This is a genomic window from Pseudomonas sp. NPDC012596 (assembly GCF_042902325.1).
Lineage (GTDB): Bacteria > Pseudomonadota > Gammaproteobacteria > Pseudomonadales > Pseudomonadaceae > Aquipseudomonas.
On the sequence record NZ_JBIBEB010000005.1, the window covers coordinates 171,776 to 227,831 of the forward strand.

Here is a 56,056-nt window from a genome sequence, read left to right on the forward strand (position 1 = left end):
CAGAATGCCCACGGCCTGGCCCATCGCCTTGACGTGATCTTCGAGCGCCTGAAAAACCGCTACCAGCGCCTGCTGCGCACCACCCTGGACAGCCGCCCAGTGGTGCTGGTGTTCGCAGTGATCATCCTGTGCCTGATCCCGGTGCTGCTCAAGTTCACCCAGAACGAGCTGGCGCCCAACGAGGACCAAGGGGTGATTTTCATGATCAGCAGCTCGCCGCAGCCAGCCAACCTCGATTACCTGAACGCCTACACCGACCAGTTCACGCCGCTGTTCAAGGCCTTCCCCGAGTACTACTCATCGTTCCAGATCAATGGCTTCAATGGCGTGCAGAGCGGCATAGGCGGCTTCCTGCTCAAACCGTGGAACGAGCGCGAGCGTACGCAAATGGAACTGCTGCCCCAGGTACAGGCCAAGCTCGAAGAAGTCAGCGGCTTGCAGATTTTCGGCTTCAACTTGCCGTCATTGCCGGGCACCGGCGAAGGCTTGCCGTTCCAGTTCGTGATCAATACCGCAGGCGATTACCCGGCGCTGCTGGAGGTGGCCCAGCGGGTCAAGGAGCGCGCCCAGGCATCAGGCAAATTCGCCTTCCTCGACATCGACCTGGCGTTCGACAAGCCCGAGGTGGTGGTCGACATCGACCGGGCCAAAGCGGCGCAGATGGGCGTGTCCATGGACACTCTGGGCGGCACCTTGGCCACTTTGCTGGGCGAAGCGGAGATCAACCGGTTTACCCTGGAAGGCCGCAGCTACAAGGTGATCGCCCAGGTCGAGCGGCCCTACCGGGACAACGCAGGCTGGCTGAACAATTACTATGTGAAGAATGACCAGGGCCAATTACTGCCGTTGTCGACCCTGATAACCCTCAGCGACCGCGCCCGCCCGCGCCAGCTCAACCAGTTTCAGCAGCTTAACTCGGCAATTATCCAGGGGGTCCCCCTGGTCAGCATCGGCGAGGCCTTGCAGACGGTTCGGGACATCGCCGCCGAAGAGGCGCCGGACGGGTTTTCGTTCGACTATGCCGGTGCCGCACGGCAGTACATTCAGGAGGGCAGCGCGCTGTGGGTGACCTTTGGCCTGGCCCTGGCGATCATCTTCCTGGTGCTGGCTGCGCAGTTCGAAAGTTTCCGCGACCCACTGGTGATTCTGGTGACGGTGCCACTGTCGATCTGCGGGGCGCTGCTGCCGCTGTTCCTCGGCATCTCCAGCATGAATATCTACACCCAGGTCGGGCTAGTGACACTGATCGGCCTGATCAGCAAGCACGGCATCCTGATCGTCGAGTTTGCCAATCAATTGCGTGAGGAAAAGGGCTTGAGCGTGCGGGAGGCCATCGAAGAAGCGGCGGCCATTCGCCTGCGGCCGGTACTCATGACTACTGCGGCGATGGTGTTTGGCATGGTGCCGCTGATCTTGGCGACCGGGGCCGGGGCCGTGAGCCGGTTCGACATCGGCACGGTGATTGCGACCGGGATGTCGATCGGGACATTGTTCACCCTGTTTGTGTTGCCTTGCATTTATACCCTGCTCGCGCACAAGACGGTGGTCAAGGAGACTGTCGTTGCCTGAGCCGGCCTCTTCGCGGGGCAAGCCCGCTCCCGCACCCGTTGAACCTGAATGTAGCAACACCCGAAAAGCAAAGGCCCCGCGACTGCGGGGCCTTGTTTGCTCGAACGGGTCAGCCGAACGGCCGAAGCCCCTGTCGCAAGCCGAACAGGAACAGCAACAGGTCATGGTCAGGCTGAGCCTGAACCTGATGGTGCTTTACTTCCTTCGGCAACGCGCACTGCTCTGCCTGCTCAGCCTTGCTGAACACCACCGGCCGCGGTTCTTCCCAGGCAGCTACCGCCACCGTGGTCACCGCCAGCCCAGCTACCAGAAACAAAGCTCGAGCGATTTCTAGTTTCATTGCCCTAACCCTTTGACAGCGCTGCCAAACGCCATCTGGTAAAAGTAGAGCAGCTGCTGCCATTCTGCGTCGTTGAGCGACGAATGGCGGCGCAACTGGCGCAAGTCATTGCCGGCCGCGCGCTGGCAGCTGATGCGGCGGCGGCACTTCTCGAGATCGAGCAGCGCGACTTCGACCCGGGCCTGCTCACCCTCGCCGATCACCTTGATGAATACGTGCTTGCCATACAGGCAGCCATGCTGCCAGTGGCCCAGGTGCATGCGCGCCAGGTTGTCGGCCAAGTCCTTGAGCATGCGCGCGTGTACCACCTGCGGGTAGCGCTCGCGGGCACCTTCGGCGTGCCAGGTATCAAGCTCGACGAAGCCATCCAGCGCCTCGCTGACCAGCAGCGCACGCCATTTGTGCTCAGCATCGCGCTCTGCACCACAAAAGACGATACGCGGTACACGTACGCCCAATTGTTCGAAGCTGTTCAGCGCGTCGAGCTCACGCAGTACCGTCGGCCTGCCGAACGGGTGCAGCAGGCTGCGGTAGATATGACCGACCTGGCGCTTGGCATAAAGCAGCTTGCCGTTGCCGTCATTCAGCCGTTGCACGCCACTCTCACCACCGCGCCGCTGGTTAGGTTCTTCAACCCATTCGCCCTGTTGACGCCAGTAAAAATCGAAGCGTGACTCCCCGCTCTGGGCTACAGCCATCAAACACTACCCCTTACGCAATACATAGACCCGCCACATGGCATAGAACGGCAGGAAATCGAGGCGCTCCTGGATTCTGAAGCCGGCGGCCTTGAATTCTTCTTCAACTGTCTCTGCCGGTAACACAAAACGGTTCTGGTAGCTGCCCTGCTCGGCCTTGGCACTGCGCCGCTGCTCGAGTTTCTGCCGCCGCCATGCTTTGAAGTTACCATCCACCCACAATGACAGGATTACACTGTCACGGCTAACCCTTTGAAATTCCGAAAGAATTGTTTTCCGATGAGCGGCCTCGCCGATGTGATGGAACAGCCGCATGCAGAAGATGCTGTCCACCGCGTTATCCGGCAGATCGATCGCGAAAGCAGACGTCTGCAAGGGCCGTACCCGCGCCACCACCTCCGGCGGTTGTGCCGCACAGGCTGTCTCGATCATCGCCTCGGAATTGTCGGCACCAATGATCACGCGGTTGGGTTTTTCTGCCAGTAGCGGCCAGAACCGCCCGGCACCGCAAGGCAGATCGAGCACCAAGCCCGGTTCTCCGGCCAGCGCCAGGGCACGACGCGCCAATTGCTCGTCACGCTTGTGGGACAGGCGACGCGCCAGGCCATCCTGATGCTTGAGGAAGTACTCGCGAGCATGTTGCTGGTCGTACTTCTCGGAAAATTCGAGTTTGATCGGGCTACGCATTGGGCATCTCCTGGCTCCATTGCGCTCACCTTAGGTAACACCGCGTTGGAAACAGGTTATGCCAATGTGAAAAAAGTGTTATCACCAAAGCAAGATGTTTCAGCGCATTACTCGCAGAGCTGGGACGGGTCAGTCTTCTCCGCGCCTTGGCTCAAATCCACCTGGAATCGGCAACCATGGGGTGCGGTGGACGTGAGTGTCACCCGCCAGCCTTGATCGTCACAGATCCGCTGCACCAGCGACAAGCCCAGGCCCAGGCCTTCACCCCGCCGCTCGTCGCCGCGCACGAAAGGCTTGAACATCGCTTCGCGTTGCTCTTCCGGGATGCCCACACCACTGTCTTCGACGCTGAAACCATTGGCCTCCAGGCTCAGCCGGATGTAACCACTGTCGGTGTAGTGCGCAGCGTTACGCAGCAGGTTGCCCATCACCGACTGCAGGAAGGTCGCGTTGTACAACAACGGGCCGGCACTGACGCGGCCATCGAAGTACAGCGCCAGCCCCTTCTGCTCGATGGTATCGCGCCACACGCCAATCAGGTCATCGGCAACTTCGCGCAGTGTCGCCTGGGACGCCACCGCGCCTTGGTCACGCTGGGCACGGGCAAGCATCAGGAAGGTCTTGACCAGCTCGCGCATTTCTTCGGTGGCGCGGGCAATCCGTTCCACCTGGCTGCGTGAGCGGGTATCCAGGTTGGGGTTCTCGATCAGCAGCTCGCAGGAGGTGGCCAGCACCATCAGCGGCGTGCGCAACTCGTGGCTGACATCGCTGGTAAACAGGCGCTCACGTGTCAGTGCATCGCGCAGGCGGCCGAGCGTATCGTCGAACGCCACGGCCAGCTGGCCGACTTCATCGGCGGCATAATCCGGCGCCAGGGGCGGTGCCAGGCCAAGCAACTGGTCACGGTGGCGTACTTGCCGCGCCAGGCGGATCACCGGCGCCATCACCCGCCGTGCCAGCAGCCAGCCGAGGAACACCGCCAGCACCAGGCTGAGCACAAAGCCCACAACAACGACGGCGAACAGCACCCGCTCGCGCTCTTCGAAATCGCTTTGGTCCTGCAGCAGCACATAGCGGCGACCATCCACGATCTCCACCATCGCGTGGTAGGACAACTGGTCGCGGAATACCTCGTGGAAGCCTTTATCAAGGTGGCGCAGGTCTTTGGGCAGCTCGAAGTCATCACGCCCGCCACTGAAGTAGAACAACTGGTCAGGGCGCGGGCGGTGGCTCCAGTCACTGACGCTGTCCATGCGCAACAGGCGTTGCAGGTCGCCGCCCAGCACCGAGGAGATCAAACGTTCCTCGACCAGGTGCACGGTGGCGACGATACCGAAGGCGAAGGCCCCGGCAACCAGTGCGCTCATCAACGCAAACGCAATGATGATGCGCTGCGCCAGGCTTTGCTTAAACTCCATCACGGCCCTCGGCGAGGCGATAGCCGACGCCATGGACGGTATGCAGCAAGGGCTTTTCGAACGGCTTGTCGATCACCTGGCGCAACTGGTGCACATGGCTGCGCAGGCTGTCGCTGTCGGGGCAGTCGTCGCCCCACAGCGCCTCTTCAAGCACCTCGCGGCGCAGCACGTGCGGGCTCTTCTGCATCAGCACGGCGAGCAGCTTGAGCCCGACCGGGTTGAGCTTGAGCAGGCGGCCCTGGCGGGTGACTTCGAGGGTATCGAGGTCGTAGCTCAGGTCGGCGACCTGCAACGTACGCCGCCCACCCCCTTGGGCACGGCGCAACACGGCTTCGATACGTGCCGCGAGTTCCGACAGGGCGAACGGTTTGAGCAGGTAGTCATCGGCGCCGGAGCGGAAGCCTTGCAGGCGGTCGTCCAGCTGGTCGCGGGCGGTCAACATGATCACCGGCGTATCGCGGCGGGCATCCTCGCGCAGGCGCTTGCACAGGGTGTAGCCATCGATGCCCGGCAGCATGATGTCGAGCACAATCAGGTCGTAGTGCTCGGTGGCGGCCAGGTGCAGGCCGGACAAACCGTCCTGGGCACAGTCGACGGTGTAGCCCTTCATCCCCAGGTAATCGGCAAGGTTGGCAAGGATATCGCGGTTGTCTTCAACCAAAAGAATGCGCATCGGGTTCTCCTGAGCGGCGCTTCGCTGTGGTGCGCGGCAGGCGCAGCTTAAGGCCATCGCCCGGACTGTGCCAGCCCCACGGCAAATTCAGCGAAGTTGACGGATTTTTCACTGATCCTTCACGCACACAGCATAGCGGCCGCAGGACAATCCCCGGTCTTTTCCGCCCCCTTGGAGCCGTCATGCAACAACGCATTCGCCCTCGTCCGATCAATTACTGGTTGTATCTGGGTATTCCGCTGGCAACTGCAGTGGCCTTGATCCTCCTCGAACTGACCTCGGTCGACATGGACGTGGCCAACCTGTTTTTCGATCAGACCACCGGCGCGTTCATCGGCCGCCACAGCTATCTGCTGGAGAACATTCTGCATGATCGGGTCAAGCAGGGTGTGATCCTGATGGGGCTGGTGGCGCTGGTGGCATTTGCCGCGAGTTTCTTCTGGCAGCGCCTGTTCGGCTGGCGCCGCGAACTGGGCTGCCTGGTGCTGGCGCTGGGGCTTTCCACGGCCTTCGTCACACCGTTGAAAAAGGTCACACAAGTGCAGTGCCCCTGGAGCCTGAGCCAGTTTGGCGGCAAGGAAACCTATAGCAAGCTGCTGGAGCCGCGCCCCGCAACCGACAAGCCAGGGCTGTGCTGGCCAGGCGGGCATGCGGCCACCGGTTTCTGCCTGTTCGGGTTGTTCTTCATGCTGCGTGATCGGCGCCCGCGCCTGGCGCGGGTGGCATTTGCGGTGGCCTTGGTGGCCGGGTCGGTGTTGTCGGTGGGGAGGATGATGCAGGGGGCGCACTTTCTGTCGCATAACATTTGGACAGCGGTGTTTTGCTGGCTGATCGGGTTGGGGTCGTACTACCTGGTCCTGTATCGACGCCGGGTGCCGGAGGTAACCGCTGCCGAGCGCGGTATTGCCTGATCAAGCACTGACAAACGAAAAAGCCCCGCACTAGGCGGGGCTTTTCCTGAAGCTAGGGGTAAGGCTGGCTTACATCATGCCGCCCATGCCACCCATGCCGCCCATGTCTGGCATACCGCCGCCAGCCGGAGCTTCGCTCGGTGCATCGGCAATCATGGCTTCGGTGGTGATCATCAGACCGCCGATCGAAGCAGCAGCTTGCAGTGCCGAACGGGTGACCTTGGCTGGGTCGAGGATACCCATCTCGATCATGTCGCCGTATTCGCCGGTAGCAGCGTTGTAGCCGTAGTTGCCCGAACCCTGCTTGACCTTGTCGGCCACAACGCTTGGCTCGTCGCCGGCGTTGGCAGTGATCTGACGCAGCGGCGCTTCGACAGCGCGACGCAGCAGGGCGATACCGACGTTCTGGTCTTCGTTGTCACCTTTGAGGTCAACGATTGCGTTCAGAGCGCGCACCAGGGCAACACCACCGCCAGGCACAACGCCTTCTTCAACGGCTGCACGGGTAGCGTGCAGGGCGTCTTCAACGCGGGCTTTCTTCTCTTTCATTTCAACTTCGGTGCCTGCACCGACCTTGATCACGGCAACACCGCCAGCCAGTTTGGCCAGACGCTCTTGCAGCTTCTCACGGTCGTAGTCCGAAGTGGTGTCTTCGATCTGGGCGCGGATCTGCTTGACGCGTGCCTGGATGTCATCTTCCACGCCAGCGCCGTCGATGATGGTGGTGTTTTCCTTGGACAGGATGACGCGCTTGGCGTTACCCAGGTGCTCCAGGGTAGCGGTTTCCAGGGACAGGCCGATTTCTTCGGAGATGACCTGGCCGCCGGTCAGGACAGCGATGTCCTGCAGCATGGCTTTGCGGCGGTCGCCGAAGCCTGGTGCCTTGACCGCAGCAACCTTGACGATACCGCGCATGTTGTTGACTACCAGGGTAGCCAGCGCTTCGCCTTCGACGTCTTCAGCAACGATCAGCAGTGGGCGGCCGGCCTTGGCAACGGCTTCCAGCACGGGCAGCAGCTCGCGGATGTTGGAGATTTTCTTGTCGACCAGCAGCAGCAGCGGGCCTTCCAGCTCGGCAACCATGGTGTCTGGCTTGTTGACGAAGTACGGCGACAGGTAGCCGCGGTCGAACTGCATGCCTTCTACGACGGACAGTTCGTTGTCCAGGCCCGAGCCTTCTTCAACGGTGATCACGCCTTCTTTGCCGACTTTTTCCATGGCTTCGGCAATGATGCTGCCGATGGAGTCGTCAGAGTTGGCGGAGATGGTGCCTACCTGGGCGATGGCCTTGGAGTCGGCGCATGGCTTGGACAGGTTTTTCAGTTCGGCGACGACAGCAGCGGTGGCCTTGTCGATGCCGCGCTTCAGGTCCATCGGGTTCATGCCGGCAGCGACGGCTTTCAGGCCTTCGTTGACGATGGCCTGAGCCAGAACGGTCGCGGTGGTGGTGCCGTCACCGGCAGCGTCGTTGGCCTTGGAAGCAACTTCCTTGACCAGCTGGGCGCCCATGTTTTCGAAGGCGTCTTTCAGCTCGATTTCCTTGGCAACCGAAACACCGTCTTTGGTGATGGTTGGCGCGCCGAAGCTCTTGGCCAGGACAACGTTACGGCCTTTCGGGCCCAGGGTAGCTTTTACCGCGTCAGCCAGAACGTTGACACCAACGAGCATTTTCTTGCGGGCGGAATCGCCGAATTTTACGTCTTTAGCAGCCATGATCGTTTAATCCTTGGAATTCTTTGGAGTAACGGGAAGTCGGGTAAATCAGCCTTCGACGACAGCGAGAATCTCGTTCTCGGCCATCACCAGCAGGTCTTCGCCATCAACTTTCACGGTGTTGCTGCCCGAGTACGGGCCGAAAACCACTTTGTCACCCACTTTCACGGCCAGCGCGCGAACTTCGCCGTTGTCCAGGATGCGACCGGTGCCGACGGCGACAACTTCGCCACGGTTTGGTTTTTCAGCGGCCGAACCCGGCAGGACGATACCGCCAGCGGTTTTCGATTCTTCTTCGCTGCGACGGATGACTACGCGGTCATGCAGAGGACGAAGCTTCATTGTCGATCTCTCCCAAATTGTGGTTTTCATCGGCCGGTGTCGACACCGGCGGGTTGATGCGGTCCGGCGTTGCCGGGGGTGGCCCGCGACGGGCGAGCCACCTGTGTTTTGTCTGGCGTTGCCGCCAGAAACCTTGCGGTGACCACATACATGAGGCCGACATAATCAATTACAAGGCTTGCTGCAGAAAATTTTTCAGCGCCAGGAAAAGCTTGGGGCCGCAAAGCGGCCCCTGGAGTGGTTACTTGTCGCGGCGTTCGTATTCGCCTTCGATGACATTCGGCCGGTGGCCGCTGTCGCGCGGCTGTGCCTGGAAGGGGTCGTCCTGAAACGCCCGCTGGCGCATGGCCTGGGCCTCGGCACGCTGACGCATCTTGCGCGCGGCCAGGTGGCGGGTGAACGGCAGCAGGCACAGCAGGCCCAGCACATCGCTGATGAAGCCTGGCAACAACAACAGGCCGCCGCCGACTGCCAGCATCATGCCCTGGAACATGTCCTCGGCGGGCAGTTCGCCACGCTGCAGGCTCTCACGGGCACGCAGGGCGGTGGCCAGGCCGGCCACACGCATCACCAGCACACCCAGTGCGGACCCGGCGATGATCAACAGCAGCGCCGGGAAGAAACCGATGGCTGCGCTGACCTTGACGAAAACGAACAGCTCCAGCACAGGAAACAGCAAAAACAGCAGTAGAAAAGCACGCATCAAGGATTCCTCGACGGAAGACAATCTTCCCTTACGACCATCACATGGATGCGTGTGCTCGGTTTTTCAAGCTTCGACTTCCGTCGCTGCCGGCCATTGGTCGGCGCGCGCCAGCAAAACCAGGGCCTCGCGAACTTGTGTCGGCGTGTTGCAAATAGCCGGGAACGGTAACCAATGAACGCCTTGGCCAATGCGCAGGTGCATGCCTTCGCTGTCGATGCCGACCATCTGCGCAGGTGCGCTGCGCGGCAGGTCGCTCAACTCGACGTAATGGGCGATGGCGTTGGAGTGGTCGCTGTTCATGTGTTCGATCATGCTGGCCTCGGCCTTGCCCGCGAACGGGTTGGCCAGGGTTACCTGGTCGAGCCAGTGAATTGCACCGAAGCCGCCGATGTAACGGTGGCGCACCGGTTGCAGTACCCAGAAGTCGAAGTCGTGCGCCTTGTGGTAATTGGCCGCATCGGCAAAGTAGCGGTAGTAGCGCTCGGCAGCCGCCTCGATGGCGGCTTCGTCGACCAGCTTGTGAGCCTCCGCCATCACCGTCAGGCGGCCAACGGCTTGCACATCCTCGGCTTCACGTTCGCCGACCAGCAGCGAGCACTTCGGGTCTTTCTGCAGGTTGTGGGTGTGCTGGGCGATGCGGCTGATGAGGATCAGCGGGTTGCCATTGGCATCCAGGCAATACGGCACCACCGACCCGAAGGGGAAGCCGGGCATGGACTTGGAATGGGTCGAGAGCACGCCGCGGTACTCCTTGAGCAGCAGTTCCCGGGCGGGGCGGATGGCATTGGTACTCACTGAAGGGGCTCCTGCAGGCGGACTGGATGGCTGACAAGATAATCATTATCACCCGCCAGTGCCACCAGGGCTGCTTGGCGCCCCCCGGGTATTTACCAGGTTACACCGAAGCCTGCGGTGTAACGTGTCTTGTCCAGGTCACTTTCACGTGTGCCGGTGATGATGTCCTTTTCTGCCTTGAGGTTGAGCGAGGCCCATTCGGTGACCTTGTAGCGCAGGCCTATTTCGGCATCCAGCGAATAGTCGGCCACGCCCCCCAGCGGTTTGGCGAACTCGCCATTGGTGAACAGCTGGACGTTCTTGCCGATCAGGTAACGGGTGTAATCCCACTTCACCGCCGCCGAATAGAAGTTGTCCTTGCCGCCATCCTGGTATTCGAAATCGGTGCGGTTGATCAGCGAACCCAGCGAGAATGCGCCCAGTTCGTCGTCCCAGAACTGGTAGCCCGGGCCAGTACCGACGGTACGCTGGCGCGCCAGGTCTTCGACGTGGTCGCGCTTGTATTCAAGCCGCCCCTGCCAGAACCACTTCTCGGTAATGAAGCGGTCGAGTGCGTACTCTGCGCTCCAGTTGTTGGCGGTGGTGACGTCGTCTTTGGTTTCGCGGTTGTACTCGCCTTCGGCATTGTGCCGCCAACGGCCATGACGGGCGGTGGTCTTGAAGCCGATGTCGTAGTCGTCGGTATCGTTCTCGGCACGCTTGTAGTCCAGGGCAGCATCGACATTGCCCTTCCAGATCAAGTCTTCCACCACCGGCTTGGGCTTCATGATCTGCTGGATACTGGCAAGCTCGACGGTCTTCGGCGCTTCGCCGTTGGCCAGGGTCACCTTGCCCGCCTCGGCCGCCTTGAGCGACTTGGTCTTTTCGCCGTTGTAGGCATCCTGCTTGACCAGCAGTTCCTGGTCGCTCTCGAGGGTTTGAACCTGTTTCCAGTCCAAGGAGATCGAGCCGCCATAAGGCGTTTCCAGCAGCAGCTTGCCGCCGTCGAAGACGCGGATCTTGCCGCTCAAGCGGTCACCGTTTTTCATCCACACGGTGTCGGCGAACGCAGGAGCAGCGCACAGGGAAGCGGTCAACAGGCACAACAACGATCTAGAATGCATAAGCGGACTATGGGTTCGATTGGGCGAAAAAGCCGGGGATTATCCAGATACCAACGACCAGAGCAAGGACAGACCGACCACCATGCCGTTGAGTTCAACTCTCATTTGCCGTGACCATTGGTCCGGTTTCACTTCAGGCCAGCGCTGCCGCGATGTCTGAGGAATTTCCGCACACGCTGGATGCCCCGCAAGCCCGACGAACGGCGCTGTATTCGGTGCTGGGCCAAGTGCCTGAAGGCAAGGTCGTCAGCTATGGTCAACTTGCCGAGCTGGCCGGCCTTGGCCATGCAGCGCGCTGGGTCGGGCGAACCCTTGGCCAGCTTCCGGCCGATACCCGTTTGCCCTGGCATCGCGTGTTGGGCGCAGGTGGGCGTCTGAGCCTGGCGCTGGGTACGCCATCGGGCGACGAACAACGGGCACGGTTACGTGCGGAGGGGGTTAATGTAACCAATAATCGTGTGGATATGACGCGCCATGGCTGGCGCCCGATGGAGCACAGCGGTTAGAGTGCGCGTTTTGTTTTCGCAAACTTGAGGCAGATGTTGGCCCATGCCCCGTAAAACCTGGCGCGCTGCGCTTGCTGCCTATGCCAGCCCGTCAACCCTGGTGCTTTTGCTGCTCGGCTTTGCCGCCGGCCTGCCCTACATGCTGGTGTTCTCGACCCTTTCGGTGTGGCTGCGCGAAGCTGGCGTGGCGCGCGAAACGATTGGCTACGCGAGCCTGATCGGCCTGGCGTATGCCTTCAAGTGGGTATGGTCACCGCTGCTCGACCAATGGCGCCTGCCACTGCTGGGCGGGCTTGGGCGCAGGCGCTCATGGCTGTTGTTGTCACAAGCGCTGGTGGTGATCGGCCTGGTCGGCATGAGCCTGTGCGACCCGCAGCAACACCTGTCGTGGCTGATTGCCCTGGCGGTGCTGGTGGCGTTCGCCTCGGCCACCCAGGACATCGCCGTCGACGCCTATCGTCTGGAAATCGCCGACGACCAGCGCCAGGCAGCCCTTGCCGCCAGCTACATGGCCGGTTACCGGATCGCCGCCCTGCTGGCCACCGCCGGTGCGCTGTTCTTTGCCGAATGGTTCGGCTCCACCGGCTTCAGCTACCTGCACAAGGCCTGGGCCGGCACCTACGTGCTGTTCGGCGTAATGATGCTGCCTGCGCTGTTCACCACCCTGGTGATGCGCGAGCCCCCTGTGCCACTGCGCACCCAGTTGTCGGCGGCGCGCTACGGCCTGGTTCACCAGTTGGCTTCGGTGTTCGTGCTGATCATTCTGCTGGTGTCGGTACCGGCAAGCTTCACCCAGCTGTTCAACACCGGTTGGGCCAGTGTCATCTTCGGCGATGCAACGCCCCTCGACCTGCTGCTGGAAGACCGTGCCTTCCTGCGCCTGATTCTCTACGCACTGCTGACCTGGGCGTGCCTGTCGAGCATGGGCCGCCGCGGCCTGGCACCGGTGCTGACGCCAGTGAACGACTTCATCACCCGCTACCGCTGGCAGGCGCTGCTGTTGCTCGGGCTGATCGCCACCTATCGCATGTCGGATACCGTGATGGGCGTGATGGCCAACGTGTTCTATATCGACATGGGCTTCACCAAGGACCAGATCGCCAGCGTCAGCAAGGTCTTCGGCCTGATCATGACCCTGGTCGGCGCGGGCGCGGGTGGCTTGCTGATCGTGCGGTTCGGCATCTTGCCGATCCTGTTCATCGGTGGCGCAGCTTCGGCAGCAACCAACATCCTGTTCCTGATGCTGGCCGACATGGGGCCGAACCTGGAGATGCTGGTGGTGACCATTTCGCTGGACAACTTCAGTTCAGGCCTGGCCACCTCGGCGTTCGTCGCCTACCTGTCGAGCCTGACCAACCTCAAGTTCTCGGCCACGCAATATGCCCTGCTCAGCTCGATCATGCTGTTGCTGCCGCGTTTGATCGGCGGCTATTCGGGGGTGATGGTGGAGAAGTTCGGGTATCACGACTTCTTCCTGATTACCGCACTGCTGGGCGTGCCGACGCTGATCCTGATCGCCTTGCAATGGCGGCAGGAAGTGGGCCGTGGCAAGCAGGCACCGGTTGAAAACTCAGCGGCCGAGCGGCCCTGAGCGATTCCTGCAGGCTGTACCGGCCTCTTCGCGGGGCAAGCCCGCTCCCACAGGTCCATCACCAATCTTGAAACAGGTGGTGGACCTGCGGGAGAGTCTTGAAACAGGTGGTGGACCTGTGGGAGAGATTTCCGCTGGCTGCACCGGCCTCTTCGCGGGGCAAGCCCGCTCCCACAGGTCCATCACCTGTTTCAAGGTCGGCGATGGACCTGTGGGAGCGGGCTTGCCCCGCGAAGAGGCCAGAGCAGGCGCTGAAGATTACTGCGCGACAGCCCCTTCGTCAGGACGGCCACCTACCACAAACCACAACGGCCAGAGCGCCAACGCCCCCGCCACCCCTGCGGCCAAGGCAAAGTGCAGCAGGCTCGCCCCCGCCCCGATCATCGCCATCACCGCGCCGCCGAGCCCCAGCAAGGCAATGGTGATCATCCCCAGCATCGCCGAAACCAAGCCCTTGCTCTGATCGCTGGAGAACAGCGTCATGCGGTACAGCACTGCGTTGGCGACACCCAGGCCAAGCGCATACAGCGACATCCCCGCCACCACGCTGGTCACCGTTGGCCAGTACCAGGTCGCCAGCACCATCAGGCACAGGCCGGCCAGGTAAGGCCACAGGGCACCGCGCACCAGGGCTGGCAATGGGTAGCGGTCGGCGATGCGGTTGATGATCAGGTTGCCAAGGATCAGCCCGCCAAACACGGGCAACTGCCACAACGCGTATTCCAGGGTGCTCAACCCCTCGTCGTGGATGAGCAGCACAGGCGACAGGCCGATCCAGCCGATCAGCGGCAGGCCCACCAGGCCCAATGCAGCGCTGCCGGCGACAAAGCGCCGGTTCGCCAGCAACTGGCCATAACCAGCAAGCAACGGCAGCAGGTGAATCGGCGTAAACGGCAAGCGCGAGCCGTCGCGACGCTCCACCCCCAGGGTCTCGGGCATCAGGCGGTACAATAGGCCCCACACCAGCACGGCACCCACGGCAAACGCCACGAACAGCCAGCGCCAGTCCAGCCATTGCAACATCAGTGTGCCCACCAATGGACCCAGCAGTGGCGACAGCAAGGCGATGTTGGCCAACAGGGCCATCATGCGTACCGCATCGGCTTCGCTGAACGCTTCGTTCAGGGCGGGGTAGCTGACCGTCACCACGAAGCCCAGGCCGATGCCCTGCAGCAGGCGCAGCAGGTTGAACAGGCCGATGTCCTGCACCCAATAAGTGGCCAGGCAGGCCGCACCGAAAAAGGCGCAGCCGACCAGCAGCAACGGGCGGCGGCCATAGCGGTCGGCGAGCGGGCCGATCAGCCACTGCAGCACCACGCCACCCAGCAGGTACAGGTTGAGGGCGTGGGGGATGTACTCCGGGCTGGCGTTCAGGTGGTCGACCACCACCGGCATGGCCGGCATGACCGCGTCGCTGGCCAGGTAGGTCAGCAGCTCGAACAGGGCCAGGGTCAGGCCGAACAGCAGGGCTCTGAGGGGGGTGATGTACAGCAGTGGTTTCATGATGGCGTTCAGCTAGAGGCAGGTGCGGTCAGGGTATATGCCAGAAATGGCGGAATTTGGCTGTGAACAAGTGTAATGGGCAAAAAAAAGGGCCGCGAAAGCGGCCCCGGATTCCTGGCAGCAATTACTGCGCTGCGGTTTCCTGCACCACGCGAATCACCCGCTGCGGGAACGGAATGTCGATACCCTCGGCCTTCAGGCGGTCACGCGCCTGTTCATTGAGCATGAACATCACGTCCCAGTAATCGCTGGTCTTGGTCCACAGGCGCAGCGACACGGTGATCGAGCTGTCCCCCAGGGTTGCCACCACGGCCTGCGGCGCCGGGTCGGGCAGCACACGCGGGTCCTGCGCCAGCTCCAGCAGTACGTTGCGCGCCTTCTGCAGGTCGGCCTCGTAATCCACACCCACGTCGAACACCACCTTACGGGTCGGCTGGCGGTTGGTGTTGGTGATGATGCCGTTGGACAGGCTGCCGTTGGGCATGATCACTGTCTTGTTGTCACCGGTACGCAACACGGTGTGGAAGATCTGGATGCTGTCGACGGTACCGCTGACGCCCTGCGCCTCGATCCAGTCGCCAATGCGGAACGGGCGGAACATCAGGATCAGCACACCACCCGCGAAGTTGGCCAGGCTGCCCTGCAGGGCCAGGCCGATGGCCAGGCCGGCGGCACCGATGGCGGCGACGAACGAGGTGGTCTCAATGCCAATCATGGAGGCCACGCTGACCAGCAGCAGTACCTTCAAGACGATGTTGGCCAGGGTGCTGATGAAGCCTTGCAGAGCCAGGTCGGCGTTACGCAGGCCCACCAGTTTGCCCAGGCGGGCGCTGACCTTGTTGACGATCCACCAGCCGACCGCCAGGGTCAGCAGTGCCAGCAGCACGCGGCTGCCGTATTCCATGATCAAGGGGATCCAGGTCTGCGATTGGCGGACCAGCTGATCGACTTCAGCGTTCAAATCCATGTTCATCTCCTGATGCCGAACGGCATGTACGCGGTAAAACTGGCCGCAGGTATTTCAGCGGCCATGGACCCGATGGACATCATTGCGCCACAGGGGTTCCTGGCAACGCCCGCATCAATCGCGGAAGTTGTTGAACTGCAACGGCATGTCGAATTCCTTGGCGCGCAAGGCCGCGATGGCCTCTTGCAGGTCGTCACGCTTCTTGCCGGTGACGCGTACCTGCTCACCCTGGATGGCGGCCTGAACCTTGAGCTTGGCATCCTTGATGTGGGCGACGATCTTCTTCGCCAGCTCCTTGTCGATGCCTTCGCGGAACTTGGCTTCCTGCTTCATTTCCTTGCCGGAAGGGTACGCGTCCTTGGTTTCCAGGCATTTGACGTCGATCTTGCGCTTGACCAGCGCCAGGCGCAGGATCTCGATCATCGCCTCGAGCTGGAACTCGGCCTCGGCGGTCAGCATCACGGTCTGCTCCTTGTCCTTGAACTCGAAGCTGCCCTTGCCTTTGAGGTCGTAACGGCGGTCGAGCTCCTTGATGGCGTTTTCGACGGCGTTCTGCACTTCGTGCTTGTCCAGTTCCGATACCACGTCGAACGAAGGCATGGTTGTTCTCCATAAAATAAAAGCGCGCTCAGTCTGAAGATGGAGCGCGTCGGGGTTAGAAGGTTAAAATGCGGACTCATTATAACGGGTTGCGAAACGCAGATGAGCAGCACCTGGCATATTCTCGGCGCCGGTAGCCTCGGCAGCCTCTGGGCTTGCCGCCTGGCGCGGGCGGGCAAGGCAGTGCGCCTGATCCTGCGCGATGGGCAGCGTTTGCAGGCCTATCAGCAGGTCGGTGGCCTGACGCTGGTGGAACAGGACCAGCCGACGCATTACGCGATCCCTGCCGAAACTGCCGAGTCCAGCGGGCCCGTGCACCGCCTGCTGGTGGCGTGCAAAGCCTATGACGCGGCGCCGGCAATCGACCGCCTTGCCGCGCGCTTGGCCGATGGCGCCGAAATCGTGCTGCTGCAGAACGGTCTTGGCAGCCAGGATGAGGTCGCAGACCAGGTCCCGCATGCCCGCTGCATCTTCGCCTCGAGCACAGAGGGTGCGTTCCGCGAGGACGACTGGCGGGTACGCTTTGCCGGCCACGGCTTCAACTGGCTGGGCGATCCCGCCAACCCAGGCATACCTGAATGGTTCGACGACCTGCACGAGGCCGGTATTCCGGCTGAATGGACCGTGGACATCCTCACCCGCCTGTGGCGCAAACTGGCGCTTAATTGCGCCATCAACCCGCTGACCGTGCTGCACGACTGCCACAACGGCGGCTTGCTGGCCCACCTGAGCGAGGTCGACGGTTTGAGCAATGAACTGGCCCAGTTGCTGCAACGCTGCGGCCAACCGGAGGCTGCGCAAAACCTCGACGAAGAAGTGCAACGGGTGATCCTCGCCACTTCAGCCAACTACTCTTCCATGTACCAGGACGTACGCGCTGGCCGACGTACCGAGGTGCACTACCTGCTCGGTCATGCCTGCCGCGCCGCAGCCCGCCACGGCATGGTGCTGCCGCAGCTGGAACGCCTGCACCGACGCCTGGTCGATAACCTGCGTGCGCGTGGTTTGCCCTGCGCCTGACGCGCCCTCTTAACCGGATACGGATATTGCCTAGCCCATGACCTTGCGCCAACGCCTGGAAAACCTCCCGGTCGGGCAGAAACTGCTGGCGGCCTTGCTGGTGCTGCTGGTGACCATCCTGCTGGTGGCCAACCTCACGTTCATCAGCGCCGCCTACTGGATCACCCAGGAGAGCATGGCGCCGCAGGCGTTGCAGACCATCGGCCGGCTGGTCGCCAACCCGCAACTGGCAGCCCGCGCCGGTGACAACCAGGACACCGCCACGGCGCTGCTCAAGGAACTGGACAGCTACACCCCCCTGCGCGCCGCGGCGGTCTACGGTGGCGATGGCCGCCTGCTGGCCCAGTTGCAGCATGGCGAACCGCTGGCCCTGCCCAAACGTTATCGCAACATCGACGGCTGGCGCCTGATGGAGTTTCGCAGCACCCAGCTGATCCGCATCCCCCGCGATGCCAGCCCGCCAGCCCACCTGCTGCTGGTGGCCAGCAGCGAACTGCCTACAGCCTTCTACACCGGCACGCTCAGTGCGAGCCTGGCGATCCTGGTGTTCAGCATTCTGCTTTGGCTGGTGATCGCCCGGCAGATCAAGCGCCTGATCACTCAGCCGATCAACCAGCTCGAAGAGCTCAGCCGCCAGGTCACCCGCGAAGAAAGCTATGCCATGCGCGCCAAACGCGGCAACGACGACGAAATCGGCAGCCTGGCCGACGCCTTCAACACCATGCTCTCGCGCATCGAGGCGCGCGAGCAGCAGCTCAAGCGCACCCGCGACGAATTCCAGGACGCCTACGACCAGGCCCAGGGCCTGGCCGAGGAAACCCGTCATACCAACCGCAAACTGGAGCTGGAAGTCCAGGTGCGCAGCAAGATCGAGAAAAAGCTCACCGGCTTTCAGAACTACCTCAACAGCATCATCGACTCCATGCCTTCGGCGCTGATCGCCCTCGACGAGCAGCTCTACGTAACCCAGTGGAACCACGAAGCCACGGTGCTCTCCGGCACGCCGCTGGACGAGGCGCTCAACCAGCCGATCTTCATCGCCTTCGAACCGCTCAAGCCGTTTTTGCCACAGCTCAAGGAGACCGTGGAGAAACACCGCGTAGCGAAGATCGAACGGGTTACCTGGCCCAAGGACGATGACCTGCGCCATTATGCGCTGACCTTCTACCCGCTGATGGGCGGTGGCGGCCGTGGTGTGGTCATCCGCATCGACGACATTACCCAGCGTCTGTCGCTGGAAGAAATGATGGTGCAGTCGGAAAAAATGCTCTCGGTCGGCGGCCTCGCCGCCGGCATGGCGCACGAGATCAACAACCCGCTGGGGGCGATCCTGCACAACGTGCAGAACATCCGCCGGCGCCTCTCGCCGGAACTGCCGCGCAACCAGGAACAGGCAAGCGAACTGGGCATCGACCTGCCCATGGTCAACCGCTACCTGGAAAGCCGCGAGGTGCCGCAGCTGCTGAACGGTATTCAGCAGGCTGGCGCCCGGGCGGCCAAAATCGTCACCCACATGCTCAGCTTCAGCCGCCGCAGCAATCGCCAACTGGCGCCCTGCGACTTGCCAGCGCTGATCGACCAGGCAGTGGAGATCGCCGGCAACGACTTCGACCTGGCCATCGGCTTCGACTTCAAGGGCCAGGCGATCGTCCGCCAGTTCGACCCCAACCTCGGCCCGGTGCCATGCACCGCCAACGAACTGGAGCAAGTGCTGCTGAACCTGCTTAAAAATGCCGCCCAGGCCATCCACCAGCGGCCACAAACCAACGAACCCGGGCGCATCACCCTGCGCACCCGGCTCAGCCCGCCCTGGGCGGAAATCCAGGTCGAGGACAATGGCGTGGGCATGCCCGAGGCCGTGCGCAAGCGCACCTTCGAGCCGTTCTTCACCACCAAGGAGATCGGCCAGGGTACAGGCCTTGGGCTGTCGGTTTCGTACTTCATCATCACCAACAACCACAAGGGGCAGATGGAAGTGCAGTCCACGCCCGGCCAGGGCACCTGCTTCACCCTGCGCCTGCCCCTGGGCCTGCCGGCAGCGGCGGCGCCGACCAAAACGGAGGCATGACATGGGCTATCGCCTGTCGAAAATCTACACCCGCACCGGCGATCAAGGCGAAACCGGCCTGGGCGATGGGCGCCGGGTACCCAAGGACCATCCGCGGATCGAAGCGATAGGCGAGGTGGACAGCCTCAACAGCCAGCTTGGGCTGCTGCTGGCCGGCGTGGCCGAGCACGGGCTGGATGAGGTCAGCGAGGTTCTGGCGCCCTGCCAGCACCGTTTGTTCGACCTGGGCGGCGAATTGGCGATGCCCAGTTACCAAGCGTTGAACCAGGCCGAAGTGGAGCGGCTGGAGGCCGCCATCGATGTGTGGAACGAAGAGCTGGGGCCGCTGAAAAACTTCATTCTGCCCAGCGGTTCGGCGCTGATCGCCCAAGCCCATGTGTGCCGGAGCATGGCGCGCAGTGCGGAGCGGCGGTGTCAGCAGTTGAATGCTGTGGAACCGCTGGCAGGCGTAGGGTTGGCGTACATCAACCGCCTTTCGGATCTGCTGTTTGTCGCGGCGCGGATCATCGGGCGGCGGCAGGGGGTTGCCGAGGTGTTATGGCAGGCGGCGGATAAGCCAGCAAGCTGACACCGCGAGGTGCGGCTTTGCCTCCCACAGAGTCACCAATGCCCGTGCGGCCGGCGCAGTCCCTGTGGGAGCCGGCTTGCCGGCGAAAGGGCCGCGAAGCGGCCCCTCTACCCGCCCACTCAAGCCTCAGGCCAGAACGCCCGAATCCCGGCAACACCTTGCGCGCCAGCTTCCCACGCCCGCTCACGCTCACCCGGCCCTACCCCACCGAGCAAGAACACCGGGTGGCTGAACCCTGCAATCAACCGCTGCGCCTCATCCCAGCCCAGCGGCACTGCCTCAGGGTGCGTCTGGGTCGCCTGCACCGGCGACAGGGTGACGAAATCAACGCCCATCTGCTCCGCCAGCGCCAGCTCCTCGGCCGTGTGGCAGGACGCAGCCAGCCACCGCTCCTTGGGGAATGGCCGGCCCTTGGCGGCGTATTTGCGCAACTGCGCTGCAGTCAGGTGCCAACCGGCGGACGGGAAGTCGCCCAGCCACTCCAGCGGCCCTTTGAGCATCAGCTGCGCCTTGCCGCCACACAGCCCGACTGCATCCACCGCCACGTCTCGGTACTTGGGGTCATACATGTCCGGCGCGCGCAGTTGGATCAAGCGGGTACCATTGGCCACTGCCCTCTGAATGCCCTTGAGCATCTGGGGCACTTCCAGGCCGTCGGGGGTAATCAGGTACTGGTCCGGCAGGCGCGCGGCGGCCACGATCGGCTCGTTGGCCTCGGGGAAGTCGTAATCCGCAAGCTCCCGTGGCGTGACCCAGGCCAGCGGCTGGCCCTCAGCACCATGGGGTTCACCCGTAAACGCCTGAACCTCGCGGACATCCAGCAATACCTGCTTGTCAGGGTAATCGTGGCTGACCTTGATCAGCGCCCGCGAACGGGTCACTTCGATACCAAGCTCTTCGCGAAGCTCGCGGGTCAGCGCCATTTCGACGCTTTCGCCCTCCTCCACCTTGCCGCCGGGAAACTCCCACAGGCCGCCCTGGTGCTGGCTATCGGCGCGCCGGGCAATGAGAATGCGGCCATCGTTACCGCGAATGACCGCTGCTGCTACATGAATCCGTTTCACCCTTCACGCTCCGCCAGGCCAGCTTGTTGCCAGGCCTTGAAGGCTGGCCACTGGTAAATAGTCTCGATGTAAGCGGCCGCCTGCGCGGGCACTTCTACGCGGTAGCTGCGCAAGCGCACGGCCACCGGGGCGAAGAAGGCATCGGCCAGGGTCGCTTTGCCGAACAGGAACGGCCCGCTGTCCTTGGACACCAGACGGCATTCGGACCACAGCGCGACGATCCGGTCGATGTCCACCTGCACGTCCAGCGGAACGTTATCCAGCCCCTCATCCCGCGACAGGTCGAACGGCATGGCCCCACGCAGGGCGAAGAAGCCGCTGTGCATCTGTGCGCAGGCCGAGCGGGCCTGGGCACGTGCGGCCACGTCGGCAGGCCACAGCTGGGCCTCGGGGTGGCGTTCGTTGAGGTATTCGGCGATGGCCAGGGAGTCGGCGATCACGCCGTGCTCGGTCTTGAGCAGCGGCACCTTGCCGGTGGAGGAGAATGCCAGGATGCGCCGACGGGTGTCGGGCTGGTTGAGTTTGATCAGGGTTTCTTCGTAGGGCACACCCGCCAGTTCTAGGGCCAGGGCGGCGCGTAGGGACCACGAAGAATACAGCTTGTCGCCGATGATCAGGTGATAGCTCATGGGTCGGCTCCATTGTTTGGAATTCTGGGGCTGCTGTGCAGCCCTTTCGCGACACAAGGCCGCTCCTGCAGAAAAGCGCAGACCGATGCAGGAGCGGCCTTGTGAAGCGTGGGCCGCGAAGCGGCCCCTGCTGCATCAGGTACGGTATTCGGCGTTGATCTTCACGTACTCGTGGGACAGGTCGGTGGTCCAGATGGTTTCGCTGCACTGGCCACGGCCAAGCTCGATACGGATGGTGATTTCTTCCTGGGCCATCACTGCCGAACCCTGCGCCTCGGTGTAGCTCGGGCTGCGGCCGCCTTGGCTGGCGATGCAGACGTTGTCGAGGTACACGTCGATCAGGCTGACATCCAGTTCCGGCACGCCTGCACGGCCCACAGCGGCCAGGATACGGCCCCAGTTCGGGTCGGAGGCGAACAGCGCGGTCTTGATCAGCGGCGAATGGGCAACGGCGTAACCGACGTCCAGGCACTCTTGATGGTTACCACCACCGTTGACCTGCACGGTAACGAACTTGGTGGCGCCTTCGCCGTCACGGACGATGGCCTGGGCCACTTCCATGCACACTTCGAACACAGCCTTTTTCAGCGCTTCGAACAGCGCTCCGCTGGCTTCGGTGACTTCCGGCAGGTTGGCCTTGCCGGTGGCGATCAGCATGCAGCAGTCGTTGGTCGAGGTGTCGCCATCGATGGTGATGCGGTTGAACGACTTGTTGGCACCGTCGAGCATCAGGTCCTTGAGCACCTTGGGTGCGACCTTGGCGTCGGTGGCGATGTAGCCGAGCATGGTGGCCATGTTCGGGCGGATCATGCCGGCGCCTTTGCTGATACCGGTCACGGTGACGGTCACGCCCTCGTGCTGGAACTGGCGGCTGGCCCCCTTGGGCAAGGTGTCGGTGGTCATGATGCCGGTGGCGGCTTCGGCCCAGTTGTTTTCCGACAGGTTATCCAGTGCGGCCTGCAGGGCGCCTTCGATCTTTTCGACCGGCAGCGGCTCGCCGATTACACCGGTAGAGAACGGCAATACCGCTTCGGCAGGTACGCCGGTCAGCTCTGCCAGCTTGGCGCAGGTACGCTCGGCGGCCGCGAGGCCCGGTGCGCCGGTACCGGCGTTGGCATTGCCGGTGTTGGTCAGCAGGTAGCGCACGGTGCCCTGAACGCGCTGCTTGGAGAGGATCACCGGCGCTGCACAGAAGGCGTTGAGGGTGAACACGCCAGCCACGCTGGAACCTTCGGCGCAGCGCATGACCACTACATCCTTGCGCCCTGGGCGCTTGATGCCGGCAGACGCGATGCCGAGTTCAAAACCCGGAACCGGGTGCAGGGTGGGCAAAGGACCAAGACCAACAGCCATTAGAGCGCTCCTAGAAAAACGGTGAAATGATGATGGAAGAGCGGGGCCGCTTCGCGCCCCATTCGCGGCACAAGGCCGCTCCCACAAGAACGCACGCGGTCCCTGTGGGAGCGGCCTTGTGCCGCGAATGGGGCGCACAGCGGCCCCGGTTTTGTCACGTAACTGCGAGAGGTTCAGATCACTCGATCTGCCCATGGCAATGCTTGAATTTCTTGCCCGAACCACACCAGCACGGCTCGTTGCGGCCCAGCTTCTGGTCGTTGCGCACCGGGGCAGCTGCCACGGCCACTTCAGCACCTTCTTCGCTCAGCTGCTCGCTCTCCAGGCCTGGCGCCGGGGCATGCTCGAACTGCATGCGGCTGGCCAGTTCTTCGGCTTCGCGGCGCAGGCGGGCTTCTTCTTCGATCGGGTCTTCGCGGCGCACTTGAACGTGCGACAGCACGCGGATGGTGTCGCGCTTGATCGACTCGAGCAGCTCCTGGAACAGGCTGAAGGATTCGCGCTTGTACTCCTGCTTCGGGTTCTTCTGCGCATAGCCACGCAGGTGAATACCATGGCGCAGGTGGTCCATGGTCGACAGGTGGTCTTTCCACAGGTCGTCCAGTACGCGCAGCAAAATCTGCTTCTCGAAGGTGCGCAGGGCGTCGATGCCGGCCTGGTCTTCCTTCTCGGTGTAGGCGGTGGTGATTTCTTTCAGCAGCTTCTCGCGCAGTGTCTCTTCGTAGAGGTGATCATCCTCGTCGAGCCACTGCTGGATCGGCAGCTTCATGGCAAAGTCGCTGGCCAGCGCAGCTTCCAGGCCGGCCACGTCCCACTGCTCGGGCAGCGACTGCGGCGGAATGTGCTGGCTGATGGTGGCGTCGAGCACTTCCTTGCGGAACTCTTCGATGGTGTCGCCGATGTTCTCCGCCGCCAGCAGGCTGTTGCGCATGTGGTAGATCACCTTGCGCTGCTCGTTGGCCACGTCATCGTATTCAAGCAGCTGCTTGCGAATGTCGAAGTTGCGGCCTTCGACCTTGCGCTGCGCCTTTTCGATGGCATTGGTGACCATGCGGTGCTCGATGGCCTCGCCAGACTGCATGCCCAGCGCCTTCATGAAGTTCTTCACCCGGTCGGAGGCGAAGATGCGCATCAGGCTGTCTTCCAGCGACAGGTAGAAGCGGCTGGAGCCTGGGTCGCCCTGACGGCCGGAACGGCCACGCAGCTGGTTGTCGATACGGCGCGATTCGTGGCGTTCGGAGGCGATTACGTGCAGGCCACCCGACTCGATCACCTGCTGGTGACGCTTCTGCCAGTCAGCCTTGATCTGCGCGATCTGCTCGGCGCTCGGGTTGTCCAGGGCAGCCACTTCGGCTTCCCAATTGCCGCCCAGGAGGATGTCGGTACCACGGCCGGCCATGTTGGTGGCGATGGTCAGCGCACCCGGGGCGCCGGCCTGGGCAATGATCTCGGCTTCTTTCTCGTGGTACTTGGCGTTCAGTACCTTGTGCTCGATACCCTCTTTCTGCAGCAGGGCCGACATGTGCTCGGAGGTTTCGATGGTCGCGGTACCCACCAGTACCGGGCGGCCGAGAACCATGCTTTCTTTGATGTCGGCAATGATCGCGGCGTATTTCTCATCGGCGGTCAGGTACACCAGGTCGTTGAAGTCCTTACGCGCCAGCGGCTTGTTCGGCGGGATGACCATCACGTTGAGGCCGTAGATCGACTGGAACTCGAACGCTTCGGTGTCGGCGGTACCGGTCATGCCGGACAGCTTGGTGTACAGACGGAAGTAGTTCTGGAAGGTGGTCGACGCCAGGGTCTGGCTCTCGGCCTGGATGTTCAGGTTCTCTTTCGCCTCAATGGCCTGGTGCAGGCCTTCGGACAAGCGGCGGCCCGGCATGGTACGGCCGGTGTGTTCGTCGATCAGCAGAACCTGGCCGTCCTGGACGATGTACTCGACGTTGCGGTTGAACAGCTTGTGCGCGCGCAAGCCAGCATATACGTGGGTCAGCAGGCCCAGGTTGTGCGCCGAGTAGAGGCTCTCGCCCTCGGCCAGCAGCCCGGCCTGGGTGAGCATCTCTTCGATGAACTGGTGACCGGCTTCGTTGAGTTCGACCTGGCGGCTCTTCTCGTCGATGGTGAAGTGGCCTTCCTGGGTGACCTGGCCTTCGACTTCTTCGATGTGCTGGGTCAGGCGCGGGATCAGGCGGTTGATCTCGATGTACAGCTTGGAGCTGTCCTCGGCCTGGCCGGAGATGATCAGCGGGGTACGCGCTTCGTCGATGAGGATCGAGTCGACTTCGTCGATGACCGAGAAGTTGAGTTCACGCTGGAACTTCTCTTCCTGGCTGAACGCCATATTGTCGCGCAGGTAGTCGAAACCGAATTCGTTGTTGGTGCCGTAGGTGATATCGGACGCATAGGCCGCGCGCTTTTCTTCCGGCGGCTGGAACGCCGAGACGATACCCACGGACAGGCCGAGGAATTCGTACAGCGGGCGCATCCAGTTGGCGTCACGGCGGGCCAGGTAATCGTTGACGGTGACCACGTGCACGCCTTTGCCGGACAAGGCATTGAGGTAGACGGCCAGGGTACCGACCAAGGTCTTGCCTTCACCGGTGCGCATTTCTGCGATCATACCCTCGTGCAGGGTCATGCCGCCGATCAGCTGCACGTCGAAGTGGCGCATGCCCATGACGCGCTTGCCGGCCTCACGGGCCACGGCGAAGGCTTCCGGCAGCAGTTGGTCCAGTGTCTCGCCTTTGGCCAGGCGCTCCTTGAACTCTGCGGTCTTGGCGCGCAGTTGCTCATCGGAGAGGGCGACCATTTTCTCTTCGAAGGCATTGACGATACTCACCGTCTTGAGCATGCGTTTGACTTCACGCTCATTCTTGCTTCCAAAAAGTTTCTTTAACAAAGGCGCAAACATATCGGCAGGATCTTCCACACGTAGGGATGGAGGGCGGCCCCATGAGTCGCCCGTGCAGCCCTGAGGCCGCATGCGAACGAGCATTCTACCCGGAAACGATGGTGAGGAAAGTGGTGGATTTCCACGATGCTGGCACAGCGCTCAGGCGGGGGCTTTTCTAAGATAGGGGCATTTTCCCTGAGTTCAACCCGATGCATGATGAAACGTATCGAGAATGGCTCGTATCCTTCAGCGTCTGTACTGGCCCTGTCGCCGGCAAGCCGGCTCCCACAGGAATAGCCGCAGGCCTCAGGCCCTGCTTTGCGGCGATAAGGCCGGCACAGGCGACAGAGATGTTAGACTGCCGATCTTGTAACTTCATACGTACCCCATGGCCTACAAACCCTCCCCCGCCCAGCCGCCCTCCGCGCTGTTGCGCCAGGTGCGCCCGCTGCGCCTGCTGCTGAACCAGGCCGAGCGCCTGGAGCATCTGCAACGCCTGCTGGAGAGCCAGCTGCAACCTGCTGCGCGCGAGCACTGCCATGTGGCGTCGTGGCGGGATGGCGTATTGTTGCTGGTGGTTACCGACGGTCATTGGGCCACCCGCTTGCGCTATCAGCAAAAGCGCCTCATGCGGGAGTTGCAGGCCATGGAGGCATTTGGAAACTTGCGGCGCATCCTCTACAAGGTGCAACCTCCGCTGGTCCCCGTGAAACGCGGCCGGCACAGCGCCGAACTCTCCCCCAATGCTGCTGAAAGCATTCGTGATTCCGCCGAGGGCATCACCGACCCCAAACTGCGCGCCGCCTTGGAGCGACTTGCCAAACATGCAACTATCAAAATAAAAGATTGATTATAAGCTGGGTGATTCGCAAACCAGACCTGTCATTTTTACCAGTTGCCGTTCCACCAAGGCGATGACTTACTGCACTCTCCTTCACTCGAGTGCAGCAAGATGCCTATCCCGACCAACTTCCCAACCAACTACAGCGAACACACATCTTTTTCCAACGACAACTGGAATGGCTGGGCAATCATCGAGCCCAGGCACTCAATGAAATTTATCCACGAAGCGCAGAATACTTACGTCGGGGTCAATATTTCGCCACCTCCGCTGCCACTCCCCGACCACTACAAAGGAACGCTGCTGATCCATAAGCAAATAACCGACTTTATTGCAGGCGAATGCTACACCATTTCCCTGCGCGCAAAACGTTTGTCTAACACCGTCAAACGCCCACAACTCTCGTGGTACATCGACAGCACCTTCAAATCTAGCTTGAATTTTGAACAAAAAAAGAATGAGTGGCAACATTTCGTCATTCCATTCAAAGCCACACAATCCACCCACGTTCTGACACTGGGTAGCGACCATGGGGTCGAATTCGCCCTGGATGATATTCGCATATACCCTCACGTTCTCAGGATCGACTTTGAGGATGAAACTGCAGTGACCCTACGCCCGGGTGAGGAACACCCGCTCAGGCATTTCACCCTGCGCAATGTCAGCAGTAAAAACGGTGCGATTACCGGCATTCGAAGGGTCGACATAACAAAGCCCGGCAAGGCCCAGGGCATGGCGCTGATCCTGGCCCAAAGTCAAAGTTCGGACGATCAAATAGTCCAACTCGACTTAAACGGCGAATATCATAGTATCGAATTCGCCTGGACCCAACTTGATTTCCCGGCAACCGTCAGCTTCTTCACCTCAAACGGAAAGCCAATTAAAGAATTAACCTACGGCGGCCCAGGAAAAGACAAAGATTTCGAAGTGAAATTCACCTCCCCAGAACCCACGCCAATCGCTAGAGTGCAGTTCAACATCAAGGATAACACCTATATCGATTTCATCACCCTAAAAACACTAAACTGCTGAGCAACCACTCCCGAAACCACTCATAGAGACTAGCCTTACTAGGCCTCCGAATGCTAAGTCGGGATAATTACTCCCGACATCAACCCACTAGATTCAGGCATAAAAAAGGCCACCCGAGGGTGGCCTTAATCACTAGAGAGAGTGTTCGAACTTACACGGCCGCAACAGGGCGCATATAAGAGATCGGTGCCGTACTGGCATCTTCGAAGGTGACCACTTCCCAGGCATCGGTTTCGGCAATGAGCTTACGCAGCAGCTGGTTGTTCAGCGCGTGCCCGGACTTGTAGCCCTTGAACTCGCCGATCAGGCTGTTGCCCAGCAGATACAGGTCGCCGATGGCGTCGAGGATCTTGTGCTTGACGAATTCGTCTTCGGAACGAAGGCCGTCTTCGTTGAGTACGCCGGTCTCATCGACAACAATGGCGTTCTCGACACTGCCGCCCAGCGCAAGGTTGTGCTTGCGCAGGTACTCGATGTCACGCATGAAACCGAAGGTGCGGGCGCGGCTGACTTCCTTCACGAACGAGGTGCTGGAGAAGTCGACGACTGCGCTCTGGGTCTGGCCCTTGAGGACCGGGTGATCGAAGTCGATCTCGAAGCTCACCTTGAAACCTTCGAAAGGCAGGAAAGTGGCGCGCTTGTCGCCCTCTTCCACTGTTACTTCACGCAGGATGCGGATGAACTTCTTGGCTGCGTCCTGTTCTTCCAGGCCAGCAGACTGAATCAGGAATACGAAGGGACCGGCGCTGCCATCCATGATCGGAACTTCCGAGGCGGAGAGCTCGACGTAGGCGTTATCGATGCCCAGGCCCGCCATGGCGGAGAGCAGGTGCTCGACGGTATCGACCTTGACGTCACCGTTGACCAGCGTGGTGGACATGGTGGTCTCACCGACGTTGGCCGCACGAGCCGGGATCTCGACCACAGGGTCGAGGTCGGCGCGACGGAAGACGATGCCGGTGTCGACAGGCGCAGGCTTGAGGGTCAGGTAGACCTTCTCCCCGGAGTGCAGGCCGACGCCTGTGGCACGGATGGTATTCTTCAGGGTGCGTTGTCTAATCATGGCATTGGCCGCTTCATCGCAAATTGCGAACAGGTATCAACAAAGGCTGGGGATAATAACAGACCCGGCCTTTGCTGAACACCAACCACCCTTATACCCCTGATAAATTCCATTAATCAGCCTGACGGCGCAGGAAGGCTGGGATATCCAGGTAATCCAGGTCATCCTGTGGGTTGAGTTTAGCTGCCGCAGCGGCACCTGCATGGGCCTGGTTGCGCATGACGGTCGGGCGCTCCAGGTCACGGTAGTTGACCGCAGGCTGCTCCTGGCGTACCGGGGCCGGGTTGGAGGCCTCGTATGCCTGCTGAGCGGTCTGCAGGGTGTTGTCGACCACCTTGACCGGCTTCTCGATGCGCGCGCCCAGGCCAGTGGCAACCACGGTCACATGCAGTTCGTCACGCATGTCCGGGTCGATCACGGTGCCCACCTTGACCATCGCGTGGTCGGAGGCGAAGGCTTCGATGATGCTACCCACGTCGGAGTACTCACCCAGCGACAGGTCTGGACCTGCGGTGATGTTCACCAGGATGCCGCGGGCGCCCTGCAGGTTGACGTCTTCGAGCAACGGGTTGCGGATTGCCGCTTCGGTGGCTTCGCGAGCACGGTTCGGGCCGCTTGCGCAACCGGTACCCATCATCGCCATGCCCATTTCGCCCATCACGGTGCGTACGTCGGCAAAGTCGACGTTGATCATGCCCGGGCGCTTGATGATGTCGGAGATACCGCGAACGGCACCGGCCAGTACATCGTCAGCCTTGGCAAAGGCGGACAGCAGGCTGGCATCCTTGCCCAGGATGGTCAGCAGCTTCTCGTTGGGGATGGTGATCAGCGAGTCGACGCTCTCGGCCAGCATGCGGATGCCTTCATCGGCGATCTGCATACGTTTGCGACCTTCGAACGGGAACGGACGGGTCACCACGGCAACGGTGAGGATGCCCATTTCCTTCGCCACTTCGGCGATGATCGGCGCCGCACCGGTACCGGTACCGCCACCCATGCCGGTGGTGATGAACACCATGTTGGTGCCCTGCAGCACCTCGGCGATGCGCTCACGGTCTTCCAGCGCGGCCTGACGGCCGACTTCCGGGTTGGCACCGGCACCCAGACCTTTGGTCACGCCGGTACCCAGTTGCAGGATGGTGCGTGCGCCAATGCTTTTCAGCGCCTGGGCATCGGTGTTGGCGCAGATGAATTCGACGCCTTCGATGCTGCTCTTCACCATGTGGTTGACGGCGTTGCCGCCGCCACCGCCGACGCCGATCACTTTGATGACCGGGCTTTGCGGGACGTTGTCTACGAGCTCGAACATTTTCCCTCTCCTTACAGTTCTCTAGTTGTCGCGCCTACCACTACTGCTTTGAAACTTAGAAGTTGCCCTGGACCCACTTCTTGAAGCGCTCAAGCACTGGGGCCTTCGGTTCATCGCCATAGCTGTTGTTGCTGCTGTTGCTGTTACCGGTCAGGATCAGGTCCTCGGACTGCTTCAGCAGGCCGTAAGTGAGCAAGCCCACACCGGTGGAATAGATCGGGTTGCGCACCACGTCGCTCAGCCCCCGAACGCTGTGCGGTACGCCCAGGCGTACCGGCATGTGGAAGATTTCTTCGGCCAGTTCGACAGCGCCTTCCATCTTCGCGGTGCCGCCGGTGAGGACGATGCCGGCTGGCACCAGGTCCTCGTAACCGCTGCGGCGCAGCTCGGCCTGGATCAGGGTGAAGAGCTCGTCGTAACGCGGCTCTACCACCTCGGCCAGGGCCTGGCGCGACAGCTCGCGCGGTGGACGGTCGCCCACGCTCGGCACCTTGATGGTCTCGCCGGCGCCGGCCAGCTTGGCCAGGGCGCAGGCGTAGCGGATCTTGATTTCCTCGGCGTACTGGGTCGGTGTACGCAGGGCCATGGCGATGTCGTTGGTCACCTGGTCGCCCGCAATCGGGATGACCGCGGTGTGACGGATTGCGCCTTCGGTGAAGATGGCGATGTCGGTGGTGCCGCCGCCGATGTCCACCAGGCACACGCCAAGTTCTTTTTCATCGTCGGTCAGCACCGAGTAGGCCGAAGCCAGCTGCTCGAGGATGATGTCGTCGATTTCCAGGCCGCAGCGGCGTACGCACTTCTCGATGTTCTGCGCCGCGTTGACCGCGCAGGTGACCACGTGAACCTTGGCTTCCAGGCGCACGCCAGACATGCCCAGCGGCTCGCGCACGCCTTCCTGGTTATCGATCACGTAGTCCTGCGGCAAGGTGTGCAGCACGCGCTGGTCAGCCGGAATGGCCACCGCCTGGGCGGCGTCGAGTACACGCTCGAGGTCGGCGACGCTGACCTCGCGGTCGCGGATCGCGACGATACCGTGGGAGTTCAGGCTGCGGATGTGGTTGCCCGCTACACCGACGAAGGCCGAGTGGATGCGGCAGCCTGCCATCAGCTGCGCTTCTTCCACTGCGCGCTGGATCGACTGCACGGTCGACTCGATGTTCACCACCACGCCCTTCTTCAGGCCGCGGGACGGATGGGTGCCGATACCCACGATCTCGAGGGTGCCGTCTTCGCCCACTTCACCCACCAGCGCCACCACCTTGGAGGTGCCAATGTCCAGCCCGACGATCATTTTGCCGCTATGCGCGTTTGCCATGGTCCTGCCTCTCTCTAATTCTTCGCAACGGCGGGTTGGGCCGTCGTCGGTGCGTTCGGTTCCCGCCAACCAACGGCAAGTCCGTTGGAATAACGCAGATCAATGCGGGCGATGTTGGTGATCTGCTCTTTGAGTGTCTTGTCGTAAATGGCAATGAAACGACGCATCTTCTCCACCAGATGGTCGCGCCCCAACAGCAGCTCGATGCCTGGGCCGGCGCTGCTCGCACCGGTGGTCAGGAACCAGCTGCCCCGCTCGCGCAGCTCCAGGCGAGCGATGGAAAAGCCCAAGGGGCGCAGCATCTGGCTCAGTACCTGATACTGCTGCATGACTTGTTGCTGGGCACGCTGCGGCCCGGCCAGCTGCGGCAGGTGCTCGTAGTTGGCCAGCTCGCGCGGGGTAAAGGCCTGGCCCTGGTTGTTGAGCAAGGCCTCATCACCCCAGCGTGCCACCGGCAGCTGTTCTTCAAGGCGGATCACCACTTCGTCAGGCCACACTCGACGTACCTCGGCGTGGGCAATCCACGGCATCTGCTCAAGCTCCGCCCGCATCGCCGTGAGATCGACACTGAAGAAGCTCGCCGCCACGTAGGGCGCGATCCGCTGCTGCACCGACTGCTGGCTGATGTAGCTGAGGTCGCCCTGCACGTCGATCTTGGTGATCGGCCGGTCGGCATAGGGCATCAGGCGAACGGCGCCCTCGTAGGCGCCAAAGCCTGCGGCCAGCAGCAATACCGGCCACAGCAGGCGCTTGAGGCCACCCAGGCTCGGCCGCGGCAGGCGCGACGATACGGGCTCGTCGGCCACCAGTCGGCTGGCACCACGCGGCACCGGCTTGCTACGGCCGGTAACGGGTTGCTGCTGACGTATCATCGCGCCGTGCATGGCTTGTTAACCTCGCGTCGCTACGCTGTCGGCCAGGATCGCCAGCACCAATTGCTGGAAGTCCAGGCCGGCCGCGCGGGCCGCCATGGGCACCAGGCTATGATCAGTCATGCCCGGTGCGGTGTTGACTTCGAGCAGCCAGAACCGGCCCTGCTCGTCCTGCATCACGTCCAGCCGGCCCCAGCCTTCGATGCCGATGGCATCGCAGGCGCGCGCGGTCAGGTCGATCAGTTCCTGTTCCTTGACGGTGTCCAGGCCGCACGGGATGCGGTACTGGGTGTCATTGGCGATGTACTTGGCGTCGTAGTCGTAGAACACGTGCGGGGTGCCCAGCGCGATCGGCGGCAGCACCTGGCCACGTAGAACCGCGATGGTGAACTCCGGGCCGTGGATCCATTGCTCGACCAGAACTTGCGAATCGTATATGGCAGCGTCCTTCCAGGCAGCGATCAATTCCTGCTCGCTGCTCACCTTGGCCATGCCGATGCTAGAGCCTTCATGGGCAGGTTTGACGATCAGCGGGAAGCCCAGTTCCCCACTCGCTGCAACACAATCACTTTCGCTGGCCAGTACGGCATGGCGCGGGGTCGGAATACCCAGGCTTTGCCATACCTGCTTGGTACGCAGCTTGTCCATGGCCAGGGCCGAAGCGAGGATGCCGCTGCCGGTGTAAGGGATGCCGAGGCACTCCAGCAGGCCTTGCATGCTGCCGTCTTCACCACCACGGCCGTGCAGGATGATGAAGGCGCGGTCGATCTTCTCGCTTTGCAGGCGTGCCAGCAGGTCGTCGCCCACATCGATGGCGACGACATCCACACCGGCGCTGGTCAGCGCTTGGATTACCGCGGCGCCGGACTTCAGCGATACCTCACGCTCGGCGCTCTTGCCGCCGTACAGCACGGCCACGCGGCCGAATGCCTTGACGTCCAGGGTCGAGTGCAACTTGTCGTAGGCGCTGGTCATTTCGACTTCTCCTGCTTGGCGCCAGCGAACAGCGGGCTTTTCATCAATTGCGGGGCCAGGCCACCGACGTCACCGGCACCCTGGCACAGCAGGATGTCGCCGGCGCGCAGCAGCGGCTGGACAACCGGCGCCAGCTCGGCGCCACGTTCGATGTAGATCGGGTCCAGCTTGCCGCGCTGGCGGATGCTGTGGCACAGCTGGCGGCTGTCGGCACCAGGGATCGGCTCTTCGCCGGCCGGGTAGACCTCCATCAGCAGCAACACGTTGGCATCGCCCAGCACTTGTACGAAGTCGTCGTACAGGTCGCGGGTGCGGCTATAACGGTGCGGCTGATAGACAATCACCAGGCGCCGGCTTGGCCAACCGCCACGCACCGCCTTGATTACCGCGGCCACTTCGGTCGGGTGGTGGCCGTAGTCGTCGACCAGCATCACGCTGCCGCCGTCGACTGGCAGCTCGCCGTATACCTGGAAGCGTCGGCCGACGCCCTGGAAGCCCGACAGGCCCTGGACGATGGCTTCATCGCTGATGCCTTCGTCGGTGGCGATGGCGATGGTGGCCAGCGCGTTGAGCACGTTGTGGTTGCCGGGCATGTTCACCGACACGTCCAGCGGCTCGCAGTCGCGGCGCAGCACGGTGAAGTGGGTCTGCATGCCCTGCTGGCGCACGTTGATGGCACGGATATCGGCCTCTTCGCTGAAGCCATAGGTCACGGTCGGGCGCTTGACCTGTGGCAGGATCTCGCGCACCACCGGGTCATCCAGGCACATCACGGCCAGGCCGTAGAACGGCAGGTTGTGCAGGAACTCGACGAAGGTTTTCTTCAGTTTGTTGAAGTCACCTTCGTACGTGGCCATGTGATCGGCGTCGATGTTGGTGACCACGGCGACCATCGGTTGCAGGTGCAGGAAGCTCGCGTCGCTTTCATCGGCTTCGGCGATCAGGTAGCGGCTGGTGCCCAGCTGGGCATTGGTGCCCGCAGCGGTCAGGCGGCCCCCGATGACGAAGGTCGGGTCCAGGCCGCCTGCGGCGAACACCGAGGCCAGCAAACTGGTGGTGGTGGTCTTGCCGTGGGTACCGGCAACCGCGACGCCGTGGCGATAGCGCATCAGCTCGGCGAGCATCTCGGCACGCGGCACCACCGGAATGCGCCGCTCGAGGGCGGTGGCAACTTCCGGGTTGGCCGGGTTGATGGCGCTGGACACCACCAGCACATCGGCATTGGCGGCGTTCTCGGCGCGGTGGCCGACGAAGATCTCGGCGCCGAACGACTCCAGGCGCTCGGTGACCGGCGACGCCTTGAGGTCGGAACCGGACACCTGGTAGCCCAGGTTCAGCAGTACTTCGGCGATACCGCACATGCCCACGCCGCCGATGCCGACGAAGTGGATGCGGTTGATGCGGCCCATTTTCGGGTGGGGCATGGCTTTCTGGCTTTCAACCATGGGCCACCTCCAGGCAGATATCGACCACGGTGCTGGTTGCTGCAGGCTTGGCCAGGCGCCGTGCGGTGCCTGCCATGGTGTTGAGTTTCTCGGGTTGCATCAGCACCTCGTTCAGGCGTTCAGCGAGCTGCGCTGCGCCAGTTGTCGCTTGTGGCATAAGGAAAGCGGCGCCTTCCCGAGCCAGATATTGGGCGTTGTGGGTCTGGTGGTCGTCGATCGCATAGGGCAAAGGCACCAGCATCGAAGGCAGGCCCGCCGCCGCGAGTTCGCTGACAGTCAGGGCACCGGCCCGGCACACCACCAGGTCGGCCCAGCCATAGGCATGGGCCATGTCTTTGATGAACGGTTCTACCTGAGCCTCGACACCCGCCTCCTGATAACGCTCAGCGGTAATCGGCGCATGGCTTTTGCCGGCTTGATGGAAAACCTCGGGGCGCAGGTTCGCGGGCACCTCGGACAGGGCCTTAGGCAACAATTTGTTCAATGGTTCCGCACCCAGGCTGCCACCCATTACCAAAAGGCGGGCGCGGCGCTCGGCCAGGGGCGCACGGTGTGCGTCCATGAACAGCTCCGGGCGCACTGGGTTGCCAGTGGTACGCAGCTTGTCATTGGCCGCAAAGGTGCCCGGGAACGCTTCGCACACGCGTGCCGACAGCGGCACCAGCAGGCGATTGGCAGTCCCGGCACGGGCGTTCTGTTCGTGAATCACCAGCGGCACGCCGCACAGCCGCGCAGCCACGCCGCCCGGGCCTGTCAGGTAGCCGCCAAAGCCGACCACGCAGACCGGCTTGAGCTGCCGAATGATCCGGCGCGCTTGCAGCACGGCCTTGACCAGGGTAAACGGCGCCTTGAGCAGCGACAGCTTGCCCTTGCCACGCAGGCCACTGACCTGGATCAGGTGCAGCGGCAAGCCAGCCTGCGGCACCAGCTCATTTTCGATACCGCGCGGGGTGCCCAGCCAGTGCACGCTGTAACCGCGCGCCTGGAATTCACGGGCACAGGCCAGGGCCGGGAACACATGGCCCCCAGTGCCGCCTGCCATAATCAGTACATTTTTGCCGTCAGCGGCCATGACTGGTCTCCTCGGCAAAATCGCTTTCCTTGAATTCGTGCTCCTCGCTGCCCAGGTGCGTGCGGCTCTCCCATTCGATGCGCAGCAACAAGCCAACGCAGGCACAGCAGATCACCAGCGAGCTGCCCCCGTAGCTGAGGAACGGCAAGGTCAGGCCCTTGGTCGGCAGCAGGCCGACGTTCACGCCGATGTTGATGAGGAACTGGCCGATCCAGAGGAACGCCAGGCCGAACGCCATGTAGGCGGCAAAGAACTGTTTGGCCTTCTCGGCCCACAGGCCGATGTACAGGGCGCGCACGGTGACGAAGACGAACAGCGCGATGGTCACCAGCGAGCCGACCACACCCAGTTCTTCGGCGAGCACCGAGAACACGAAGTCGGTGTGCGCTTCGGGCAGGTAGAACTGCTTCTGAACGCTATTGCCCAAGCCCACGCCCAGCCACTCGCCGCGGCCGAAGGCAATCAGTGCCTGTGTCAGCTGGTAGCCGGAGCCGAACTGGTCGGACCAGGGGTCGGTGAAGGTGATCAGACGTGCCATCCGGTAGGGCTGCGCCTGTACCAGCACGAACACCGCGACCACCGCCAGCACCACCATCAGGCTGAAGCGGAACAGCCCCACCCCGCCGAGGAACAGCATGGCTGCGGCGGCGCCCATCATCACCACGGTGGCGCCGAAGTCCGGCTCCATCAGCAGTAGGCCAGCCATTGGCAGCAGCACGATGAACGGTTTGAAGAAGCCCATCCAGCTTTCGCGCACCTCGGTCTGCCGGCGTACCAGGTAACCTGCGAGGTAGATGACCACGAAGACTTTGGCGATCTCCGAAGGCTGTACGTTGAAGAAGCTGAAACCGATCCAGCGCATCGAGCCGTTCACCTCACGACCGATGCCAGGCACCAGCACCATGACCAGCAGCGCGAAGGCACCTACCAGCATCATGAAGCCCATGCGCTGCCAGGTGGCGATCGGTACCATCATGGTCGCGCCGCAGGCGACCAGGCCGATGGCCACGTACACCAGGTGGCGGAACATGTGGTAGAGCGGGTTGCCCGATTGCACCGCCGCTACTTCCGACGACGCCGAAGTGATCATCACCAGGCCCAGGCCAAGCAGCGCCAGGCAGCCCGCCAGGAAGGCGAAGTCGAGGTCGATGCCACGGCCGCTGATCAGCGGCGACGGGTACGGCTTGAGGATGCCGAAGATCATGCCAGCCCCCCCGCCGCCTGGGCGAACAAGCGCCCGCGTTCTTCGAAGTTCTTGAACATGTCGAGGCTGGCGCAGGCTGGCGACAGCAGTACGGCATCGCCGGGCTGGGCCAGGTCGGCGCACTGTTGCACGGCCTCGTCCAGGGCCTTGACCCGCACCAGTGGTACGCCATCGCCCAGGGCTTCGGCCAGGCGCTCGGCATCACGGCCGAGCAATACCACGGCGCGGCAGAAGCGTGCGACCGGCTCGCGCAGGGCAGCAAAATCGGCACCCTTGCCGTCACCACCGGCGATCAGCACCAGCTTGCCTTCGATGTCCGCGCCCAAGCCTTCGATGGCTGCCAGCGCTGCGCCAACGTTGGTGGCCTTGGAATCGTCGTACCAGTTCACGCCGTTGCGCTCACGCACCCACTGGCAACGATGGGCCAGGCCACCGAACTCGCGCAGTGCCGCGAGCATAGGCTCGAACGGCAGGCCTGCAGCATGGCCCAGGGCCAGGGCCGCCAGGGCGTTGCTCTGGTTGTGGGCGCCACGCACTTTCAGCTCGCGCGCAGGCATGAGCGCCTGGAATTCGAAGGCCAGGTATTTCTCGCCATCCACTTCACGCAGGCCGAACCCTTTGAAGTCCGGCTGGTTGAGGCCGAAGGTCCAGCATGGGCGGCCTTCCACCGGCAGCGGCCGGCTCAGGGCGTCCTGGCGGTTGACCACCACCTGCTGGGCGCCACGGAAAATCCGGTGCTTGGCCAAGTGATAGGCAGGCAGCCCGCTGTAGCGGTCCATGTGGTCTTCGCTGATGTTGAGCACGGTGGCGACTTCGGCGTTGAGCTGATCGGTGGTTTCCAGCTGGAAGCTCGACAGCTCCATGACGTACAGCTCGACATCATCGCTGAGCAGGTCCAGGGCCGGGGTGCCCAGGTTGCCACCGACAGCCACGCGTTTGCCTGCCTTGGCAGCCATCTCGCCGACCAGGGTGGTCACGGTGCTTTTCGCGTTGGAGCCACTGATCGCGATGATCGGAGCCTTGGCATGGCGGGCGAACAGTTCGATGTCGCCGGACAGTTTGACGCCACGCGCTGCAGCCTGCTGCAGCGCCGGGGTGGCCAGGGCCAGGCCGGGGCTCACGTACAGCTCATTGGCGCGGCAAAGGAAGTCCACGTCCAGTTCACCACAGCGCACTTCCACCTGCGGGTAATCACGGCGCAGGGTGTCCAGTTCCGGCGGCTGCTCACGGGTGTCGGCGACCGCAAAGGCAATGCCCCGGCTCGCCAGGAAGCGAACCAGGGACATGCCGCTCTTGCCGAGGCCGACAACGATGCGGAATTGGTCGGAAGCGATCAGTGACACGCTCGTCTACCTCAGTTTCAGGGTTGCAAGGCCGATCAGCACCAGAATCACGGTGATGATCCAGAAACGGACGATCACGCGTGGCTCAGGCCAGCCCTTGAGTTCGAAGTGGTGGTGGATCGGCGCCATGCGGAACACGCGCTTGCCGGTCAACTTGAAGGAGGCGACCTGGATCACCACCGACAGGGTTTCCATGACGAAGATGCCACCCATGATGAACAGCACGATTTCCTGGCGCACGATCACGGCGATGGTGCCCAGCGCGGCGCCCAGCGCCAGCGCGCCGACGTCGCCCATGAACACCTGGGCCGGATACGTGTTGAACCACAGGAAGCCGAGGCCCGCGCCGATCAACGCGCCGCAGAACACGATCAGTTCGCCCGAGCCAGGTACGTACGGGATCAGCAGGTATTCAGCGAATTTCACGTTACCCGACAGGTAGCAGAAGATGCCCAGGGCGCCGCCGACCATGACCGTTGGCATGATCGCCAGGCCATCCAGGCCGTCAGTCAGGTTGACCGCATTGCTCGAGCCGACGATGACGAAGTAGGTCAGGACGACGAAGCCGATACCCAGCGGAATGGTGACGTCCTTGAGGAACGGCACGATCAGGGTGGTTTCGACACTGGTCGGCGCAGTCTTGTACAGGAAGATTGCAGCACCCAGGCCGAACACCGACTGCCAGAAGTACTTCCAGCGGCTAGGCAGGCCACGCGAGTTCTTTTCAATCACTTTGCGGTAATCGTCGACCCAGCCGATGGCCCCGAACAACATCGTGACGATCAGCACCGTCCACACGTAACGGTTGGACAGGTCGGCCCACAGCAGGGTGCTGATGCCGATGGCGGACAGGATCAAGGCACCGCCCATGGTAGGGGTGCCTGATTTGGACAAGTGCGATTGCGGGCCGTCATTACGGACAGCCTGACCGATCTGGCGAATCTGCAGGGTACGGATCATCCACGGGCCCAGGCACAGCGCCAGCGACAACGCGGTCAGTACACCGAGGATCCCGCGCAGGGACAGGTACTGGAAGACCGCGAAGCCCTTGTGGAACTGTTGCAGATACTCAGCCAACAGCAGCAGCATTAATGTTTCTCCCCGCTGGCACCGCACAGTGCAGCCACGACGTTTTCCATCGCAGCGCTGCGCGAGCCCTTGATCAAGATAGTGGTATTGCTGGCAGTCTCGGCGCGAACGGCTTCGATCAACTCAGCTTGAGTAGCGAAATGACGGCCATCGGCGCCGAACGCCGTGACCGCATGAATCATGTTGGTACCCACTGCATACAGGGCGTCGACCTTGCCGCGTGCGTAATCGCCCACCTGACGGTGGCCTTCCTCCGCCCACTGGCCCAGTTCGCCGATATCCCCAAGCACCAGAACGGTGCGCCCGGAAAAGCCGGCGAGTATATCAATGGCCGCGCACATGGAGGTGGGATTTGCGTTGTAACTGTCATCGATCACTCGCACGCCGTTAGGCGCGATCTGCGCCACGGTGCGGCCCTTGACCGGCTGCACGGCATTCAGGCCGGCGGCGATACCGCTCAGGCTCAGACCAACGGCATGGGCGGCGGCTGCGGCGGCCAGGGCGTTGCTGACGTTGTGCTCACCCAGCACGTTGAGTTGCACAGCCACCGAGTCACCGGCGCCATGCAGCGTGAACGACGGGCAGCCACGGGCATCGCGACCGATGTCACTGGCGTAGAAGTCAGCCTTGATATCGCTGCGGGCGAAACTGATGACCTTGTGCGCACCTGCACGGGCTTTCCAGGTAGCGAAAGCCTTGTCGTCCAGATTCAGAATGGCCGTACCGCCCTCGCCCAGGCCTTCGAGGATTTCGCCCTTGGCTTCGACGATTTTCTCTGGGCCGCCGAACTCGCCGACATGGGCAGTACCGGCGTTATTGATAATGACCACCTGCGGCCGAGCAAGGCCGACGGTGTAGCGGATTTCACCAATGCGCGACGCCCCCAGCTCGATTACCGCAGCGCTGTGCTCCGGCGCGATTTCCAGCAGGGTCAGCGGTGCGCCGAGGTCATTGTTCAGGTTGCCGCGGGTCGCATGCACCAGGCCACGGGTGCGCAGGATACTGGCAAGCATCTCCTTGACCGTGGTCTTGCCGCTGGAGCCGGTGATGGCCACCACCGGCTTGTCGAACGCGGCGCGGTTCAGCGCACCCAGCTGGCCCAACGCCACGCGGCAGTCCTTGACCTGCAGTTGTGGCAGGTCGACATCGGCGACCTCACGCTCGACCAGAGCCGCCACGGCACCTTTGGCCTTCACATCAGCCAGGTAGTCATGGCCATCGAAACGCGGGCCGGTCAGGGCAATGAACAGCTGCCCGGCACCGATACTGCGGCTATCGATGCTGACACCGGTGAAGCTGGCATCGGCGCCGACCTGCCGAGCACTCAGTGCTGTGGTCAGCTGGCTGAGTGTCATGGGCTTAAGCATGTGGAGCCTCCCAGGCTGAAAGTGCCTTCTCGGCTTCGACCAGATCGGAGAAATCATGGCGCTCGCCATCGATCTCCTGATAATCCTCGTGCCCCTTGCCAGCCAGAACGATGACGTCGTCGGCGGCAGCGGTAGCGATCAGGTGGGCAATGGCCTCGCCACGGCCAGCGACGAACTCGACGTCGGCAGGCTGGGCAAAACCAGGGCGAATATCGTCGAAGATGCCTTGCGGGTCTTCGCTACGCGGGTTGTCGTCGGTGACCAGCACACGGTCAGCCAGGCGCTCGGCAACCTCGGCCATCAGCGGGCGCTTGCCGCGGTCACGGTCGCCACCACAGCCGAACAGGCACAGCAGTTGGCCATGGGCGTGCGGGCGCAAGGCTTCGAGGACTTTTTCCAGGGCGTCTGGTGTGTGCGCGTAATCGACCACCACCAGCGGCTTCTTGCCACCGCCCAGGCGCTGCATGCGGCCAACAGGCCCTTGCAGCTGTGGGGTGACCTTGAGAATTTCGTCCAGCGAATAATCCAGCGCCAGCAGCGCCGCCACGGCCGCGAGCACGTTGCTCAGGTTGAAGCGGCCGAGCAGCTGGCTGCGCAAGGTGCGTTCACCCTGGGCGGTAACCAGCACTGCGCGCACGCCATCGTCATCGAACTTCGCTTCACGGCAATACAGGGAAGCGTCCGGGTTTTCCAGGCTGTAGCTGATCAGCCGTGTCTCGACATGGTCAGCGTTCGGACGACGGGCGAAGTCTGCCGCCAGGCGACGGCCAAAGTCGTCATCCAGGTTGACCACCTGGCAACGCAGGCTGGGCCAGGCGAACAGCTTGGCCTTGGCGGCCTCGTAGGCCTCCATGCTGCCGTGGTAGTCGAGGTGATCACGGGACAGGTTGGTCATGACCGCGATGTCGAATTCCAGCGCAGCGACACGTCCCTGCTCCAGGGCATGCGAGGACACTTCCATCGCTACGGCCTTGGCGCCGCCCTTCTTCAGGTCGTAAAGGGTCGACTGCACGGCGATCGGGTCTGGCGTGGTCAGGCGGCCGCTCTGCAACTCGCCGTAGAAACCGGTACCCAACGTACCGATCAGGCCACAACGCTGACCAAGCGCATCAAGCGCCTGAGCCACCAACTGGGTGACGCTGGTCTTGCCATTGGTGCCGGTAACCCCGATCAGGTTCAGCTGACGGCTCGGTTCGCCATAAAAACGACCGGCGATGGACGACAACTGGGCGATCAAGCCTTTGACCGGAATCAGCGGCACGTCGGTGATCGGCAGCACGCTGGCGCCCTGCACTTCATAAGCGACTGCAGCGGCGCCATGGGCCAGGGCATCGGCGATATGATCGCGGCCATCGACCTTGGCGCCTGGCACGGCCAGGAACAGGTCACCCGGGCGCACGGCACGGCTGTCCAGGGTCAGTTCACGGATCAGGGGATCGCGGCTGGCGTCGGCGAAAAGCTTGCTCAGTGGCATTGTCATCATCCACGCCCTCCCTTGGCGGGTACTGCATTGACTTGCTGCGGGTCTGTGGCTGGCGGCAGGTTATCCGGCGGCACGTTCATCAGCCGCAGGGTGCCCGACATGACCTTGCTGAACACTGGCGCCGATACCAGGCCACCGAAGTAACCGCCCTTGCTCGGCTCATCGATGACCACAACGATGGCGTAACGCGGGTCGCTCATCGGGCCGAAGCCTGCAAACAGCGAGCGGTAGGCGTTTTCGGTGTAGCCCTTCGACCCCACGGTGGCTTTGCGCGCAGTGCCCGACTTGCCACCCACGTGATAGAACGGCACCTGGGCACGGAACACTCCGCGCGGCGCTTCGATCACCTGTTGCAACATGCCTTGTACGGTTTCAGCGGTTTCTTTCGGGATGGCCTGCACGGCTTCCGGCGCCTTGTCGACCTTGAGGATCGACAGCGGCACCATCTTGCCGTCGTTGGCCAGCGCCGCGTAGGCATGAACCAGCTGCAATGCGGTAACCGACACGCCATAGCCGTACGACAGGGTTGCTGTCTCGGCCTTGCGCCACTCGCGGTGGTTGGGCAGGTTGCCAACCCGCTCGCCCGGGAAGCCAAGGCCGGTGTACTGGCCCAGGCCGACCTGGGACATGACCCGGTAGATGGCTTCACCGCCGATGTCGAAGGCGATCTTGCTCATGCCGACGTTACTGGAGTTGATCAGGATCCCGGTCAGGTCGAGGATCGGGCCTTCGCTTCGGGAAACGTCCTTGATGGTGTATCGGCCGATCTGCAGGCTGCCCGGGTAGACCTCGACCTTGTCGGTAGGCTTCCAGCGGCCGCTCTGCAATGCCGCACTCATGGAGATCGGCTTCACGGTCGAGCCTGGCTCGAACACGTCGATGATGGCGCGGTTACGCATCGCGGCCGGGAACATGCTGCGGCGGTTGTTCGGGTTGTAGGTCGGCTGGTTGACCATGGCCAGGACCTCACCGGTCTTCACGTCCATGATCACCAGGCTGCCGGCCTTGGCGTCCTGTTCGGCGATGGCGTTGCGCAGCTCGCGGGTGGCCAGGTATTGCAGGCGCAGGTCGATGGACAACGCCAAGGTCTTGCCGGCCTTGGCGTTCTTGGTCACCTGGATGTCCTTGATCAGCCGGCCGCGCCGGTCCTTGATCACCTGACGCTTGCCGGGCACACCGGCCAACCACTCATCGTAGGCCAGTTCCACCCCTTCACGACCGTGGTCGTCGAGGTCGGTGAAGCCGACCATGTGGGCGGTGACATCGCCGGCCGGATAGAAGCGGCGGAATTCTTCGAGGCCGTACACCCCAGGCACTTTCAGGTCGAGCACGTGCTGGCCCTGCTCCGGGGTCAGGCCACGGACCAGGTAGATGAATTCCTTGCCCGCCTGCTGGGTGAGGCGCTCGGTCAGCTGCTGGGCATTTTGCCCCAGCGCCGCGGCTAGCTGCGGCCAGCGCTCCTTGGACGCCTGCATCTCCTTGGGGTTTGCCCACAAAGTGGTGACCGGCGTGCTGACGGCCAGTGGCTCACCGTTGCGGTCGGTAATCAGACCACGGTGTGCCGGAATAGGAATATGACGCAGGCTGCGGGCATCGCCCTGACCTTTGAGGAAGTCACGGTCGACCACCTGCAGGTCGATGATGCGCCAGCAGATGGCACCGACCATCACCGCCAGCAAGCCGATCACTACGCGAAAACGCCAAGGGTAAAGTGCGCCTTCGAGCTTCATCATGGCGCCACCATCCGCACTTCGTCAGCCGCAGGCACACGCATTTTCAGCTGCTCTGAGGCCAGGCTCTCGATACGGCTGGCGGCGGTCCAGGTACTTTGTTCGAGGATCAGCCGCCCCCACTCGGCCTGGGCCTTGTCGCGCTCATTCAATTCACCGTACAAGGTGTTGAGCAACTGGCGGTTCCAGTGGGCGCTGTACGACACGGCAATGGCCGAAACGAGCACACCGACAAACAGCAGAAGCATCATGAAGCTTCCGCCTGGCAAAGGCTTGGCAAATAGCCGGCTCACCGAAGCTTCTCCGCCACCCGCATCACGGCGCTGCGCGACCGCGGGTTGGCTTTGAGTTCCGCTTCCGAGGCGAATTGTGCCTTGCCGATAAGCTTGATTTTGGGCTCGAAGACCTTGTGTTGCACAGGCAGGTTGCGCGGCAGGTTGTCTGCCTCACCCTTGACCAGCTTGCGCATGAACAGTTTGACGATGCGGTCTTCGAGCGAATGGAAGCTGATCACCGCCAGGCGACCTCCGACCTCCAGCGCATCGAGTGCAGCCTCAAGGCCTGTCTCGAGGTCACCCAACTCGTTGTTGACGTGGATGCGCAGGCCCTGGAAGGCGCGGGTAGCCGGGTTCTTGCCCTTTTCCCAGGCGGGGTTGGCGACCTTGAGCACTTCGGCCAGGTCGGCGGTACGGGTGAAAGGCTGCTTTTCACGGCGCTCCACGACGGCTCGCGCCATGCGCCCGGCAAAACGCTCCTCGCCGTACTCTTTGAATACGCGGGCGATTTCTTCCGCAGGCGCGGTGGCGATGAACTCGGCGGCGCTGATGCCCTGGTCAGGGTTCATGCGCATGTCCAGCGGGCCATCATTGAGGAAGCTGAAGCCACGCTCAGGGTCGTCCAGCTGCGGCGAGGAAACGCCCAGGTCAAGCAGGATACCGCTGACCTTGCCGTCCAGGCCGCGCTCGGCCACCTCGGCCCCCAGCTCGGCAAAACTGCGCTGCACAATGACAAAGCGGCCGTCTTCGGCCGCTAGCGCTTGCCCGGTGGCAATCGCCTGAGGATCTTTGTCGAAGCCCAGCAGCCGACCTTGCGGCCCCAGCTTGCTGAGGATCAGACGGCTGTGCCCGCCTCGACCGAAAGTGCCGTCGAGATAGCAACCGTCGGCGCGCAGGGCCAATGCCTCGACAGCTTCGTCGAGCAGGACGGTGATGTGGTTGAAGCCGCTATCTATGGTCACAGGATCAGGTCACGCAAATCGTCGGGCATGGCGCCCGGTTGTTGGATAGCTGCAAGATCGGCTGCCGAAACTGCGTTCCAGGCATCCTCATCCCACAGCTGGAATTTGTTCAGCTGCCCCACCAGCATCGCCTTCTTGTCCAGCTTGGCGTACTCACGCAGACGGGGCGGCACCAGGAAACGCCCACTGCCATCGAGCTCCAGGTCAACCGCATTACCAATCAGCAAACGCTGGAGGCGGCGGTTTTCCTCACGCAACGACGGCAAGGCGCGCAACTTGGCTTCAATCTGTTCCCACTCATCGAGCGGGTAAACACACAAGCAGGGGTCAACGGCGTCGATGGTCACGATCAGCTGACCATTGCAGCGCGAATCGAGCTCGTCACGGTACCGGCTCGGCATTGCGAGACGGCCCTTTGCATCGAGGCTGACGGCGTTGGCTCCGCGGAACACGGCTGCGATTCCCCACAATGTTAGCTTTTTTGTGCCAGAAAACCCACTTCATCCCACTTTCTGCCACTTGCGCACACTATAGGAATCCGCCCGCTGCACCGTCAAGGCACGTTCATAAGGAAAACCCTTACAGGACCGAGATTTAGCGCAATAAAGGAAGGAGGAAGGTGTGCCAGAGGATAAAAAAAACGTGAAAAATCAAACCGACTCAAACGAATGCAGTTCGAAGTTAAAGTGATTTATGAAGAGTAAGATCTTTTCGGTATTACCAGGAAGGATCTGCTATCGATCAAGCAGGAGGGAAGAGGTGGAGAGTCGATCTGTAAGCCGGGTTTTGTCGAGGACAGTCATTCCTCTACGACGGCCATCACTGGACGCCTCTAGCAACCTACCCGGTTCCGACGCGGGCCACGCCTGATGGAACCCTATTTGGTCTTGCTCCGAGTGGGGTTTACCTAGCCACGGACTGTTGCCAGCCGTGCGGTGCGCTCTTACCGCACCTTTTCACCCTTACCGGCACCGAAGTGCTTAGGCGGTTATTTTCTGTGGCACTTTCCGTAGGCTCGCGCCTCCCAGGCGTTACCTGGCACTCTGCCCTATGGAGCCCGGACTTTCCTCCCCCGTCTTTTGCGGAACAAAAGGCGGCAGCGACTGTCCGATCGACTCTCCGCCGACAAGGTTAACGGCACGCGCGCTCAAGAACAAGCGATACCGCAACTTATATCAAATAGCCACTACTGCTCTTTCTGCTTTTCCAGTGCTACTTGATACAGCAGGTTCTTGCGCACACCGGTAATTTCTGCCGCCAACGCCGCTGCACGCTTGAGGGGCAATTCGGCCAGCAGCAGGTCTAGCACGCGCTGCGCCTCGGCGCTGATGGCCTGCTCGCCTTCGGGTGCGCTCCAGCCACCCACCAGCACCACACACTCGCCGCGCTGCTGGTTGGAATCACCGGCCACGAATGCCCGTAACTCGGCGAGCGGCAGCCCCTTGAGGGTCTCGAAGGTCTTGGTCAGCTCACGCGCCAGCAACGCCGGGCGCTCGCCCCCGAACACCAGCTCCATGTCTTCCAGGCATTCAAGAATACGGTGCGGCGCTTCATAGAAGATCAACGTACGCGGTTCTTCCCTGACCTGCTCCAGACGCGCCCGACGACCGGCAGTCTTGGCCGGCAGGAAACCTTCGAAGATGAACCGGTCAGACGGCAGTCCCGCCGCCGAGAGCGCAGCAATCAAGGCGCAAGCACCTGGCACGGGCACCACATTGACGCCCGCAGCACGCGCCTGACGCACCAGGTGGTAGCCCGGGTCGGAAATCAACGGGGTACCGGCATCGGACACCAGCGCCACATCCTCGCCAGCCAGCAGCTTGGTGATGAAGCGCCCACCTTCGTCGCGCTCGTTGTGCTCATGGCAGGCTGCCAAGGGCGTGTCGATGCCGAAGTGCTGCAGCAGGCGGATCGAATGCCGGGTGTCCTCGGCGGCGATCAGGGCGACATCGGCCAGCACCTTCAATGCCCTGGCGCTCATGTCGTCGAGGTTGCCGATAGGGGTAGCGACCACGTACAGCGTCCCCACGGTGGATTTCGAAGCCCCTGCCACATCAGTCACTGCGCACACCTGTCTTTCGGATCAAAGGCGCCATTGTAGCCCGAGCGCCGGCAACAGGGCGCAAAGAACTTCACCCGCATCCACCGCCCAGCCACCTATAGTGAAGGTTCTGCAATCAGCATGATCGCGCCCCGGCCAACGCTTCGGTACAATTGCCGGCCAACTTGATCGAGTAACAGGACCTTTACATGATCGCTTGCCTGCGGCTGTTCACAGCCCTCTGCCTCGCTGCCTTGCTGGCAGCCTGCGCCAGCTCGCCCTCATCCAGCCTGGGCGAGCTGCCACGCACCCCGGACGCCAGCATCGAGCAACTGCTTGAAAAAGCGGCGACCAGCAAGTCCGCGCAGGACGCTGCCTTGCTGCGCCTGAGCGCTGCCGACCTGGCTTACCAGCAGAAGGACTTCCCGCGCGCCGCACGCATTCTCGAGCAGGTCCCGATGGATACGCTCAAGCCCGCCCAGCAGATTTTCGCTGCCACCCTGAGCGCGGAACTGGCGATGAGCCGCAACCAGCCCAAGGCTGCCCTCAGCGCATTGTCGCACCCCAGCCTGCAGCACATCGCCGAGCTGCCGGAAGAGCAGCAGGTGCGCACCTACAGCGTGCACGCAGCCGCCCTCGAGGCCGATGGCCAGGCCCTGGCTGCAGCCCAGCAACGTGTACTGCTGACTCCTTTGCTCAGCGGCCAGGCCGCCAGCGCCAACAACGACGCGATCTGGGCGCTGGTGGCTTCGCTGCCTGCCGAACAACTGCAGCAGCCCGCCAACAACCAAACCCTGGCCGGCTGGACCAGCCTGGCCCTGGCAGTGAAAAGCGCCGGCACCCTGGAGCAGCAGCAGGCAGCCATCGACACCTGGCGCAAACAGAACCCCGATCACCCGGCGGCCAAGCAACTGCCCCTGCCGTTGACCAAGCTCAAGGAGCTGGCCAGCCAGCCGCTGACCAAGATCGGCCTGCTGCTGCCCCAGGAAGGCCCGCTGGCGGGCGTGGCGCGCGCCCTGCGTGACGGTTTCATGGCTGCCCACTTCCAGGCCCAGCAGGCTGGCCAGCAAGCGCCAGCGGTGCAGGTGTACGACAGCTCGCGCATCGGCTCGCTCGACGACTTCTATCGCCAGGCCCAGGCCGATGGCGTGCAACTGGTGGTCGGCCCGCTGGAAAAGCCGCTGGTGAAGAAGCTCGCCGCCAACGCACAATTGCCAATCACCACCCTCGCCCTGAACTACGCCGACGCCGGCCAGACCGCCCCGCCGCAGCTGTTCCAGTTCGGCCTCGCCGCTGAAGACGAAGCCCGCGAAGTCTCGCGGCGCGCCCGTGCCGACGGCAAAGTCCGTGCCGTGGCCTTGGTGCCAAGCGGTGAATGGGGCGACCGCGTGCTCGCCGCCTTCCGTCAGGATTGGGAAGGCAACGGCGGCACCATCATCGCTGCAGAGCGCATCGCCCAGCCTGTCGCCCTCGCCCAACAGATCGCCAACCTGTTCCAGCTGCGCCAGAGCGAAGGCCGCGCGCAAAGCCTGCAGAGCACCGTCGGCGGCACCATTGCTGCGCAGCCGTCGCGCCGCCAGGACATCGATTTCATCTTCCTTGCCTCGACCCCGCAACAGGCGCAGCAGATCAAACCGACCCTGAACTTCCAGTACGCCGGCGACGTACCGGTATACGCCACCTCGAATCTGTACAGTGCCAGCGGTGACGTCAACCAGTACAACGACATGAACGGCATCCGCTTCTGCGAAACGCCATGGCTGCTGGACACCACCAACGGCCTGCGCCAGCAGGTTGTTCAGCAATGGCCCCAAGCCGCCGGCAGCCTCGGCCGCCTGTATGCCATGGGCGTTGATGCCTACAGCCTGGCGCCGCGCCTTGGCCAGCTGAAAGCGCTGCCAGACAACCGCGTGCAAGGCCTCTCCGGCAGCCTGAGCATGAACCCCAGCCAGCGCATCGAACGCCAGCTGCCATGGGCCGAATTCTCTGGTGGCCAGGTCAAACGCCTGCCGGATACCGCTCGCTGATGCCTGACGCATCGCCAACCAGCGCTGGCCAGGCTGCAGAAACCCTTGCCCTTGAGTTCCTTCAAGGGCAAGGGTTGCAGCTACTGACGCGCAACTGGCGATGCAAAGGCGGTGAGCTTGATCTGGTCATGCTCGACGCCAATACAGTAGTATTCGTCGAAGTCCGCTACCGGTTGCATGCGGGCTTCGGTGGCGCCCTCGGCAGTATCGACGGGCGCAAGCAGAAGCGACTGGTGCTTGCCGCCAGCCTTTTTCTGCAGAAGGAGTCTCGCTGGGCCAACCACCCTTGCCGCTTCGACGTAGTCGCCTTGCAGGGTAGCCACCATGCAGGCCGGCCACTTCAATGGCTGAAAAACGCCTTCGAATGCTGAACCCACTCCCATTTTATTGCTCTATGTTTCGCGGGCTGGTCCCTGTTGCGCGTAGCAAAGGCCACCGCCCCACTTAAGGTCACCAGATGGACATGCAATCCCGAATCCGCCGGCTGTTCCAGGCCAGCATCGATACCAAGCAACAGGCAATGGACATCCTGGCACCGCACATCGAGCAGGCCAGCCTGGTCATGGTCAATGCGCTGCTCAACGAGGGCAAGATGCTCGCCTGCGGCAACGGCGGCTCGGCCGGCGACGCCCAGCATTTTTCTTCGGAACTGCTCAACCGCTTCGAGCGCGAGCGCCCGAGCCTGCCGGCGATCGCCCTGACCACCGACAGCTCGACACTGACCTCGATTGCCAACGACTACAGCTACAACGAAATCTTCTCCAAGCAGATCCGCGCCCTGGGCCAGCCCGGCGACGTTCTGCTGGCGATTTCGACCAGCGGCAACTCGGCCAACGTAATTCAAGCGATCCAGGCCGCACATGATCGCGAAATGATTGTCGTAGCATTGACCGGACGTGACGGCGGCGGCATGGCTTCGTTGCTGCTGCCCGAGGACGTGGAAATCCGCGTGCCTTCGACGGTCACTGCACGTATTCAGGAAGTCCACCTGCTGGCGATCCACTGCCTGTGCGATCTGATCGACAGCCAACTGTTCGGGAGTGAAGAATGATCCCCAAGCGCCTCGGCCTGATGGCCCTGACCCTGTGCCTGAGCGTCACCGGCTGCAGCTCGGTATTGACCTCGACCCGTAACTCGCCGATCGAGGACGATCGCGGTACACGCACCATCGGCAGCAAGATCGACGACTCGCTGATCGAAACCAAAGCCGCGGTCAACATCTCCAAGGCCAGCCCTGACTTGGACAACGGCTCGCACATCGTCGTCAGCAGCTACAACGGCGTTGTGCTGCTGGCAGGCCAGACCCCGCGGGCAGACCTCAAGAGCCTGGCCGAACAAACCGCCGGCCAAGTGCAGCGCGTCAAGAAGGTGCACAACGAGCTGCAGGTCATGCAGCCCTCCTCCATCCTTGCGCGCAACAACGACGCCTGGCTGACCACCAAGATCAAGACCCAGATGCTGACCGACAATGCCGTGCCCAGCTCGCGCATCAAGGTGATCACCGAGAACGGTATCGTCTACCTGCTCGGCCTGGTGACCCAGCAAGAAGCCAACTCGGCCACTGCCGTGGTACAGGGCGTGTCAGGCGTGCAGAAGATCGTCAAACTGTTCGAATACATCGACTGATGCCTCTGCCTGCGCCGGCCTGTCGCGGGCCGGTGTAGGCAACGAACGTGCTCCACCCTTCCAGAACCCGGGAAACACCGCATGAAAAAGCTTTTGCTGCCTGCCCTCCTGTTCGGCACCTTCGCCACGCTGGCCGGCTGCTCCACACCCAGCCTCATCACCCTGAATGACGGCCGCGAATTCCAGACCGTTGACGAGCCGAAATTCGACCAGGATTCCGGCTTCTACGAGTTCCAGCAACTCGATGGCAAGCAGACTCGCATCAACCGCGACCAGATTCGCACGATCAGCGATCTGTAAGCGCAGCGATGCGACAAAGAAAAAGGCGACCCCTTAAGGTCGCCTTTTTTTGTTACTTGACCACCTTCAGGCTTGGCCGACCACTCGGACGCGGTGGCTGACCACCCCCATCCGGCGGGCCATCGTCATCCGGCTCCACGTCATCATTCTCCAGCTCTTCACTGTCCAGCAACGACGGCTCGAGCTCAAAGACCATGCCTTGGCCATTCTCACGGGCGTAAATACCCAGAATGGCGCTGACCGGCACGTACAGCGAATGGGCAACACCGCCGAAGCGCCCCTCGAAGCTCACCGCATCGTTGTCCATGTGCAGATTGCGCACAGCACTCGGAGAAATGTTCAGGACGATCTGGCCGTCACTGGCGAAACCTTGCGGCACCTGGACAGCCGGAAACTCGGCATTGACCAGCATATGAGGGGTGCAATCGTTGTCGACGATCCACTCGTACAGTGCTCGAACCAGATAGGGGCGACTGGAGTTCATCAACAGCTCCTTAAAGCTTGCGCATTTCACGTTCAACGGAGGACAGGCTCGCCAGGAATGGCTCACGGGCAAACTGCCGCTCCATGTAATCAAGCAGCGGCTTGGCTTGCCGCGGCAATTCGATACCCAGCACCGGCAAACGCCAGAGTATGGGCAATAGACAACAATCGACCAGGCTTTGCTCATCACTCATGAAGCAAGCGAACTCACCGAACAGCGGTGAGACCCCGGTCAGGCTCTCTCGCAGCGCCTTGCGCGCCTCGGCGCGGGCGGCATCGCTGCTGCGCGGGTCGAGCACGGTATCGGCCAGCGCGCACCAGTCACGCTGGATGCGGTATATCAACAAACGGCTGTTACCACGCGCCACCGGATAAACCGGCATCAGCGGCGGGTGCGGGTAACGCTCCTCGAGGTATTCCATCACCACGGTCGACTCATACAACGCCAGGTCACGATCGACCAGGGTCGGCACGCTGCCGTAAGGGTTCACTTCAACCAGCTTGGGCGGCAGGCGGCCGGGATCGACGTCGATGATCTGTACGCTGACACCTTTCTCGGCGAGAACGAGGCGTACCCGATGAGAATAATGGTCAGCGGGATCGGAATAGCAGGCTAACCGGTTGGTCGCGCCCATGTAGCGCCTCCTCGCAAGGCATGCGTAAAACTCTAAATGAAAACGCGCCCGGGGTAACCTGGCAATATTGCTAGGTTCCCCCGGGCGCGTTCAACTACCAGAAACTACTGCGTGATCAGTGCACGTCCTTCCAGTATTCGCGCTTGAGCAAGTAGGCGAACACGAAGAAGAAAGCCAGGTACAGCAACACGTAGGTACCGATGCGCTGGCTTTCCAGTTTGACCGGGTTGGCCGAATAGGCCAGGAAGGTCACCAGGTTCTTGACCTTCTCGTCGAACTGCTCGGCCGTCAGGGTACCGGAATTCGGCGTGATGGTCAGCTGGTCACACGCTTCATGCGTCAGCGGGCTCCCCGTCAATGGGTCGAATTGTTTCTTGCCATCAACCACCATCTGCACCTGCTTGCAGCCAATTACCTGGTTACCCTGCAGGCCGACCAGCACGTTGGGCATGCCAACGTTCGGGAACACCTTGTTGTTCACGCCGTACGGGCGCGAAGGGTCTTCGTAGAAGCTGCGCAGGTAGCTGTACAGCCAGTCGGTGCCGCGCACCCGGGCGACCAGGGTCAAGTCAGGCGGCGCTGCACCGAACCAGGTCTTGGCATCACTGGGCTTCATGCCGATGGTCATGTGGTCACCGATCTTGGCACCGGTGAACACCAGCTTTTCGAGCATCAGCTCATGGGGAATCCCCAGGTCGTCAGCAACACGCTCATAGCGCTGGAATTTGGCGCTGTGGCAGCCCATGCAATAGTTGGCAAAGGTCCGCGCACCGTCCTGCATGGCGGCCTTGTCCGTCAGGTCGATATCGACCTTGTCCAGCTCCAGGCCATGTTCGGCAGCGAAGGAAAAGGCGGGCATCACTGCCAGCAAAAATACTGCAATCAACTTTTTCATCAGCCAGTCACCCTTTCCGGAACCGGTTTGGTCTTCTCAAGCCTTGTGTAGAACGGCATCAGCAGGAAGTAGGCGAAGTACAACACCGTGCACACCTGCGAGAGCAATGTGCGCCCCGGCGTTGGTGCCAGTACCCCCAACACGCCGAGGATGACGAAGGCTATGCAGAACACCAGCAGGAAGACCTTGCTGATCCAGCCCTTGTAACGCATGGAGCGCACCGGGCTGCGGTCGAGCCATGGCAATACGAACAGCACGGCGATGGCAGCGCCCATCGCGATCACGCCCAGCAGCTTGTCGGGCACCGCGCGCAAGATCGCGTAGAACGGCGTGAAGTACCAGACCGGCGCGATATGCTCAGGCGTCTTGAACGCGTTGGCCTGCTCGAAGTTGGGTTTTTCCAGGAAGTAACCACCCATTTCCGGGAAGAAGAACACCACTGCGCAGAACACGAAGAGGAACACCACTACCCCGACAATGTCTTTGACGGTGTAGTACGGATGGAACGGGATGCCGTCGAGCGGGATACCGTTCTCGTCCTTTTTCTTCTTGATGTCGACCCCATCCGGGTTGTTCGAACCCACCTCGTGCAGGGCCAGAATATGCAGCACGACCAGCCCGAGGATCACGATTGGCAGGGCCACCACATGCAGCGCGAAGAAGCGGTTGAGGGTAATGCCGGAGATCAGGTAATCGCCGCGAATCCACTGGGTAAGGTCGCCGCCAATCACCGGGATGGCACCAAACAGCGAGATGATCACCTGGGCACCCCAGTACGACATCTGCCCCCACGGCAGCAGGTAGCCCATGAAGGCCTCTGCCATCAGCGCCAGGTAGATCAGCATGCCGAACAGCCACACCAACTCGCGTGGCTTCTGGTAGGAGCCGTAGAGCAGGCCGCGGAACATGTGCAGGTAGACTACGATAAAGAACGCCGAAGCCCCCGTAGAATGCAGGTAGCGCAAGATCCAGCCGTACTCCACGTCACGCATGATGTACTCGACCGAAGCAAAGGCCTCTTCAGCCGAGGGCGTGAAGCTCATGGTCAACCACACGCCGGTGACGATCTGATTGACCAGCACCAGCAGCGCCAGCGAGCCGAAGAAATACAGGAAGTTGAAGTTCTTGGGCGCGTAATACTTGCTCAGGTGGTCTTCCCACATCTTGGTGGCGGGGAAGCGAGCGTCAATCCAGTCCATGAACTTGCTCATCATGCTTTCTCCTGGTCGACGCCGATGACGACGATGTCATCCGACTCGTAAGAGTGCGGTGGCACTGGCAGGTTGAGAGGCGCCGGCTGCGACTTGTACACACGGCCAGCCAGGTCATAGTGGGAGCCGTGGCAGGGGCAGAAATAGCCACCCACCCATTTCGGCCCCAGGTCGGCGGGCGCGACTTCCGGGCGGAAGGTCGGCGAGCAGCCCAGGTGCGTGCACAGGCCTACGAGGATGAGCAGTTCTGGCTTGATGGAGCGAACTTCCGGGTCGACGTAGGCCGGCTGCTCCGACGCTTTCGACTCAGGGTCAGACAGCTCCCCAGTGAGTTTCTTGAGATTCCCGAGGATTTCTTGCGTTCGCCGCACGATGAAAACGGGCTGACCTCGCCATTCGGCGACCATCTGCTGCCCAGGCTCCACCTTGGCGATATTCACCTTCACCGGTGCACCGGCAGCCTTTGCCTTGGCACTGGGAAACCATGACCCCACGAACGGTACCGCAGCCCCCACTGCCCCCGCTGCCCCGACCACGGATGTCGCGGCTACGAGGAAGCGGCGCCGGCCTGCGTTGACGCCGTCATTGCTCATTCAGTCCTCTCCCATCAGCTTGCTTGGCCTGTTGAACCAGGCCTGTACTTAGGTAATGTCTGTGGCACTAAAAATTGGCCGCCATGGTAAGAAACAAATCCACACAGTGACAAGGTGATTAGCCGGAGTACGGCTACAACCCTCGCTTTGCTTGATCTGCGTCTATGCGACGGGTCGCCCCAGACATGCTGACAGGTTAGTTCAAGACATAAAAAAAGCCCGGTTCCAAGGAACCGGGCTTTTTTCGACTGCCGAAGCGGTATTAACGCTTGGAGTACTGAGGACGCTTACGCGCTTTACGCAGACCCACTTTCTTACGCTCGACTTCACGAGCGTCGCGGGTAACGAAGCCAGCACGACGCAGAGCGCCACGCAGAGTTTCGTCGTATTCCATCAGAGCGCGGGTGATACCGTGACGGATCGCACCGGCTTGACCGCTGACACCACCACCGGCAACGGTGACGTAGATGTCGAACTTCTCGGTGGTTTCGGTCAGCTCGAGTGGCTGACGAACAACCATGCGAGCGGTTTCGCGACCGAAGAACACGTCCAGAGAACGGTTGTTGATGGAGATGTTACCAGTACCCGGACGCAGGAAAACGCGAGCGGTTGCGGTCTTGCGACGGCCAGTGCCGTAATTTTGAGTCGCCGACATAATGAACTATCCCGTTAGATCTTCAGTTCTTGAGGCTGCTGAGCAGTGTGTGGGTGAGCAGCACCCGCGTACACTTTCAGCTTACGGTACATGTCGCGACCCAGCGGGTTCTTCGGCAGCATGCCTTTGACCGCGGTTTCGATAACACGCTCAGGGGCTTTGGCGATCAACTTCTCGAAGTTGATTTCCTTGATGCCGCCTGGGAAGCCGGAGTGGGAGTAGTACATCTTGTCGGAAGACTTGGCGCCAGTTACACGGATCTGCTCGGCGTTGATGACGACGATGTAGTCGCCGGTGTCAACGTGAGGGGTGTATTCTGGTTTGTGTTTGCCACGCAGACGGCTAGCGATTTCGGTAGCCAGACGACCCAGGGTCTGACCAGCGGCGTCGACTACGAACCACTCGCGCTTTACTGTTTCCGGTTTAGCAGTAAAAGTTTTCATTCTCTAAAGCCTCAGAGGCCGCCCAGCGAAAAATAGACGGCGAATCT

The 56,056-nt window shown here is 62.1% G+C and carries 55 protein-coding genes and 1 other RNA gene (1 of these 56 only partly in view); 14 read left to right on the plus strand and 42 right to left on the minus strand.

Features of this window, described 5'->3' with window-relative positions:
- A protein-coding gene (locus tag ACFY68_RS08645; RefSeq protein ID WP_387525642.1) for a multidrug efflux RND transporter permease subunit crosses the window boundary here: on the plus strand, positions 1-1,569 show its 3' portion. 1,476 nt of this gene lie to the left of the window's left edge; the window shows 1,569 of its 3,045 coding nt (coding positions 1,477-3,045); the start codon falls outside the window, past its left edge; the stop codon is at positions 1,567-1,569.
- Between the two features lie 109 nt (positions 1,570-1,678).
- Here the strand turns inward: ACFY68_RS08645 and ACFY68_RS08650 are convergent, their stop codons facing one another.
- The 5 genes from ACFY68_RS08650 to colR form a co-directional block, all read right to left on the minus strand.
- Positions 1,679-1,909: a hypothetical protein gene (locus tag ACFY68_RS08650; protein ID WP_387525645.1), complete on the minus strand. Its 231-nt coding sequence runs from the start codon at positions 1,907-1,909 to the stop codon at positions 1,679-1,681.
- Positions 1,906-2,607 carry a lipopolysaccharide kinase InaA family protein gene (locus tag ACFY68_RS08655; protein WP_387525648.1) on the minus strand — a complete coding sequence of 234 codons (702 nt, stop codon included), beginning with the start codon at positions 2,605-2,607 and terminating at the stop codon, positions 1,906-1,908. Before ACFY68_RS08655 ends, ACFY68_RS08650 begins: the two co-directional genes overlap by 4 nt.
- Before the next feature lie 6 nt (positions 2,608-2,613).
- Positions 2,614-3,294, minus strand: coding sequence for a class I SAM-dependent methyltransferase (locus tag ACFY68_RS08660; RefSeq protein ID WP_387525650.1), 681 nt, complete (start codon positions 3,292-3,294; stop codon positions 2,614-2,616).
- A 107-nt stretch (positions 3,295-3,401) separates the two neighbouring features.
- On the minus strand, positions 3,402-4,712 hold the full coding sequence (locus tag ACFY68_RS08665) for a HAMP domain-containing sensor histidine kinase (RefSeq protein ID WP_346615719.1): 1,311 nt from the start codon (positions 4,710-4,712) through the stop codon (positions 3,402-3,404).
- Positions 4,702-5,385 (minus strand): two-component system response regulator ColR, encoded by a 684-nt coding sequence (gene colR, locus ACFY68_RS08670; RefSeq protein WP_003255215.1) that lies wholly within the window; start codon positions 5,383-5,385, stop codon positions 4,702-4,704. Before colR ends, ACFY68_RS08665 begins: the two co-directional genes overlap by 11 nt.
- Before the next feature lie 182 nt (positions 5,386-5,567).
- On the opposite strand from colR, the gene ACFY68_RS08675 reads away from it, so the two are divergent.
- Positions 5,568-6,296 (plus strand): phosphatase PAP2 family protein, encoded by a 729-nt coding sequence (locus ACFY68_RS08675; protein WP_387525654.1) that lies wholly within the window; start codon positions 5,568-5,570, stop codon positions 6,294-6,296.
- 69 nt (positions 6,297-6,365) lie between these two features.
- On the opposite strand, the gene groL is transcribed toward ACFY68_RS08675, so the two are convergent.
- The 5 genes from groL to ACFY68_RS08700 all read right to left on the minus strand — a co-directional run bounded on the left by groL (position 6,366) and on the right by ACFY68_RS08700 (position 10,955).
- Positions 6,366-8,009 carry a chaperonin GroEL gene (gene groL / locus ACFY68_RS08680; RefSeq protein ID WP_346615717.1) on the minus strand — a complete coding sequence of 548 codons (1,644 nt, stop codon included), beginning with the start codon at positions 8,007-8,009 and terminating at the stop codon, positions 6,366-6,368.
- 48 nt (positions 8,010-8,057) lie between these two features.
- Positions 8,058-8,351, minus strand: coding sequence for a co-chaperone GroES (locus ACFY68_RS08685; protein WP_016488938.1), 294 nt, complete (start codon positions 8,349-8,351; stop codon positions 8,058-8,060).
- Between the two features lie 241 nt (positions 8,352-8,592).
- Positions 8,593-9,054, minus strand: coding sequence for an FxsA family protein (locus ACFY68_RS08690; RefSeq protein WP_346615716.1), 462 nt, complete (start codon positions 9,052-9,054; stop codon positions 8,593-8,595).
- 66 nt (positions 9,055-9,120) lie between these two features.
- Positions 9,121-9,852 (minus strand): HugZ family protein, encoded by a 732-nt coding sequence (locus ACFY68_RS08695; RefSeq protein WP_387525659.1) that lies wholly within the window; start codon positions 9,850-9,852, stop codon positions 9,121-9,123.
- Positions 9,853-9,944: 92 nt separating this feature from the next.
- Complete coding sequence (locus ACFY68_RS08700; protein ID WP_387525662.1) at positions 9,945-10,955, minus strand: DUF481 domain-containing protein; 1,011 nt, start codon at positions 10,953-10,955, stop codon at positions 9,945-9,947.
- A gap of 152 nt (positions 10,956-11,107) precedes the next feature.
- Between ACFY68_RS08700 and ACFY68_RS08705 the strand changes: the two genes are divergently transcribed.
- Together ACFY68_RS08705 and ACFY68_RS08710 are read left to right on the plus strand one after the other, a co-directional pair.
- Positions 11,108-11,461, plus strand: coding sequence for an MGMT family protein (locus tag ACFY68_RS08705; RefSeq protein WP_387525665.1), 354 nt, complete (start codon positions 11,108-11,110; stop codon positions 11,459-11,461).
- 43 nt (positions 11,462-11,504) lie between these two features.
- Positions 11,505-13,052 (plus strand): AmpG family muropeptide MFS transporter, encoded by a 1,548-nt coding sequence (locus ACFY68_RS08710; RefSeq protein ID WP_387525668.1) that lies wholly within the window; start codon positions 11,505-11,507, stop codon positions 13,050-13,052.
- Between the two features lie 258 nt (positions 13,053-13,310).
- Here the strand turns inward: ACFY68_RS08710 and ACFY68_RS08715 are convergent, their stop codons facing one another.
- The 3 genes from ACFY68_RS08715 to ACFY68_RS08725 all read right to left on the minus strand — a co-directional run bounded on the left by ACFY68_RS08715 (position 13,311) and on the right by ACFY68_RS08725 (position 16,122).
- The gene (locus tag ACFY68_RS08715) at positions 13,311-14,555 is read right to left on the minus strand and encodes an MFS transporter (RefSeq protein ID WP_346615711.1); all 1,245 of its coding nucleotides are present in this window, start codon (positions 14,553-14,555) and stop codon (positions 13,311-13,313) included.
- A gap of 124 nt (positions 14,556-14,679) precedes the next feature.
- Positions 14,680-15,522, minus strand: a complete 843-nt coding sequence (locus ACFY68_RS08720; protein ID WP_387525671.1) for a mechanosensitive ion channel family protein — start codon at positions 15,520-15,522, stop codon at positions 14,680-14,682.
- A 114-nt stretch (positions 15,523-15,636) separates the two neighbouring features.
- Positions 15,637-16,122: a YajQ family cyclic di-GMP-binding protein gene (locus ACFY68_RS08725; protein WP_346615709.1), complete on the minus strand. Its 486-nt coding sequence runs from the start codon at positions 16,120-16,122 to the stop codon at positions 15,637-15,639.
- Positions 16,123-16,224: 102 nt separating this feature from the next.
- Here ACFY68_RS08725 and ACFY68_RS08730 point away from each other — a divergent pair, with 102 nt between their 5' ends.
- Genes ACFY68_RS08730 through ACFY68_RS08740 form a run of 3 tightly spaced genes read left to right on the plus strand, consistent with a single transcriptional unit; the run spans position 16,225 to position 19,778 of the window.
- Positions 16,225-17,142 (plus strand): putative 2-dehydropantoate 2-reductase, encoded by a 918-nt coding sequence (locus tag ACFY68_RS08730; RefSeq protein WP_387525674.1) that lies wholly within the window; start codon positions 16,225-16,227, stop codon positions 17,140-17,142.
- Between the two features lie 37 nt (positions 17,143-17,179).
- A complete protein-coding gene (locus ACFY68_RS08735) occupies positions 17,180-19,210 on the plus strand; it encodes an ATP-binding protein (RefSeq protein ID WP_387525677.1) in 2,031 nt (676 codons plus the stop codon).
- 1 nt (position 19,211) lies between these two features.
- Entirely contained in the window at positions 19,212-19,778 is a 567-nt protein-coding gene (locus ACFY68_RS08740; RefSeq protein WP_387525680.1) for a cob(I)yrinic acid a,c-diamide adenosyltransferase, read from the plus strand.
- 119 nt (positions 19,779-19,897) lie between these two features.
- On the opposite strand, the gene ACFY68_RS08745 is transcribed toward ACFY68_RS08740, so the two are convergent.
- The 4 genes from ACFY68_RS08745 to secA all read right to left on the minus strand — a co-directional run bounded on the left by ACFY68_RS08745 (position 19,898) and on the right by secA (position 25,738).
- Positions 19,898-20,842, minus strand: coding sequence for a Nudix family hydrolase (locus ACFY68_RS08745; RefSeq protein WP_387525683.1), 945 nt, complete (start codon positions 20,840-20,842; stop codon positions 19,898-19,900).
- Positions 20,839-21,471, minus strand: a complete 633-nt coding sequence (locus ACFY68_RS08750) for a glutathione S-transferase (protein ID WP_387525685.1) — start codon at positions 21,469-21,471, stop codon at positions 20,839-20,841. Before ACFY68_RS08750 ends, ACFY68_RS08745 begins: the two co-directional genes overlap by 4 nt.
- A 135-nt stretch (positions 21,472-21,606) precedes the next feature.
- Positions 21,607-22,824 (minus strand): bifunctional glutamate N-acetyltransferase/amino-acid acetyltransferase ArgJ, encoded by a 1,218-nt coding sequence (argJ, locus tag ACFY68_RS08755; protein WP_346615703.1) that lies wholly within the window; start codon positions 22,822-22,824, stop codon positions 21,607-21,609.
- 178 nt (positions 22,825-23,002) lie between these two features.
- On the minus strand, positions 23,003-25,738 hold the full coding sequence (gene secA, locus ACFY68_RS08760) for a preprotein translocase subunit SecA (protein WP_387525687.1): 2,736 nt from the start codon (positions 25,736-25,738) through the stop codon (positions 23,003-23,005).
- A gap of 370 nt (positions 25,739-26,108) precedes the next feature.
- Here secA and ACFY68_RS08765 point away from each other — a divergent pair, with 370 nt between their 5' ends.
- Complete coding sequence (locus ACFY68_RS08765; protein WP_387525690.1) at positions 26,109-26,570, plus strand: DUF721 domain-containing protein; 462 nt, start codon at positions 26,109-26,111, stop codon at positions 26,568-26,570.
- 102 nt (positions 26,571-26,672) lie between these two features.
- Positions 26,673-27,593 carry a hypothetical protein gene (locus tag ACFY68_RS08770; protein ID WP_387525693.1) on the plus strand — a complete coding sequence of 307 codons (921 nt, stop codon included), beginning with the start codon at positions 26,673-26,675 and terminating at the stop codon, positions 27,591-27,593.
- Positions 27,594-27,744: 151 nt separating this feature from the next.
- Here the strand turns inward: ACFY68_RS08770 and lpxC are convergent, their stop codons facing one another.
- The 18 genes from lpxC to rsmI form a co-directional block, all read right to left on the minus strand.
- Entirely contained in the window at positions 27,745-28,656 is a 912-nt protein-coding gene (gene lpxC / locus ACFY68_RS08775) for a UDP-3-O-acyl-N-acetylglucosamine deacetylase (protein ID WP_012312873.1), read from the minus strand.
- Between the two features lie 112 nt (positions 28,657-28,768).
- Positions 28,769-29,965 carry a cell division protein FtsZ gene (gene ftsZ / locus ACFY68_RS08780; RefSeq protein ID WP_016488958.1) on the minus strand — a complete coding sequence of 399 codons (1,197 nt, stop codon included), beginning with the start codon at positions 29,963-29,965 and terminating at the stop codon, positions 28,769-28,771.
- Between the two features lie 55 nt (positions 29,966-30,020).
- Positions 30,021-31,283, minus strand: coding sequence for a cell division protein FtsA (ftsA, locus tag ACFY68_RS08785; protein ID WP_346615700.1), 1,263 nt, complete (start codon positions 31,281-31,283; stop codon positions 30,021-30,023).
- A 14-nt stretch (positions 31,284-31,297) separates the two neighbouring features.
- Entirely contained in the window at positions 31,298-32,167 is an 870-nt protein-coding gene (locus ACFY68_RS08790) for a cell division protein FtsQ/DivIB (RefSeq protein WP_387525697.1), read from the minus strand.
- Positions 32,168-32,173: 6 nt separating this feature from the next.
- Positions 32,174-33,130, minus strand: a complete 957-nt coding sequence (locus tag ACFY68_RS08795; RefSeq protein WP_387525699.1) for a D-alanine--D-alanine ligase — start codon at positions 33,128-33,130, stop codon at positions 32,174-32,176.
- Entirely contained in the window at positions 33,127-34,575 is a 1,449-nt protein-coding gene (gene murC / locus ACFY68_RS08800; RefSeq protein WP_387525702.1) for a UDP-N-acetylmuramate--L-alanine ligase, read from the minus strand. Before murC ends, ACFY68_RS08795 begins: the two co-directional genes overlap by 4 nt.
- Positions 34,568-35,647, minus strand: coding sequence for an undecaprenyldiphospho-muramoylpentapeptide beta-N-acetylglucosaminyltransferase (murG, locus tag ACFY68_RS08805; RefSeq protein ID WP_387525704.1), 1,080 nt, complete (start codon positions 35,645-35,647; stop codon positions 34,568-34,570). Before murG ends, murC begins: the two co-directional genes overlap by 8 nt.
- Positions 35,637-36,851, minus strand: coding sequence for a putative lipid II flippase FtsW (gene ftsW / locus ACFY68_RS08810; protein WP_387525707.1), 1,215 nt, complete (start codon positions 36,849-36,851; stop codon positions 35,637-35,639). Before ftsW ends, murG begins: the two co-directional genes overlap by 11 nt.
- A complete protein-coding gene (gene murD / locus ACFY68_RS08815) occupies positions 36,848-38,194 on the minus strand; it encodes a UDP-N-acetylmuramoyl-L-alanine--D-glutamate ligase (protein WP_387525710.1) in 1,347 nt (448 codons plus the stop codon). The genes ftsW and murD overlap by 4 nt, the downstream gene beginning before the upstream one ends.
- A 6-nt stretch (positions 38,195-38,200) precedes the next feature.
- On the minus strand, positions 38,201-39,283 hold the full coding sequence (mraY, locus tag ACFY68_RS08820) for a phospho-N-acetylmuramoyl-pentapeptide-transferase (RefSeq protein ID WP_387525713.1): 1,083 nt from the start codon (positions 39,281-39,283) through the stop codon (positions 38,201-38,203).
- A complete protein-coding gene (gene murF / locus ACFY68_RS08825; RefSeq protein WP_387525716.1) occupies positions 39,283-40,650 on the minus strand; it encodes a UDP-N-acetylmuramoyl-tripeptide--D-alanyl-D-alanine ligase in 1,368 nt (455 codons plus the stop codon). The genes mraY and murF overlap by 1 nt, the downstream gene beginning before the upstream one ends.
- Positions 40,643-42,130 carry a UDP-N-acetylmuramoyl-L-alanyl-D-glutamate--2,6-diaminopimelate ligase gene (locus ACFY68_RS08830; protein WP_387525876.1) on the minus strand — a complete coding sequence of 496 codons (1,488 nt, stop codon included), beginning with the start codon at positions 42,128-42,130 and terminating at the stop codon, positions 40,643-40,645. Before ACFY68_RS08830 ends, murF begins: the two co-directional genes overlap by 8 nt.
- Entirely contained in the window at positions 42,130-43,863 is a 1,734-nt protein-coding gene (locus ACFY68_RS08835; RefSeq protein ID WP_387525879.1) for a peptidoglycan D,D-transpeptidase FtsI family protein, read from the minus strand. The genes ACFY68_RS08830 and ACFY68_RS08835 overlap by 1 nt, the downstream gene beginning before the upstream one ends.
- Positions 43,863-44,156 carry a cell division protein FtsL gene (gene ftsL, locus ACFY68_RS08840; protein WP_387525719.1) on the minus strand — a complete coding sequence of 98 codons (294 nt, stop codon included), beginning with the start codon at positions 44,154-44,156 and terminating at the stop codon, positions 43,863-43,865. The genes ACFY68_RS08835 and ftsL overlap by 1 nt, the downstream gene beginning before the upstream one ends.
- Positions 44,153-45,100: a 16S rRNA (cytosine(1402)-N(4))-methyltransferase RsmH gene (gene rsmH / locus ACFY68_RS08845; RefSeq protein ID WP_387525722.1), complete on the minus strand. Its 948-nt coding sequence runs from the start codon at positions 45,098-45,100 to the stop codon at positions 44,153-44,155. Before rsmH ends, ftsL begins: the two co-directional genes overlap by 4 nt.
- Positions 45,097-45,552 carry a division/cell wall cluster transcriptional repressor MraZ gene (gene mraZ, locus ACFY68_RS08850; protein WP_011535546.1) on the minus strand — a complete coding sequence of 152 codons (456 nt, stop codon included), beginning with the start codon at positions 45,550-45,552 and terminating at the stop codon, positions 45,097-45,099. Before mraZ ends, rsmH begins: the two co-directional genes overlap by 4 nt.
- 307 nt (positions 45,553-45,859) lie before the next feature.
- Positions 45,860-46,219: RNase P RNA component class A (rnpB, locus tag ACFY68_RS08855), an RNA gene on the minus strand.
- Positions 46,220-46,286: 67 nt separating this feature from the next.
- Complete coding sequence (gene rsmI, locus ACFY68_RS08860) at positions 46,287-47,162, minus strand: 16S rRNA (cytidine(1402)-2'-O)-methyltransferase (RefSeq protein ID WP_387525727.1); 876 nt, start codon at positions 47,160-47,162, stop codon at positions 46,287-46,289.
- A gap of 188 nt (positions 47,163-47,350) precedes the next feature.
- Here rsmI and ACFY68_RS08865 point away from each other — a divergent pair, with 188 nt between their 5' ends.
- The 5 genes from ACFY68_RS08865 (at position 47,351) to ACFY68_RS08885 (ending at position 51,094) form a co-directional block, all read left to right on the plus strand.
- Entirely contained in the window at positions 47,351-49,168 is a 1,818-nt protein-coding gene (locus ACFY68_RS08865; protein WP_387525730.1) for a penicillin-binding protein activator, read from the plus strand.
- Positions 49,168-49,539 (plus strand): YraN family protein, encoded by a 372-nt coding sequence (locus ACFY68_RS08870; RefSeq protein WP_387525733.1) that lies wholly within the window; start codon positions 49,168-49,170, stop codon positions 49,537-49,539. Before ACFY68_RS08865 ends, ACFY68_RS08870 begins: the two co-directional genes overlap by 1 nt.
- An 86-nt stretch (positions 49,540-49,625) precedes the next feature.
- The gene (locus ACFY68_RS08875) at positions 49,626-50,219 is read left to right on the plus strand and encodes a phosphoheptose isomerase (protein WP_008097558.1); all 594 of its coding nucleotides are present in this window, start codon (positions 49,626-49,628) and stop codon (positions 50,217-50,219) included.
- Complete coding sequence (locus ACFY68_RS08880; protein ID WP_346615687.1) at positions 50,216-50,794, plus strand: BON domain-containing protein; 579 nt, start codon at positions 50,216-50,218, stop codon at positions 50,792-50,794. The genes ACFY68_RS08875 and ACFY68_RS08880 overlap by 4 nt, the downstream gene beginning before the upstream one ends.
- Positions 50,795-50,875: 81 nt before the next feature.
- Positions 50,876-51,094: a YgdI/YgdR family lipoprotein gene (locus ACFY68_RS08885; RefSeq protein ID WP_346615686.1), complete on the plus strand. Its 219-nt coding sequence runs from the start codon at positions 50,876-50,878 to the stop codon at positions 51,092-51,094.
- A gap of 52 nt (positions 51,095-51,146) precedes the next feature.
- On the opposite strand, the gene ACFY68_RS08890 is transcribed toward ACFY68_RS08885, so the two are convergent.
- The 7 genes from ACFY68_RS08890 to rplM all read right to left on the minus strand — a co-directional run bounded on the left by ACFY68_RS08890 (position 51,147) and on the right by rplM (position 56,009).
- Positions 51,147-51,578 carry a ClpXP protease specificity-enhancing factor gene (locus ACFY68_RS08890; RefSeq protein ID WP_387525737.1) on the minus strand — a complete coding sequence of 144 codons (432 nt, stop codon included), beginning with the start codon at positions 51,576-51,578 and terminating at the stop codon, positions 51,147-51,149.
- A 10-nt stretch (positions 51,579-51,588) separates the two neighbouring features.
- A complete protein-coding gene (locus ACFY68_RS08895; protein ID WP_387525740.1) occupies positions 51,589-52,212 on the minus strand; it encodes a glutathione S-transferase N-terminal domain-containing protein in 624 nt (207 codons plus the stop codon).
- 115 nt (positions 52,213-52,327) lie between these two features.
- Positions 52,328-53,107, minus strand: coding sequence for a cytochrome c1 (locus tag ACFY68_RS08900; RefSeq protein ID WP_387525743.1), 780 nt, complete (start codon positions 53,105-53,107; stop codon positions 52,328-52,330).
- Positions 53,107-54,318, minus strand: a complete 1,212-nt coding sequence (locus ACFY68_RS08905) for a cytochrome bc complex cytochrome b subunit (RefSeq protein ID WP_346615603.1) — start codon at positions 54,316-54,318, stop codon at positions 53,107-53,109. Before ACFY68_RS08905 ends, ACFY68_RS08900 begins: the two co-directional genes overlap by 1 nt.
- Positions 54,318-54,911 carry a ubiquinol-cytochrome c reductase iron-sulfur subunit gene (petA, locus tag ACFY68_RS08910; RefSeq protein ID WP_387525746.1) on the minus strand — a complete coding sequence of 198 codons (594 nt, stop codon included), beginning with the start codon at positions 54,909-54,911 and terminating at the stop codon, positions 54,318-54,320. Before petA ends, ACFY68_RS08905 begins: the two co-directional genes overlap by 1 nt.
- A 262-nt stretch (positions 54,912-55,173) precedes the next feature.
- On the minus strand, positions 55,174-55,566 hold the full coding sequence (gene rpsI / locus ACFY68_RS08915; RefSeq protein ID WP_346615551.1) for a 30S ribosomal protein S9: 393 nt from the start codon (positions 55,564-55,566) through the stop codon (positions 55,174-55,176).
- A 14-nt stretch (positions 55,567-55,580) separates the two neighbouring features.
- Positions 55,581-56,009 (minus strand): 50S ribosomal protein L13, encoded by a 429-nt coding sequence (rplM, locus tag ACFY68_RS08920; protein ID WP_008097538.1) that lies wholly within the window; start codon positions 56,007-56,009, stop codon positions 55,581-55,583.
- Positions 56,010-56,056 lie beyond the last annotated feature (47 nt).

Excerpts from the sequence above, each read along its gene's own strand:
- ACFY68_RS08905 (WP_346615603.1), bottom strand. The coding sequence starts at position 54,318 with ATGAGCAAGTTCATGGACTGGATTGACGCTCGCTTCCCCGCCACCAAG.
- mraY (WP_387525713.1), bottom strand. The coding sequence starts at position 39,283 with ATGCTGCTGCTGTTGGCTGAGTATCTGCAACAGTTCCACAAGGGCTTC.
- ACFY68_RS08750 (WP_387525685.1), bottom strand. The coding sequence starts at position 21,471 with ATGAGCTATCACCTGATCATCGGCGACAAGCTGTATTCTTCGTGGTCC.
- ACFY68_RS08865 (WP_387525730.1), top strand. The coding sequence starts at position 47,351 with ATGATCGCTTGCCTGCGGCTGTTCACAGCCCTCTGCCTCGCTGCCTTG.
- ACFY68_RS08765 (WP_387525690.1), top strand. The coding sequence starts at position 26,109 with ATGGCCTACAAACCCTCCCCCGCCCAGCCGCCCTCCGCGCTGTTGCGC.
- ftsA (WP_346615700.1), bottom strand. The coding sequence starts at position 31,283 with ATGGCAAACGCGCATAGCGGCAAAATGATCGTCGGGCTGGACATTGGC.
- murG (WP_387525704.1), bottom strand. The coding sequence starts at position 35,647 with ATGGCCGCTGACGGCAAAAATGTACTGATTATGGCAGGCGGCACTGGG.
- ACFY68_RS08770 (WP_387525693.1), top strand. The coding sequence starts at position 26,673 with ATGCCTATCCCGACCAACTTCCCAACCAACTACAGCGAACACACATCT.
- ACFY68_RS08655 (WP_387525648.1), bottom strand. The coding sequence starts at position 2,607 with ATGGCTGTAGCCCAGAGCGGGGAGTCACGCTTCGATTTTTACTGGCGT.
- murF (WP_387525716.1), bottom strand. The coding sequence starts at position 40,650 with ATGCTTAAGCCCATGACACTCAGCCAGCTGACCACAGCACTGAGTGCT.
- ACFY68_RS08665 (WP_346615719.1), bottom strand. The coding sequence starts at position 4,712 with ATGGAGTTTAAGCAAAGCCTGGCGCAGCGCATCATCATTGCGTTTGCG.
- ACFY68_RS08900 (WP_387525743.1), bottom strand. The coding sequence starts at position 53,107 with ATGAAAAAGTTGATTGCAGTATTTTTGCTGGCAGTGATGCCCGCCTTT.
- ACFY68_RS08675 (WP_387525654.1), top strand. The coding sequence starts at position 5,568 with ATGCAACAACGCATTCGCCCTCGTCCGATCAATTACTGGTTGTATCTG.
- ACFY68_RS08730 (WP_387525674.1), top strand. The coding sequence starts at position 16,225 with ATGAGCAGCACCTGGCATATTCTCGGCGCCGGTAGCCTCGGCAGCCTC.
- petA (WP_387525746.1), bottom strand. The coding sequence starts at position 54,911 with ATGAGCAATGACGGCGTCAACGCAGGCCGGCGCCGCTTCCTCGTAGCC.
- ACFY68_RS08690 (WP_346615716.1), bottom strand. The coding sequence starts at position 9,054 with ATGCGTGCTTTTCTACTGCTGTTTTTGCTGTTTCCTGTGCTGGAGCTG.
- secA (WP_387525687.1), bottom strand. The coding sequence starts at position 25,738 with ATGTTTGCGCCTTTGTTAAAGAAACTTTTTGGAAGCAAGAATGAGCGT.
- ftsW (WP_387525707.1), bottom strand. The coding sequence starts at position 36,851 with ATGATCTTCGGCATCCTCAAGCCGTACCCGTCGCCGCTGATCAGCGGC.
- groL (WP_346615717.1), bottom strand. The coding sequence starts at position 8,009 with ATGGCTGCTAAAGACGTAAAATTCGGCGATTCCGCCCGCAAGAAAATG.
- ACFY68_RS08875 (WP_008097558.1), top strand. The coding sequence starts at position 49,626 with ATGGACATGCAATCCCGAATCCGCCGGCTGTTCCAGGCCAGCATCGAT.
- ACFY68_RS08660 (WP_387525650.1), bottom strand. The coding sequence starts at position 3,294 with ATGCGTAGCCCGATCAAACTCGAATTTTCCGAGAAGTACGACCAGCAA.
- ACFY68_RS08830 (WP_387525876.1), bottom strand. The coding sequence starts at position 42,130 with ATGACAATGCCACTGAGCAAGCTTTTCGCCGACGCCAGCCGCGATCCC.
- ACFY68_RS08710 (WP_387525668.1), top strand. The coding sequence starts at position 11,505 with ATGCCCCGTAAAACCTGGCGCGCTGCGCTTGCTGCCTATGCCAGCCCG.
- rpsI (WP_346615551.1), bottom strand. The coding sequence starts at position 55,566 with ATGTCGGCGACTCAAAATTACGGCACTGGCCGTCGCAAGACCGCAACC.
- ACFY68_RS08720 (WP_387525671.1), bottom strand. The coding sequence starts at position 15,522 with ATGGATTTGAACGCTGAAGTCGATCAGCTGGTCCGCCAATCGCAGACC.
- ACFY68_RS08885 (WP_346615686.1), top strand. The coding sequence starts at position 50,876 with ATGAAAAAGCTTTTGCTGCCTGCCCTCCTGTTCGGCACCTTCGCCACG.
- murC (WP_387525702.1), bottom strand. The coding sequence starts at position 34,575 with ATGGTTGAAAGCCAGAAAGCCATGCCCCACCCGAAAATGGGCCGCATC.
- ACFY68_RS08895 (WP_387525740.1), bottom strand. The coding sequence starts at position 52,212 with ATGGGCGCGACCAACCGGTTAGCCTGCTATTCCGATCCCGCTGACCAT.
- ACFY68_RS08685 (WP_016488938.1), bottom strand. The coding sequence starts at position 8,351 with ATGAAGCTTCGTCCTCTGCATGACCGCGTAGTCATCCGTCGCAGCGAA.
- colR (WP_003255215.1), bottom strand. The coding sequence starts at position 5,385 with ATGCGCATTCTTTTGGTTGAAGACAACCGCGATATCCTTGCCAACCTT.
- ACFY68_RS08890 (WP_387525737.1), bottom strand. The coding sequence starts at position 51,578 with ATGAACTCCAGTCGCCCCTATCTGGTTCGAGCACTGTACGAGTGGATC.
- ACFY68_RS08705 (WP_387525665.1), top strand. The coding sequence starts at position 11,108 with ATGTCTGAGGAATTTCCGCACACGCTGGATGCCCCGCAAGCCCGACGA.
- ACFY68_RS08880 (WP_346615687.1), top strand. The coding sequence starts at position 50,216 with ATGATCCCCAAGCGCCTCGGCCTGATGGCCCTGACCCTGTGCCTGAGC.
- ACFY68_RS08870 (WP_387525733.1), top strand. The coding sequence starts at position 49,168 with ATGCCTGACGCATCGCCAACCAGCGCTGGCCAGGCTGCAGAAACCCTT.
- ACFY68_RS08740 (WP_387525680.1), top strand. The coding sequence starts at position 19,212 with ATGGGCTATCGCCTGTCGAAAATCTACACCCGCACCGGCGATCAAGGC.
- ACFY68_RS08715 (WP_346615711.1), bottom strand. The coding sequence starts at position 14,555 with ATGAAACCACTGCTGTACATCACCCCCCTCAGAGCCCTGCTGTTCGGC.
- ACFY68_RS08795 (WP_387525699.1), bottom strand. The coding sequence starts at position 33,130 with ATGACCAGCGCCTACGACAAGTTGCACTCGACCCTGGACGTCAAGGCA.
- argJ (WP_346615703.1), bottom strand. The coding sequence starts at position 22,824 with ATGGCTGTTGGTCTTGGTCCTTTGCCCACCCTGCACCCGGTTCCGGGT.
- ACFY68_RS08790 (WP_387525697.1), bottom strand. The coding sequence starts at position 32,167 with ATGCACGGCGCGATGATACGTCAGCAGCAACCCGTTACCGGCCGTAGC.
- ACFY68_RS08725 (WP_346615709.1), bottom strand. The coding sequence starts at position 16,122 with ATGCCTTCGTTCGACGTGGTATCGGAACTGGACAAGCACGAAGTGCAG.
- ACFY68_RS08735 (WP_387525677.1), top strand. The coding sequence starts at position 17,180 with ATGACCTTGCGCCAACGCCTGGAAAACCTCCCGGTCGGGCAGAAACTG.
- rplM (WP_008097538.1), bottom strand. The coding sequence starts at position 56,009 with ATGAAAACTTTTACTGCTAAACCGGAAACAGTAAAGCGCGAGTGGTTC.
- ACFY68_RS08650 (WP_387525645.1), bottom strand. The coding sequence starts at position 1,909 with ATGAAACTAGAAATCGCTCGAGCTTTGTTTCTGGTAGCTGGGCTGGCG.
- lpxC (WP_012312873.1), bottom strand. The coding sequence starts at position 28,656 with ATGATTAGACAACGCACCCTGAAGAATACCATCCGTGCCACAGGCGTC.
- ACFY68_RS08700 (WP_387525662.1), bottom strand. The coding sequence starts at position 10,955 with ATGCATTCTAGATCGTTGTTGTGCCTGTTGACCGCTTCCCTGTGCGCT.
- ACFY68_RS08835 (WP_387525879.1), bottom strand. The coding sequence starts at position 43,863 with ATGAAGCTCGAAGGCGCACTTTACCCTTGGCGTTTTCGCGTAGTGATC.
- ftsZ (WP_016488958.1), bottom strand. The coding sequence starts at position 29,965 with ATGTTCGAGCTCGTAGACAACGTCCCGCAAAGCCCGGTCATCAAAGTG.